Annotated in this window: 43 protein-coding genes and 2 pseudogenes (1 of these 45 running past the window's edge); 26 read left to right on the top strand and 19 right to left on the bottom strand. The window is 68.8% G+C overall.

The window, feature by feature from the left end; genetic code table 11:
- The 3 genes from ACIQU3_RS21690 to ACIQU3_RS21680 all read left to right on the top strand — a co-directional run.
- A protein-coding gene (locus ACIQU3_RS21690; RefSeq protein WP_403927182.1) for a M56 family metallopeptidase crosses the window boundary here: on the top strand, window positions 1–934 show its 3' portion. 2 nt of this gene lie to the left of the window's left edge; only the last 934 of its 936 coding nucleotides appear in the window; the start codon is cut by the window's left edge — 1 of its three bases falls inside, at window position 1; its stop codon occupies window positions 932–934.
- Between the two features lie 174 nt (window positions 935–1108).
- Window positions 1109–1777, top strand: coding sequence for a phosphatase PAP2 family protein (locus tag ACIQU3_RS21685; RefSeq protein WP_403927180.1), 669 nt, complete (start codon window positions 1109–1111; stop codon window positions 1775–1777).
- A 327-nt stretch (window positions 1778–2104) separates the two neighbouring features.
- On the top strand, window positions 2105–2791 hold the full coding sequence (locus tag ACIQU3_RS21680) for a TetR/AcrR family transcriptional regulator (protein WP_403736139.1): 687 nt from the start codon (window positions 2105–2107) through the stop codon (window positions 2789–2791).
- Here ACIQU3_RS21680 and ACIQU3_RS21675 read toward each other — a convergent pair.
- Complete coding sequence (locus ACIQU3_RS21675; protein WP_403736142.1) at window positions 2779–4281, bottom strand: LVIVD repeat-containing protein; 1503 nt, start codon at window positions 4279–4281, stop codon at window positions 2779–2781. The two genes, ACIQU3_RS21680 and ACIQU3_RS21675, sit on opposite strands and share 13 nt — an antisense overlap.
- A gap of 190 nt (window positions 4282–4471) precedes the next feature.
- Here ACIQU3_RS21675 and ACIQU3_RS21670 point away from each other — a divergent pair, with 190 nt between their 5' ends.
- Window positions 4472–5125: a DUF305 domain-containing protein gene (locus ACIQU3_RS21670; protein ID WP_403736297.1), complete on the top strand. Its 654-nt coding sequence runs from the start codon at window positions 4472–4474 to the stop codon at window positions 5123–5125.
- Between the two features lie 144 nt (window positions 5126–5269).
- Here the strand turns inward: ACIQU3_RS21670 and ACIQU3_RS21665 are convergent, their stop codons facing one another.
- Window positions 5270–6052 carry a phosphotransferase enzyme family protein gene (locus tag ACIQU3_RS21665; RefSeq protein WP_403927178.1) on the bottom strand — a complete coding sequence of 261 codons (783 nt, stop codon included), beginning with the start codon at window positions 6050–6052 and terminating at the stop codon, window positions 5270–5272.
- A 306-nt stretch (window positions 6053–6358) separates the two neighbouring features.
- Between ACIQU3_RS21665 and ACIQU3_RS21660 the strand changes: the two genes are divergently transcribed.
- Window positions 6359–6730: a VOC family protein gene (locus ACIQU3_RS21660; RefSeq protein ID WP_403927175.1), complete on the top strand. Its 372-nt coding sequence runs from the start codon at window positions 6359–6361 to the stop codon at window positions 6728–6730.
- A 37-nt stretch (window positions 6731–6767) separates the two neighbouring features.
- Here the strand turns inward: ACIQU3_RS21660 and ACIQU3_RS21655 are convergent, their stop codons facing one another.
- Entirely contained in the window at window positions 6768–7220 is a 453-nt protein-coding gene (locus ACIQU3_RS21655) for a DUF6214 family protein (RefSeq protein ID WP_403927172.1), read from the bottom strand.
- Window positions 7221–7429: 209 nt separating this feature from the next.
- On the opposite strand from ACIQU3_RS21655, the gene ACIQU3_RS21650 reads away from it, so the two are divergent.
- Entirely contained in the window at window positions 7430–8773 is a 1344-nt protein-coding gene (locus tag ACIQU3_RS21650; protein ID WP_403736154.1) for an FAD-dependent oxidoreductase, read from the top strand.
- Between the two features lie 380 nt (window positions 8774–9153).
- Window positions 9154–9775: pseudogene (locus ACIQU3_RS21645) on the top strand (tRNA-dihydrouridine synthase); the annotation flags it as partial.
- A gap of 162 nt (window positions 9776–9937) precedes the next feature.
- Here the strand turns inward: ACIQU3_RS21645 and ACIQU3_RS21640 are convergent.
- Window positions 9938–10912 (bottom strand): annotated as a pseudogene (locus ACIQU3_RS21640) (alpha/beta hydrolase family esterase); the annotation flags it as partial.
- 329 nt (window positions 10913–11241) lie between these two features.
- Here ACIQU3_RS21640 and ACIQU3_RS21635 point away from each other — a divergent pair.
- Window positions 11242–12030, top strand: coding sequence for a pectate lyase (locus tag ACIQU3_RS21635; RefSeq protein WP_403736162.1), 789 nt, complete (start codon window positions 11242–11244; stop codon window positions 12028–12030).
- Window positions 12031–12107: 77 nt separating this feature from the next.
- Here ACIQU3_RS21635 and ACIQU3_RS21630 read toward each other — a convergent pair whose 3' ends face one another.
- A complete protein-coding gene (locus ACIQU3_RS21630) occupies window positions 12108–12866 on the bottom strand; it encodes a PaaX family transcriptional regulator C-terminal domain-containing protein (protein ID WP_403736165.1) in 759 nt (252 codons plus the stop codon).
- Between the two features lie 75 nt (window positions 12867–12941).
- Here ACIQU3_RS21630 and ACIQU3_RS21625 point away from each other — a divergent pair, with 75 nt between their 5' ends.
- Both ACIQU3_RS21625 and ACIQU3_RS21620 read left to right on the top strand, forming a co-directional pair.
- The gene (locus ACIQU3_RS21625) at window positions 12942–14621 is read left to right on the top strand and encodes an acyl-CoA dehydrogenase family protein (protein ID WP_403927169.1); all 1680 of its coding nucleotides are present in this window, start codon (window positions 12942–12944) and stop codon (window positions 14619–14621) included.
- A gap of 156 nt (window positions 14622–14777) precedes the next feature.
- On the top strand, window positions 14778–16814 hold the full coding sequence (locus tag ACIQU3_RS21620; protein WP_403736171.1) for a HEAT repeat domain-containing protein: 2037 nt from the start codon (window positions 14778–14780) through the stop codon (window positions 16812–16814).
- Between the two features lie 3 nt (window positions 16815–16817).
- On the opposite strand, the gene ACIQU3_RS21615 is transcribed toward ACIQU3_RS21620, so the two are convergent.
- Window positions 16818–17399, bottom strand: coding sequence for a hypothetical protein (locus ACIQU3_RS21615; RefSeq protein WP_403736174.1), 582 nt, complete (start codon window positions 17397–17399; stop codon window positions 16818–16820).
- A gap of 211 nt (window positions 17400–17610) precedes the next feature.
- On the opposite strand from ACIQU3_RS21615, the gene ACIQU3_RS21610 reads away from it, so the two are divergent.
- From ACIQU3_RS21610 to ACIQU3_RS21595, 4 genes are all read left to right on the top strand, one after another.
- Window positions 17611–18768 (top strand): WD40/YVTN/BNR-like repeat-containing protein, encoded by a 1158-nt coding sequence (locus ACIQU3_RS21610; protein ID WP_403927166.1) that lies wholly within the window; start codon window positions 17611–17613, stop codon window positions 18766–18768.
- 107 nt (window positions 18769–18875) lie between these two features.
- Window positions 18876–19553 (top strand): uracil-DNA glycosylase, encoded by a 678-nt coding sequence (locus ACIQU3_RS21605; protein WP_351644401.1) that lies wholly within the window; start codon window positions 18876–18878, stop codon window positions 19551–19553.
- On the top strand, window positions 19550–20536 hold the full coding sequence (locus tag ACIQU3_RS21600; protein WP_403736184.1) for an N-acetylglucosamine kinase: 987 nt from the start codon (window positions 19550–19552) through the stop codon (window positions 20534–20536). Before ACIQU3_RS21605 ends, ACIQU3_RS21600 begins: the two co-directional genes overlap by 4 nt.
- Window positions 20537–20643: 107 nt before the next feature.
- Window positions 20644–21567: a sirohydrochlorin chelatase gene (locus tag ACIQU3_RS21595; protein ID WP_403736187.1), complete on the top strand. Its 924-nt coding sequence runs from the start codon at window positions 20644–20646 to the stop codon at window positions 21565–21567.
- Window positions 21568–21775: 208 nt separating this feature from the next.
- On the opposite strand, the gene ACIQU3_RS21590 is transcribed toward ACIQU3_RS21595, so the two are convergent.
- Window positions 21776–22813 (bottom strand): lactonase family protein, encoded by a 1038-nt coding sequence (locus ACIQU3_RS21590; protein WP_403736192.1) that lies wholly within the window; start codon window positions 22811–22813, stop codon window positions 21776–21778.
- Window positions 22814–23240: 427 nt separating this feature from the next.
- Window positions 23241–24740 carry an FUSC family protein gene (locus ACIQU3_RS21585; RefSeq protein WP_403736300.1) on the bottom strand — a complete coding sequence of 500 codons (1500 nt, stop codon included), beginning with the start codon at window positions 24738–24740 and terminating at the stop codon, window positions 23241–23243.
- A 917-nt stretch (window positions 24741–25657) separates the two neighbouring features.
- Here ACIQU3_RS21585 and ACIQU3_RS21580 point away from each other — a divergent pair.
- Together ACIQU3_RS21580 and ACIQU3_RS21575 are read left to right on the top strand one after the other, a co-directional pair.
- Entirely contained in the window at window positions 25658–26083 is a 426-nt protein-coding gene (locus ACIQU3_RS21580; RefSeq protein WP_403736195.1) for an OsmC family peroxiredoxin, read from the top strand.
- 113 nt (window positions 26084–26196) lie between these two features.
- Window positions 26197–27789: a long-chain fatty acid--CoA ligase gene (locus ACIQU3_RS21575; protein WP_403736198.1), complete on the top strand. Its 1593-nt coding sequence runs from the start codon at window positions 26197–26199 to the stop codon at window positions 27787–27789.
- A 222-nt stretch (window positions 27790–28011) separates the two neighbouring features.
- Here the strand turns inward: ACIQU3_RS21575 and ACIQU3_RS21570 are convergent, their stop codons facing one another.
- The 4 genes from ACIQU3_RS21570 to lanKC all read right to left on the bottom strand — a co-directional run bounded on the left by ACIQU3_RS21570 (window position 28012) and on the right by lanKC (window position 32384).
- A complete protein-coding gene (locus ACIQU3_RS21570; RefSeq protein ID WP_403736201.1) occupies window positions 28012–28275 on the bottom strand; it encodes a trypsin-like serine protease in 264 nt (87 codons plus the stop codon).
- A gap of 69 nt (window positions 28276–28344) precedes the next feature.
- Window positions 28345–29439, bottom strand: a complete 1095-nt coding sequence (locus ACIQU3_RS21565; protein WP_403736204.1) for an LLM class flavin-dependent oxidoreductase — start codon at window positions 29437–29439, stop codon at window positions 28345–28347.
- 115 nt (window positions 29440–29554) lie between these two features.
- Entirely contained in the window at window positions 29555–29698 is a 144-nt protein-coding gene (locus tag ACIQU3_RS21560) for a class III lanthipeptide (protein ID WP_403736206.1), read from the bottom strand.
- 82 nt (window positions 29699–29780) lie between these two features.
- Window positions 29781–32384: a class III lanthionine synthetase LanKC gene (gene lanKC, locus ACIQU3_RS21555; protein ID WP_403736209.1), complete on the bottom strand. Its 2604-nt coding sequence runs from the start codon at window positions 32382–32384 to the stop codon at window positions 29781–29783.
- A 1297-nt stretch (window positions 32385–33681) separates the two neighbouring features.
- Here lanKC and ACIQU3_RS21550 point away from each other — a divergent pair.
- The 7 genes from ACIQU3_RS21550 to ACIQU3_RS21520 all read left to right on the top strand — a co-directional run bounded on the left by ACIQU3_RS21550 (window position 33682) and on the right by ACIQU3_RS21520 (window position 41856).
- On the top strand, window positions 33682–34806 hold the full coding sequence (locus ACIQU3_RS21550; RefSeq protein WP_403736212.1) for a sugar ABC transporter substrate-binding protein: 1125 nt from the start codon (window positions 33682–33684) through the stop codon (window positions 34804–34806).
- A gap of 565 nt (window positions 34807–35371) precedes the next feature.
- Window positions 35372–36511, top strand: coding sequence for a C45 family autoproteolytic acyltransferase/hydolase (locus tag ACIQU3_RS21545; protein WP_403736215.1), 1140 nt, complete (start codon window positions 35372–35374; stop codon window positions 36509–36511).
- Window positions 36512–36602: 91 nt separating this feature from the next.
- A complete protein-coding gene (locus ACIQU3_RS21540) occupies window positions 36603–38204 on the top strand; it encodes an ABC transporter substrate-binding protein (protein ID WP_403736303.1) in 1602 nt (533 codons plus the stop codon).
- A 5-nt stretch (window positions 38205–38209) separates the two neighbouring features.
- A complete protein-coding gene (locus tag ACIQU3_RS21535; RefSeq protein WP_403736218.1) occupies window positions 38210–39163 on the top strand; it encodes an ABC transporter permease in 954 nt (317 codons plus the stop codon).
- The gene (locus ACIQU3_RS21530; RefSeq protein WP_403736223.1) at window positions 39160–40014 is read left to right on the top strand and encodes an ABC transporter permease; all 855 of its coding nucleotides are present in this window, start codon (window positions 39160–39162) and stop codon (window positions 40012–40014) included. Before ACIQU3_RS21535 ends, ACIQU3_RS21530 begins: the two co-directional genes overlap by 4 nt.
- Before the next feature lie 4 nt (window positions 40015–40018).
- Window positions 40019–41038: an ABC transporter ATP-binding protein gene (locus ACIQU3_RS21525; RefSeq protein ID WP_403736226.1), complete on the top strand. Its 1020-nt coding sequence runs from the start codon at window positions 40019–40021 to the stop codon at window positions 41036–41038.
- A gap of 5 nt (window positions 41039–41043) precedes the next feature.
- The gene (locus ACIQU3_RS21520) at window positions 41044–41856 is read left to right on the top strand and encodes an ABC transporter ATP-binding protein (protein WP_403927503.1); all 813 of its coding nucleotides are present in this window, start codon (window positions 41044–41046) and stop codon (window positions 41854–41856) included.
- Window positions 41857–42119: 263 nt separating this feature from the next.
- On the opposite strand, the gene ACIQU3_RS21515 is transcribed toward ACIQU3_RS21520, so the two are convergent.
- The 4 genes from ACIQU3_RS21515 to ACIQU3_RS21500 form a co-directional block, all read right to left on the bottom strand.
- Window positions 42120–43979 carry a GMC oxidoreductase gene (locus tag ACIQU3_RS21515; RefSeq protein ID WP_403927163.1) on the bottom strand — a complete coding sequence of 620 codons (1860 nt, stop codon included), beginning with the start codon at window positions 43977–43979 and terminating at the stop codon, window positions 42120–42122.
- 1950 nt (window positions 43980–45929) lie between these two features.
- Window positions 45930–46514: a CAP domain-containing protein gene (locus ACIQU3_RS21510; RefSeq protein WP_403927161.1), complete on the bottom strand. Its 585-nt coding sequence runs from the start codon at window positions 46512–46514 to the stop codon at window positions 45930–45932.
- A 492-nt stretch (window positions 46515–47006) separates the two neighbouring features.
- Window positions 47007–48080: a polyprenyl synthetase family protein gene (locus ACIQU3_RS21505; protein WP_403927158.1), complete on the bottom strand. Its 1074-nt coding sequence runs from the start codon at window positions 48078–48080 to the stop codon at window positions 47007–47009.
- A 203-nt stretch (window positions 48081–48283) separates the two neighbouring features.
- Window positions 48284–48859 carry a DUF3455 domain-containing protein gene (locus tag ACIQU3_RS21500; protein WP_403736238.1) on the bottom strand — a complete coding sequence of 192 codons (576 nt, stop codon included), beginning with the start codon at window positions 48857–48859 and terminating at the stop codon, window positions 48284–48286.
- Window positions 48860–49385: 526 nt separating this feature from the next.
- Between ACIQU3_RS21500 and ACIQU3_RS21495 the strand changes: the two genes are divergently transcribed.
- On the top strand, window positions 49386–49580 hold the full coding sequence (locus tag ACIQU3_RS21495) for a hypothetical protein (protein WP_403927155.1): 195 nt from the start codon (window positions 49386–49388) through the stop codon (window positions 49578–49580).
- Window positions 49581–49590: 10 nt separating this feature from the next.
- On the opposite strand, the gene ACIQU3_RS21490 is transcribed toward ACIQU3_RS21495, so the two are convergent.
- Window positions 49591–50352, bottom strand: coding sequence for an AMP-binding protein (locus tag ACIQU3_RS21490; RefSeq protein WP_403927149.1), 762 nt, complete (start codon window positions 50350–50352; stop codon window positions 49591–49593).
- A 362-nt stretch (window positions 50353–50714) separates the two neighbouring features.
- On the opposite strand from ACIQU3_RS21490, the gene ACIQU3_RS21485 reads away from it, so the two are divergent.
- Window positions 50715–52217, top strand: a complete 1503-nt coding sequence (locus ACIQU3_RS21485) for an alpha/beta hydrolase (RefSeq protein WP_403927146.1) — start codon at window positions 50715–50717, stop codon at window positions 52215–52217.
- A gap of 707 nt (window positions 52218–52924) precedes the next feature.
- Here ACIQU3_RS21485 and ACIQU3_RS21480 read toward each other — a convergent pair.
- Window positions 52925–54166, bottom strand: coding sequence for a sensor histidine kinase (locus ACIQU3_RS21480; protein ID WP_403927143.1), 1242 nt, complete (start codon window positions 54164–54166; stop codon window positions 52925–52927).
- 95 nt (window positions 54167–54261) lie between these two features.
- Window positions 54262–54474: a hypothetical protein gene (locus ACIQU3_RS21475; RefSeq protein WP_403736261.1), complete on the bottom strand. Its 213-nt coding sequence runs from the start codon at window positions 54472–54474 to the stop codon at window positions 54262–54264.
- A gap of 306 nt (window positions 54475–54780) precedes the next feature.
- On the opposite strand from ACIQU3_RS21475, the gene ACIQU3_RS21470 reads away from it, so the two are divergent.
- Window positions 54781–57483, top strand: a complete 2703-nt coding sequence (locus ACIQU3_RS21470; protein WP_403927140.1) for an AAA family ATPase — start codon at window positions 54781–54783, stop codon at window positions 57481–57483.
- The last annotated feature ends 188 nt before the right edge of the window (window positions 57484–57671 follow it).

Here is a 57671-nt window from a genome sequence, read left to right as displayed (position 1 = left end):
GATGCTCCCCGCCGCGCTGTTGCTGCTCGGCGCCCTGACCGCCGTGGTCGCCCCCCGGTTGCTCGCCCGGGCGGACTGGCCGGACCGTGAGCCGGTGGTGGCGCTGTGGGTGTGGCAGTGCGTGGTGGCGGCCGTACTCGTGTGCTGCGCGCTGTCGATGACGCTCAGTGCGGCCGCGGCCTGGCACGCGGTCGGCGGGCACCTCTTCGCCACGGCCCCGCACGCGGTCGTCGAGGCCTACGCCCTCGGCACGGCGGGCCCTTGGGCGGCCACCACCGCGGTCGCACTGGCCGGGGGCGGGCTGTGGAGCGCCGCGATGCTGGTGCGCGAGATCGGCCGGGCCCGCGCCCGGCGCCGTCGGCGGCGCGCCGATCTGCTGGTCCGGGCTCCGCTGCTGCCCGGTGAGGTGGCCGTCTCCGGCCGGCTGGTCGTCCTGGAGAGCGAGCAGCCCGATGCCTGGTGGCAGCCTGGCACTCCCCCGCAACTGGTCGTCAGCACGGCCGCGTTGCGGCGGCTGAAGGGCCGACAGCTGGACGCCGTGCTCGCCCACGAGCAGGGCCATGCCCGGGCCCGGCACGACTGGCTGCTGAACTGCTCCTCGGCCCTGGCGGGCGGCTTTCCGCAGGTGCCGGTGTTCGCCGCGTTCCGTGACGAGATGCACCGCCTGGTCGAACTCGCCGCCGACGACACGGCCTCGCGCCGCTTCGGCCGTCTCACCACAGCCCTGGCCCTGGTCGAACTGAACGAGCACCGCGGCGTGTTCGGCCCCTGCCCGACCCCGCAGGCCCATGTCCCGGCGCGGGTGAACCGGTTGCTCACTCCCCCGGACCGGCTGACCGCCGCCCGGCGCCTGCGGCTGACGGCGGCGGCCGCGCTGGTGCCCGTGGTACCGGTGTTGCTGGCGTTCGTGCCGGGGTTGCGGGCGCTGGGGTAGCGAGGGCCGTGGCGCCGGTGTTGTCGGCGTTCGTGCCGGGGTTGCGGGCGCTGGGGTAGCGAGGGCCGCACGAGGGCCTCCGTGCGAACGATGGTGGCCGAAGGATGCCATCCCTGCGACGCAAGATCGTCCGAGTACTGGATCCGGACCCCCCGGTTCGGCGAGGATCGCTGTATGCACACCTCGTCCGTCGACTCCCCGCCCCGTCCGGAACACCGCACCACGGCCGGTCTCGCCGGCGTCCTGGCCCTGTGCTCGGCGCTGCTGCTGGTCCTCGTGGCGGCCAGATGGAATCCGTTGATCGGCGCGGACGGCGACATCTCCGGCACCACCCATCGCTGGGCGGTCGACGAACCGGTCCTCACGCAGGCGTGCCGCATCCTCACGGACTGGGTGTGGGATCCCTGGTCGATGCGTGTGCTGTGCGCGGCCGTCGTCGTGTGGCTGGTGGTGCGGTGGGCGGCGCGCTGGACGGCGGTGTGGCTGGCGCTGGCCGTCGCCCTGGGGACCCTGCTGCAGCAGGGCGTCAAGGCCGCGGTGGACCGTCCGCGCCCGGTCTGGCCCGACCCCGTCGACTCGGCCCACTACTCGGCGTTCCCGTCGGGCCACGCCATGACCGCCACGGTGGTCTGCGGCCTGCTGCTCTGGCTGCTGCACCGGCACGGCGTCGGCCGGGTCGTATGGCGCACCGCCGTGGCCGTGGCCGTCGTGTCCGTAGTGGGGGTGGGGCTGACGCGGATCTGGCTCGGTGTCCACTGGCCGTCGGACGTGGTGGGCGGCTGGCTGCTCGGCGCGACGGTGGTGACCCTCGCGGTGTGGGTGCACCGGCGCTGGCAGCCCTGAGCCGGCTGACGCCGGGTCGACTGCGGCGATGCGGGCTCGAGACGGCCGGCCCGGAGCCGGCTGACGCCGGGTCGACTGCGGCGATGCGGGTGCTCGAGACGGCCGGCCCGGAGCCGGGAGCCGAGGCGTACGCGCCGCTCCCCTGTGGGCCGCCCGCCCGCCGGGGAAAGTAGCCCCAGGCCACCACCGGGTCGGACTGTCCGCCCGCCTCGGACGATCCCCCGCGTCGCCCGAGGCAGACGGCATCACCGGCCGGGACCTGACAGGTCTTGGCCGGGACCCTCTGAGTATAGTTGGCTGGCAGCCAGTCAACACAGGAGTTGCCGCATGTCTCCGCGTAGCGCCTCGGTGAACGAAGAGTTGCGGCGGCGTTCGCGGGAGCGGCTCCTGCAAGCGGCGGTCGAGTTGGTGAGCGAGCGCGGTTTCGACGCGACGACGCTCGGCGACATCGCCGACCGGGCGGGTTCGGCCCGCGGCCTGGTGTCGTACTACTTTCCCGGCAAGCGCCAGCTGGTGCAGTCCGCCGTGCACCGGCTGATGCACCGGACGCTGGAGGAGGCGCTGGAGCGCGAGCCGCGCACCGAGGACGGCCGGGAACGGATGGCCCGGGCCATCGACGCGATCCTGGGCCTGGCGAGGGACCGGCCCGTGCTGATGCGTCAGCACATGGCGGGGATCCTCCAGGCCGAGGGGTTCATGCAGTGCCCGGAGCAGCGGCGGCTGGCCGAGCTGCTGCGGGACACCGTGGCCCGGCACGGGTCGCCGGACGTCGACAGCGACTACCCGATGATGCGCGCCCTGCTGATGGGTGCCGTGTACGCGGCCCTGGTGCCGGGGGTGCCGATGCCGGTGCCGCTGTTGCGGGCCGAGCTGTTCAAGCGCTACCGGCTCGACCGGGAGCTCGGCCTCCCGCCGGAGGCCGGGGCCTGCGGCGGGAGGGGCGACGAGGATCTGTCGCGCTTCTTCGCGACCGGAGCCGCACCGGAGTGCGACCCGCAGGGTCAGTCGAAGTAGTCCGGCTGCGTCTGGACGTTGAGCTCACGCACGTGGACCCGGCGGGCCGGGTCGGTGCGCCGGTCGTCGATCTTCAGGACGTCGAAGCCCCGGGCGTACTCGTTGGAGTAGATGTAGCCGTTGTAGTAGTACGCCGACCATGAGCCGCCCGACTTGATCGCGTCGGTGGTCAGCGGGCCGCGGTCGAAGTAGGCGATCTCCTTGGGCTCGTCCGAGTCGGTGAACTCCCAGACGGACACGCCGCCCTGGTACCAGGCCTGGACCATGATGTCCCTGCCCTCGACCGGGACGAGTGAGCCGTTGTGGGCAACGCAGTTCTCGGTGTCGGCCTGGTGGCGGGGGATCTTGAAGTAGCTGCGGAAGACGAGCTTGCGCCTGTCACCCTTGCCGGTGATGTCGTAGATGCCGTCGGCACCACGGTCCGGGCCGATCTCCGCGTTGCAGGTGGCCGCGCCACCGCCGCCCAGCTCATCGGTGAAGACGACCTTGTTCGCCCTCTGGTTGAAGGTCGCCGAGTGCCAGAACGCGAAGTTCACGTTGTCCTGCACGCGGTCGATGACCTTCGGGCGTTCCGGATCCTTGATGGAGAACAGGATGCCGTCACCCATGCAGGCGCCCGCGGCCAGGTCCCTCGAGGGCAGCACGGTGATGTCGTGGCAGCCGGTGGTCTTGCTCACGCCCGGGTTGGTGGGCCCGCCCGGGTTGCCGCCGCCGTCCGGCCCCTCACCGGGGAACAGCACGGGGAAGCCGACGACCTTCGCCTTCTCGGGGGCGTTGCGCGGCACCTTGATGACCGAGATGCCGTCGTGCGGCGGCTGGCAGTCGGGGTAGGCGGCGTTCGGCGAGTACGAGGAGACGTACACGTAGACGTTGCGGCGCTCGGGCACCAGTGTGTGGGTGTGCGAGCCGCAGGCAGTCTCGACGGCGGCGACGTACCTCGGGTTGCGCTTGTCGCTGATGTCGAAGACCTTCATGCCCTCCCAGGAGGACTTCTCGGTCGCCGGCTGGGTGGTGCTGGAGCAACTGCTGTCGCTGCGCGAGGAGTCGGTGGACAGGAACAGCAGGTTGCCGGAGACGGAGATGTCGTTCTGCGAGCCGGGGCACAGCACCTGGGTGACGGTCTCGGGCGCCTTGGGGTTGCTGATGTCGAAGATGCGGAAGCCGTCGTAGTTGCCCGCGAACGCGTACCTGCCCTGGAAGGCGAGGTCCGAGTTCGTGCCCTGAAGGACGTCCTTGGGGACGTGGGCCAGGTGCTTGATGTTGTCGGAGTGGACGATCTCGTCCTGGCCCGGTATGTCGCCGTTCTCGATGGCCTCCCGGACCTCGGCCTGGGCGCTCTTGGAGACCTTCTTCGGCGCGGGCGGCGCGTCTCCCGGGTCGGGGGTGGCCCCTGCGGGTGCCGCTGTGAGGAGCGCGGCCAGCAGCCCACCGGCGGCAGCGGCGACTCCGAGGCGTCTGCGGCGTGTTCTGCGGTCGTTCAACAGGATCACTGTTTTCCTCCCTGGTTCCGTTCGCTGCGGAACGGTTCACGCACCACGCAGTATCGTCTTCGCCATGCTCATACCAACAGGGGGCAACGGAATCGCAATGAAGTTTTCCGATCAATGACCCGCGGAAGCGTGCCAGTACGTCGTCCGCAACACGAGGTGCTTCCCAACCCGCTTGTCACTGGAGGTCGTTGTGCTGTTCCGCCGTGCGTCCCGGGTGTCCGCCGTCACGACGGGGCTGGTCGCGCTGGCCGTGCTCGCGGCCGGGGGCTGTGACTCCGGTCCGGACCGGAAGCCGGCCGCGGCGGACGGGCCCGCGGTGATCGCACCGGGTGAGCCCGGCGAGGCGAACCGCACCCTGTCGGCCGAGGAGGCCACCGGCCGGCGTTCGGAGAACGACTCCCCGAACTCGGCCGACGTCTCCTACGTCCGCATGATGATCGCGCACCACGCCCAGGCCCTGGTGATGACCGAACTGGTCCCGAAACGGGCCGAGTCGAAGGACGTCAAGCGGATCGCCCAGCGCATCGCCGCCGGACAGAAGCCGGAGATCGAGGCGATGAAGGGCTGGCTGAAGTCGTACGGCAAACCGCTGAAGGCCGAACGGCACGAGCACGCCACGATGCCCGGCATGGCGACGAATGCCCAGCTGAAGAAGCTCCGCACCGCCGACGGGCAGGCCTTCGACCACCTCTTCCTGTCCCTGATGACGACCCATCACCAGGGCGCGATCACCATGGCCACGGAGGTGAAGGGACAGGGCAACAACGTCCGCGTCGAGGAGATGGCCGACGAGGTGATCGCCCAGCAGACGAGCGAGATCACCCGGATGCGGAACATGCTCTGAGCTTGTTCCGCATGGCCCGAGTCGGTTTCGTTCGATCTCGTCCCCGCGAGCGGTCAGGTGGCCGCATGGCCGGTGAATGCCTCGGTGAGTGATCCGGTTCGAGATGCCCTTCGACGCCGGGATCCGGACACGGGCACGGATGCCTCAGCCGGCGAGCAGAGCCTGCATCCACTGGTCTTCGCGTTGCTCGATGTGTTCGGCGTCGTTTCGCCAGGCGTCTCCGTGGCCTTCAGCCCACAGCCTTGCCCAGGGCTGGGCTCCTCGGGCTGCCTCGTCGCGCAGGAAGTCGTGCATGGAACGCGTACGGCGCCCCAGCACGGGGACCAACCCACGACGCTTGGACTCGGCGAGACCGTAGGCGTCGGCGAAGACTCGCAGCCGGTCCGCCGCGTCCGGGCTCTGCCAGTCCGGATGGGCGGACAGCGGGATGAACCCGTGAACGGCGTATGCGACATCCCACAGGCGCGAGCTGGGACCTGCGGTGTCCCAGTCGATGAAGGCCCACCGCGCCTCATCTGCGACCACGAGGTTCCAGGGGGCCAGGTCGTTGTGGGCGATGATGTCACTGCCCTCAGCGGGGATCAGCGTCTGCCACTGCGCATCGGACGGCGGCGTGAAGTCTTGCACGGCGTCGTGCAAATCCCGGATCAGGCGCGCAACACGGGCCAGTTGCCGAGCGGGTTCCATCAGAGAGAACCGGTCGGGCCAGACCACGTCTCCCGGCATATAGGTCAGGACCTCACGCCCCTGATCGTCCATGCCGAGTGGGCGAGGCGCCGCGCCGAATCCCACCTCATGCAGGTGGGCAAGCAGGGCATGCACAGCGGGAGTCCACGGCCCGGCCGGACGGCGAACGGTGTCCCCGACACGAACGACACCCTCACTGACGTTGCCGCCGGACAAAGGCTCCTCAGCATCGTGCCGCATCGAACCAGTGTGCCGGATCGACCCGCCATGATCACCCCATTCAGGGGGAGCGTCAGAGTCGGGGTGGCTTTCACGGTGTCCGCAGGCGCAGACTTCGCCGGCGTCAAGTCCCTCCTGACACGGGGGCAGACGGAGGGTTGGTGGCATTTCGAGGTCGGCTGCGGTACCGGCGATAGTGGGGTGCCTGACTCCTGTGAAAGCCTGCCGCCCTTGGACTCGGGCCTCGGAGAACGAACCGGGTCTCATCAACCTGGTCGCGCCAGCGGTCATGTGGCCCGCCCGTAGGCCGGTGACACAGTGGGGCGGGTGATCGGACGTCTGTACACCGTTGTCATCGACTGCCCCGACCCGGGGCGGCTCGCCGGCTTCTACGAGGCGCTGCTGTCGCTCTCACGGCAGGAGGACTCCAGTGACTTCGTCGTGCTCCAGAACGCCGAGGGCACACCGGTCGTCGCCTTCCAGCGAGTGGACGACTTCCGCGCACCTCGGTGGGCGGAACCCGCGCGCCCTCAGCAGATGCACATCGACGTGGTGGTCGCGGTCCTCGACGTGGCCGAGGAGCAGGTGCTCGCGCTCGGCGCGACGCTGCTCGACGGTTCGGACAAGCCGATCGGTTACCGGGTGTACGAGGACCCCGTCGGCCACCCCTTCTGCCTGATCACCCCCGAAGGAGCCTGACCTCGGCGCCGCACGGCGAACAGGCGGTGGTGTCGGTTCAGCGTCTGGCGCGGCGCGGTGTCAGCAGGCCCGCGTCGCGGGCCTGGCCGATCAGCCTGAGGGTCGCGCGCCGGCTGTGCCCGGTCGCGCTCATCACGGCGAGGACCGGGTCGGCGCCGTCCCGCTGGGCCGCCCGGTACTCCCGAGCGACCAGCCACCGCCCCTCCGGCCCGCGCGGCCACGCGGGCCTGGCGCGGCGCCCCGGGCCCGCGCCCTCCTCGGGCCCGGCACCGCACGCCCCGGCCACCGCTTCCTCGATCCAGTCGGCGAGCACGCCCAGGTCGTCGAGGGAGAGCGCGGGCTGAGCGCGCACCTCCTCGACACGGACGTATCCGCCGCCCACGACCGCCAGCGCGTCGAGCCTGGCGCCGTCCGGGAAGACCAGCCGGTACTCGAACCACCGCGTGGAGCCCTCGCTCTCCCGCACTTCCCACGCGGGGCGCACGGACACAGAACCGTCCACCGGAGAGCGATCAGAGAGATTCAGAAAGGATGCATCCAGCACACACTGAACGTAACCGCATGATCACATTCCCTATAGATAGGACACGCGTCACGGGCGGAGCACGGCACCCTGTCAGCGGAGCCCGGCCGGTGCGATGCTGGAGACGTCAGCGCTCTCCCGTGATCCTCCGGATCCCCCGGGTTAGGAGTTCCGCCGTGCTGCGAGTCGCCGTCGTAGGCTCCGGGCCGAGCGGGTGCTACACCGCCCAGAGCCTCGTGCAGCTCGACCCGGACGTGCGCGTCGACGTCCTGGACCGCCTGCCGTGCCCGTACGGCCTCGTCCGCTACGGTGTGGCACCCGACCACGAGAAGATCAAGTCGCTGCAGAACAACCTCCGCGCCATCCTCGAGCACGACCGGGTCCGCTTCCTCGGCGGCGTGCAGGTCGGCCCCGGCGAGGTCACCGTCGCGCGGGTGCGGGAGCTCTACCACGCGGTGGTGTACTGCGTGGGCGCAGCCACCGACCGGCATCTCGGCATCCCCGGCGAGGACCTGCCGGGGAGCTGGTCGGCGACGCGCTTCGTGTCCTGGTACAGCGCCCATCCGGACGCCGTGGACACCGGATTCCTGCGCGACGCCCGGTCGGCCGTCGTCATCGGCGTGGGCAACGTCGCCGTGGACGTCACACGGATGCTGGCCCGCGGCCTGGCCGAGCTCACCCCGACCGACATGCCACAGGCGGCCCTGACCACCCTGGCGGACAGCAAGGTGACCGAGATCCACATGGTGGGCCGGCGCGGCCCGTCCCAGGCCCGCTTCACCACCAAGGAGCTGCGCGAACTGGGCACCCTGCCGGAGACCGACGTCGTCGTGGACCCGGACGAGCTGGCCCTGGACCCGGGGTACACCGATCCGTCAGCGCTGCCCGCGCCACAGCGCCGCAATGTGGAGGTGCTGCGCGGCTGGGCGGAGACTCCGCCGACGGGCGCCCCGCGCCGTATCCGCCTGAGGTTCTTCCTCCGCCCGGCCGAACTGCTCCCCGACCGGGGCCGCGTGGGGGCCGCGCGATTCGAGCGCACGGCCCCGGACGGCCGGGGCGGTGTGACCGGCACGGGTCGCTTCGAGGTCCTCGAGGGACAGTTGGTCCTGCGCTCGGTCGGCTACCGTGGGGTCCCCCTGGAGGGCCTGCCGTTCGACCCGGCCACCGGCACCGTCCCGAATCTGTCCGGCCGCGTCCTGCGCGAGGGCGTCGTCGCCCCCGGCGAATACGTGGCGGGCTGGATCAAGCGCGGCCCCACCGGCGTCATCGGCACGAACCGACCCTGCGCGAAGGAGACGGCGACGTCACTCCTTGCGGATGCACCGGTGCTGACCCGGCGGGCAGTGGCCGACGACCCCCTTGCGGCCCTGCGCGCGGCGGGAGCCGACCCGGTCGCCTGGCAGGGCTGGCAGTCGATCGAGCGGGCGGAGGCGGAACTGGGCGCCTCGCTGGGCCGCGGAGTGGTCAAACTCCCGGACTGGGCTTCCCTCTTGGCGGCCGCGCGCACCGAGATCCCCTAGGTCGTGTCCGGGCGATCACGTTCGCAGCCGTATGGAGAGGGCTGCTGCTGTGACGGTGCCCAGGAAGACGTAGCCGCGTCTGTCGTAGCGAGTGGCGACCGCCCGGCACTGCTTCGAACGATTGGCTGCCCGCTCGACGATGCCGTGCTTCTTGTACCGCTCTTCGTCGAAACCGGGTGGCCGTCCGCCGCGAGATCCTTCGCGTAAGCGGGCAGCCTGGCTATCAGTCCTCTCCGGGATCGTGCGCCCGATGCCCCGACGACGCAAGTACTCGCGGCCGGGGCCGCTGTTGTACGCGTTGTCCACCGCGAGGCTGTCAGGCTTCTTCCGCGGCCTGCCCGGCCCGATCCGGGGGACAGTCATCTGTCGGACCGGCCGGCGACCAGATCAAGGAGATCGTCGGGCAGTTCGCGGCCGCGGCCCGCCGCGCGCTCGCCGCCGGCTTCGAGATCGCCGAGATCCACGGGGCCCACGGCTACCTGATCAACGAGTTCCTCTCCCCGCACTCCAAGCCACCGCACCGACGCCTATGGCGGCTCGTACGGGAACCGCACGCGCTTCGCCCTCGAAGTCGTCGACGCCGTACGGGAGGTCTGGCCGGACGACAAGCCCCTGTTCTTCAGCATCTCGGCGACCGAATGGCTCGAGGACGGCAGCTGGAGCGCGGACGACACGGTCCGCTTCGCCGCCGACCTGCGCGCCCACGGCATCGACCTGCTGGACGTCTCCACCGGCGGCAACGCCTCCGGTGTCCGCATCCCCACCGGCCCCGGCTACCAGGTGCCCTTCGCCGCCCGGGTGAAGAAGGAGGCGGCCCTGCCGGTGGCCGCGGTCGGGCTCATCACCGACGTGGAGCAGGCCGAGAAGATCCTCGCCAACGGCGAGGCCGACGCGGTCCTGCTGGGCCGCGAGTTGCTGTGCAGCCCTTCGTGGGCGCGGCACGCGGCGCGCGAACTCGGCGGCGAGGTGCGGGTGCCGGACCAGTACCACCGGTCGGTCTGAACCGGCCGTCCGGTGCGGCACCCGGAGAGTGGGGTCAACCGGCCCCGCACACGACGACCACCGGCCCGGTCCGGCCTCGCCCCGATCCGGCATTCGGCCAGTTGCGTCAACCGGTCGCGCACGCCGTTCCGTTGAGCGTGAACACGGCCGGGGGCGGAGTTAGGTGAGCACCCGGGGCGCCATGCCCTGGGCGTACAGATTGTGGCCGACGCCCTGGAGGCTGACGGCTTCCACGGCGGCCCGTCCACCCGTGCCGCCGTAGCGGGTGCGGGTCCAGCCGGACTGGGGCGCGTCGGACACTGCCGGCGTCTGGCTCACGCCTTGGACGTTCGTCCACTGCTTGATCTGCTCCCCGAAGTTGGGGTAACGCAGGACGTCGTCCTGGGTGCCGTGCCAGATCTGCATCCGGGGGCGGGGCCCGGTGTAGCCGGGGTACGCGCCCCGCACCGGGTCGCCCCACTCCTTGGGGGTGCGGGTGACCGTGCCGCCCGAGCAGGCGCTGTTCCACTCGGAGCCGTCGGTCGTGGCGAAGCAGCCGAACGGGACGCCCGAGAAGGCTGCGCCCGCCGCGAACACGTCCGGGTAGTCCCCGAGCAGGACGTTCGTCATCATCGCGCCGGAGGAGATGCCGGTGGCGAAGATCCGGCCCGGGTCGGCGCCGTAGGTGCGGGTGGTCCAGTCGATCATCGACTTGATGCCGACCGGGTCGCTGCCGCCGCCGCGGCGCAGGGCCTGGGGCGAGGAGACGTCAAAACACTTGCTGCTGCGGGTGACGGACGGGTAGAGCACGATGAATCCGTACCGGTCGGCGAGCGTGTCGTACTCGGTGCCGTTGTACATGTCCGGGCCCGAGCCGGTGCACCAGTGCACGGCCACCACGAGCGCCGGCTTCGCGGTCACGCTCTCCGGTACGTACAGGTACATGCGCAGGTTGCTGGGGTTCGCGCCGAAGTTCGTGACCTCGGCGAGAGCCGCGGCGGGCACCGCGCCCTCACGACCGGAGGCACGGGCGGGCTCGCCGGCGGCGGCGGGTGCGGTGAGCGCGGTGGCCGCGAGCAAGGGCAGCAGCGCGGCGACCAGCGCGAGGAGAAGCGGCCGCAGGGGTCTCCTCGGCACGGGGTGGGGGGTGGCAGGCACGTTCGGGTTCCTTCCGTCGAGGGAGGCGTCCGAACGGGCATGGTGGCATGGGCACGACTTCCATGGAAGCGCTCCCACAACGCCACCCCCGCAACCAGGGCCGACCGGATCCGTTCTGCGCGAGGCGTTGACTAGAAAGCGCTTGCCCTCTACGTTCCGTTCAGCAACATGACCCGTTGAAGCGAACGGACCGCGTTCTGCGCCAACAGATGGACATGATGAAGAACATCGTTCATATATGTGCCCATCCATGTTTATCGAGCCCCCCACGGAATCCACGATCACGGAAGGCCCTGACCCCGCCACCCCCACCAAGAAGGAATCGGGACATGACTTCTGCGACACGCCGGCGCGCCCGCGGGCGCGCGATGACCGGCACCCTGGCCGCACTCGGCCTCTCGGTTGGCATGATCATGACTCTCCATGCGCACCCTGCGAGCGCCGCGACCTGGCCGACCCCCAACGGCAGCCAGGGAACCTCCTCCACCATCTCCGTGTCCGGCACCAAGGACTACGGGATGAAGCGGTACTACGGCACCGGAAGCCTCGCCGGTGACGGCCAGGAGGAGGGCCAGGACCCGATCTTCAAGCTCGCCGACGGCGCGGTACTGAAGAACGTCATCCTCGGCGCGCCCGCGGCCGACGGCGTCCACTGCGAGGGCAGCTGCACGCTGCAGAACGTCTGGTGGGAGGACGTCGGCGAGGACGCCGCCACCTTCCGAGGCGGCAACGGCGCCACCTACCAAGTGATCGGCGGCGGCGCGAAGAAGGCGGCGGACAAGGTCTTCCAGCACAACGGCGGCGGCACGCTGACCATCTCGAACTTCGCGGTGCAGGAGTTCAAGACGCTGTACCGCTCCTGCGGTGACTGCTCCACGCAGTACACCCGCAAGGTCAACCTCAACACCATCGACGTGACCGGCACCGGCTCCACCGCGCGGCTCGTCGGCATCAACGTCAACCGCAACGACGTGGCGACGCTGCGGAACATCACGATCCGCAACGACTCCGCCCGCAAGGTCGTCCCCTGCCAGAAGTACAACAACAACACCGCCGTCGGGTCCGGACCCGACAGCAAGAACTGCCTCTACTCCACCTCGGACATCACCTACCGGTAGTTCCGGGCAGACAGTCCCCCCACGGTGAGGGCGGCCGTGCGGAGCGTCCTGGCGGGCGCCACGCACGGCCGCCCGCGTCATGTGCCGCGCACGCGTGCACGTACCGCCCCGATCAGCTCGCGCTGGTAATCGGCGTAGGCGGCGCGCAGTTCGGTGCCGGGCCAGTCGGCGGGCAGGAGACCGGGCGGCAGCACGGGGTCGGCGAGCAGATGCCGTACGACGGCGGCGAAGGTGGCCAGGCGGTCGGCCGGGCGGGGCGAACCGGCGATGTGCGCGAGCAGGGCCCGGGCGGTGACGGACCAGGCGTCCAACGGCCACAGATCCGCGGCCAGTTCGCGCGGGGGCCGGTCGGGGCGGGCCGCGTAGCGCTGGACGGCCCGGTCCAGGTCGCCGTCGAGGACCCGGGTGAGGTTGGCGGGCCGGAGCCAGACGCCCTCGCGGAGTTCGGCGAGCCGCAGGGCGGTCAGGCGCGTACGCAGGTCGGCCCGTTCGGCGGGGCCGCGTCCGGTCGCGGTGATCACGACCATCTCCCAGTCGCCGTCCCACGCGCGCGTGCGCGGACGCACGGCGTCGTCCTGGCGGCGCTGACGCTCCAGCAGCCGGTCGCTGAGACGGTAGCCCCCGTCCGTGCGCCGCAGGTCCCCGGCGGCCACCATCCGGCTGAGCGCCGCCCGGAGCGTGGAGCCGCCGACGCCGAAGCCCTCCACGAGCCGCAACAGCTCCCTGACCGGCAGTTCAGGCGGGTGCGTACCCAGAAGCAGGCTCAGTACGACCGACCGCGCGGACAGCGGGCGCAGGTCGAGCGCGCCGGACCGCGCCGGGACGTTCATCGGCATGGTCACGTACTGTACGCGGCGGATTTCCGTGTTGCAGGATTGCTGCGGCTGTAGACAGAGTGCAACACTCGACGCATGGTCTCGACACTGGACGAACCGCGGGGGCACGACGGACCCGCCACGCACGACGTCACCAATCAGGCCCCGCCCCTCGCCCCGTACGACGCCTGCGACGACACGGCCCTGCTGGAGGGACTGCGGCGGGAGGGCGCCGGGTTGGCCGAGGAGGACCTGCGGCGGCTCGGCAGGCAGGCCGGCAGCGCCCAGGTACAGGAGTGGGCCGACCTGGCCAACCGGCACGAGCCGGAGCTGCGCACCCACGACCGGTACGGCAACCGCGTCGACGAGGTCGATTTCCACCCCAGCTGGCACCACCTGATGCGCACGGCGATCGGGGAGGGACTGGCCGCGTCGCCCTGGGCGGACGACCGGCCCGGGGCGCATGTCGTCAGGACGGCCGGCGGACTGGTGTGGGGCCACACGGAGGCCGGGCACGGCTGCCCCACGTCGATGACCTACGCGGCCGTCCCCGCGCTGCGCAGGCAGCCGGAGCTGGCGAAGCTGTACGAGCCGCTGCTGACGAGCCGGGAGTACGACCCCGTCCTGCGGGAGCCCACCGAGAAGCGCGGGCTGCTGGCGGGTATGGGGATGACCGAGAAGCAGGGCGGCTCCGACGTCCGGACGAACACCACGGCGGCCACGCCCACGGCCGAGCCCGGGGTGTACACCCTGCGCGGGCACAAGTGGTTCACGTCGGCGCCGATGTGCGACGTGTTCCTCGTCCTGGCGCAGGCCCCGGGCGGGCTGTCGTGCTTCCTGGTGCCGCGCGTGCTGCCCGACGGGACGCGCAACACCTTCCGCATCCAGCGGCTGAAGGACAAGCTGGGCAACCGGTCCAACGCCTCCTCCGAGCCCGAGTTCGACGGGACGGTGGCCTGGCTGGTCGGCGACGAGGGCCAGGGCGTGAAGACCATCATCGAGATGGTCAACTGCACACGGCTGGACTGCGTGATGATGTCGGCCGCGCTGATGCGCAAGTCCCTCGTCGAGGCCGGGCACCACGCGCGCCACCGCAGCGCGTTCGGCGCACGGCTCGTGGACCAGCCGCTGATGCGCAACGTCCTCGCCGATCTCGCGCTGGAGTCCGAGGCCGCCACGACGCTCACCCTGCGGTTGGCGGGGGCGGCCGACCGGGCGATCCGCGGGGACGACGTGGACGGGTCCGAGGCCGCGTTCCGCCGGATCGCCACCGCCGTCGGCAAGTACTGGGTGACCAAGCGCGGCCCCGCCTTCACCGCGGAAGCATTGGAGTGCCTCGGCGGCAACGGCTACGTCGAGGACTCGGGCATGCCCCGGCACTACCGCGAGGCCCCGCTGCTGTCGATCTGGGAGGGCTCCGGGAACGTCAACGCCCTCGATGTGCTGCGGGCGCTGAGCCGCGAACCGGGCACCGCGGAGGCCCTGTTCGGCGAGCTCGCCCTCGCCCGGGGGGCGGACGTCCGCCTGGACTCGGCCGTGACGCGGCTCAAAGCGGGCCTGTCGGAGGCGACACCGGTGACGGCACGCCGTCTCGTGGAGCAGATGGCGCTGACCCTCCAGGCCTCCCTCCTCGTCCGGCACGCCCCGGCGGCCGTCGCCGACGCGTTCTGCGCGACGCGGCTCGGGGGCGACTGGGGGCACGCGTTCGGGACGCTGCCGCACACGGCGGACCTGGACACGATCGTCGAGCGGGCGCTGCCGGGCGGCGCGGACTGAGACGGCGGGGTCCTGGCCGGCCCGCGCGGGCGGGCCGGCTCGAACTCAAGCCATCGTGCGTACAGTTCGCGCACAGTCATCGCCCGGCTCCGCTTCGTTGTCAGTGGTGTGGTGCAGACTCCCCGTCAGTTGGCATTTCGCCTGGGGGAGGACAACGTGTTCAGGGGGATCGACGAGGTCGACTGGGCCTCGCTGCGCCACGCGAACGGCAGCGCGGAGGACGTGCCCGGATTACTGCGGAAACTGGCCTCCGCCGACCCCGCCGAGCGGCAGACCGCGCTCGACGGGATGTACGGCGCCGTGCACCACCGGGGCGACGTCTACGACTCGACGCTCGCCTGTGTTCCGTTTCTCCTGGCGCTCGCCGGCGACCAGGAGGTGCGGGACCGGGCGGAGGTGGTGGAGCTCCTCGTCAGCATCGGCGACATCGCCGGGGCCCGTGGTGGTCTCGGGGTGGCGGTGCGGGACGCCCTGTGCGCCCGTGCCGACGTCTTCGTCCGTCTCGCGGGTGACCCGGACGCCGCGGTGCGCCGGGCCGCTCCGGGCGCGCTGGTGCGGTACGTGGACCGGCCGGCGCGGGTGCTCGCCCTGCTGCGGGAGCGGATCACCGTGGAGCGGGACGATCGCGTCCTGCTCGCCCTCACGGAGAGCCTGGGCCTGTTCGCCGAGCGCTGCCGTCCGGCCGAGGAGGCCCACGCGGCCGACGCGGTGCGGCTGCTGGCCGGGCTGAGCGGGCCCCCTCACGACCCCGGGCTCCGGCTCGCCGCGCTCGGCCAGCTCGCGGGGTGCGCCCCGGACGCGCTCCCCGCCGATCTCGTACCGACCGCCGTCCGGCTGCTCAGGGACAGATCACGGCAGCGGGCCCGGTCGCGGCGCCCGTACGACGGCCCCGGTCCGGACACGCTCGCCGGCCGGCTGCGGCGGTTGCGCCCCTCGGACGAGGAGGGCTCCCGGCTGCTGCGGACCCTGCATTCCGGGCTCGACGGCCGGGTGGCCGACCGGGTCGCTCTGCTCTGCGGGCAGTTGACCAGCCCGGATCCCCTCGACCGGTGCAACGGCGTGTGGATGTCGGCCGCGCTGTTCCGTGTGTGGCGCACCGGTCACACGGAGCCGGTCCCTCTCATCGGCAGCCAACTGGGGGCGCAGGAAGGCTGGTTGCACGACGCGGCGGTCGCGGTCCTGCTGGAGCTCTCCGAGCTGGCCGCGCCCGCCGCCGACCGGCTCCACGCGTTGGTCACCCGCCGTCCCGAGCTTCGGATCCGGCACGGCGAGCGGGGTGCCCCGGCCCTGGGCGGCCCGCTCAAGGCACTGGCCGGGGCCGGGGACGCGCGGGCCACGCCGGTGCTGGCCGAGGTGCTGGCCGGTCCGGTCGTACCGCACGACCTGGGGCTGGCCGTACCCCACCTGGGCCACGCGGCCGTGCCGCTCGCACCCGCGCTGCGGCGACGGCTCGCCCGCCTGCCGCTCGACGCGCCCGACACCCCCGCACAGGCCGTTCCCCTGCTGTCGGCACTGGCCGCGCTGGACGACGTCGCGTCCCTACCGGCTGTGGTGCGTCTGCTGCGCGGCATGCCGGACGGGCTGCGGCGGCGTGCCGCCGTCACGGACGCGGCGGTCCGTGCGCTCGGCGCGTTCGGCGGCGCCGCGCACGAGGCGGTGCCGGACCTCCACGCACTGCTCGGGACCGACTGCGCGGTCGCGGCGGCGGATGCGCTGTGGTCGGTCACCGGCGACGCGGAAGCCGTACTTCCGGTGCTGATGCGGGAGTTGACGGACTCGGGAAGCGGTCGGCGGCACCGTGCGGCGGCCGTACTGGGGCGGCTGGGCCCGGCGGCTCGCCCCGCCCTGTCCGGGCTGCGCGCGTTGGCCGAGCGAGGGGACGCGCGGGCGCGGACCACGGCGGCCTGCGCGGTGTGGCAGGCCATGGGAGACCCGGAGCGGTTCCTCCCGGTCCTCCGCTCGGCGTGGACGGAGCACCCGTACACCCGCGCGACCATCGCGGAGTGCGTGTCGGCACTGGGACCGGCGGGAGCGCCCCTGCACGACGTGCTCCGAGCGGAGCTCGCCTCCCCGCGGCGGCACCGTCCCGGCTCCGGCGGCTCCGGCATACGCGAGGACCTGGCACTGCTGCGGGTGTGCCGGGAGGCGGTGGCCGGACCGGGGGCCGGGGAGGCCGGCGAGGATCACCGTTAGGACTCACCCCGCCGTGCGGCCCCACATCGGACCGAACCGGGACCACTCCACGGCCCACCGGTCGATGCGGCGGCGCTCCAGGCGGCCGCGCAGGGCCCGCCCGGCGAGCAGGGGCACGGCCGCCGCGCACACGCCTGCCACGCCACCGGTCAGTGCGGCCCGTACGCGGGCCTGGGACTCGGTGACGGGCCGGGTGACCTGGCGGCCCTCGGGATCCGTCCACACGGTGACCGGTGCGCCGGCGGCGCTGCCCGCCGGGACCCGCAGCTGGCCGGAGTGCTCGGAGCCGTCCGCGGCGGTCCACCGTGCCGTCGCCCACACCTGCTCGGCGCGGGCACGGGCGTTCTCGGGGGCCGCCCCGGGGGCGCGCTCGGCGAGCCGTGCCACGAGCGGGCGCCACTCGACGCGTTCCCGGGCCAGTCCGTCCTCGACGGACCGGGCTGCGCTCGTGCCGGCGAGCAGCCCGAGGAGCACGGTGAGCGTCCACACTCCCAGCACCACCCAGGCCTCCACCCGGTCGGCGCGGCGCTTGAGCGGATTGCGCCGCCAGCGCCACAGCCACACCCTCGGACCACGTAACGCCATCGCAGGCCTCCTCATCACGAGCCGACGACCATCCCGCCGCTCTCCCCATACGGACCGCGGGGCCTGGATGCTCACTGCACCTACCCGATGTGACGATCTCCGCGGCCACCGGCCCCCGCGAGGGGTCTGCCGGGGCGGCCCGCGGCACCCGGCGCCCTCGCCGCCGACACCCCGCTGACCTGCGCCGCAGCCGTTCCGGAGGTGACTGTCAGTGGTCGGGTGCAGACTGGCCGGTGTCCGGGACGAGGGCGTCGACGACGACGCCGCGGAGGTGATCGGCATGACCGAGGTACTGCTCGCCGTGGGGACACGCAAAGGCCTGTTCATCGGGCGGCGGCGAGGTGGTGACGCCTGGGAGTTCGACGAGAGCCCCTACTTCAACGCACAGGCCGTGTACTCGGTCGCCGTCGACACCCGGTCCGGGACCCCGCGGCTGCTGGTCGGCGGCGACAGCGCGCACTGGGGCCCGTCCGTGTTCCACTCCGACGACCTCGGCCGGACCTGGACCGAACCGGCCCGTCCTGCGGTCAAGTTCCCCAAGGACACGGGGGCGTCCCTGGAGCGGGTGTGGCAGCTGCATCCGGCCGCCGCCGAACCGGACGTGGTGTACGCGGGCACCGAACCGGCCGCGCTGTACCGCTCGGAGGACCGCGGGGAGACGTTCGAGCTGGTCCGGCCCCTGTGGGAGCATCCCACGCGGTCGAAGTGGGTGCCGGGCGGCGGCGGTGAGGGCCTGCACACCGTGCTCACCGACGCGCGCGACCCGAAGGCGGTGACGGTCGCCGTCTCGACCGCCGGCGTGTTCCGCACCCTGGACGGCGGAGCGAGCTGGGCGCCTTCCAACTCGGGTGTCTCCGCGGTGTTCCTGCCCGATCCGAACCCGGAGTTCGGCCAGTGCGTGCACAAGGTCACACGGGACGCGGTCACCCCCGACCGGCTGTATCTGCAGAACCACTGGGGGGTGTACCGCAGCGACGACGCGGGCGCGCACTGGACGGACATCGGCGAGGGCCTGCCGTCCACGTTCGGCTTCGCCGCGACGGCACATCCGCACCGCGGCGACACGGCGTACGTGTTCCCGATCAACGCCGACGCCGACCGGGTCCCGGCCGACCACCGGTGCCGGGTCTACCGGACGGCGGACGCGGGCAAGAGCTGGGAGCCGCTCTCGGCGGGACTGCCCCAGGAGGACCACTACGGCACGGTGCTGCGGGACGCGATGTGCACGGACGACGCCGACCCGGCGGGCATCTACTTCGGCAACCGCAACGGCGAGGTGTTCGCGTCGGCCGACGACGGTGACAGCTGGCGACAACTCGCCTCCCATCTGCCGGACGTCCTGTGCGTCCGGGCGGCGCTGGTCGGCTGAGGCGGGCCGGGGCGCGAGCGAGGCGGGGGTGAGGCGGGGTCGGGGGTGCTCACAGGCGTTGGCCACCGGTTGATCGCCGCTGTCCGTACGGCAGTAGGGTGACGCCCGTGGCACCACGACCCTTGCATGAAATCGTCGAAGCGGGCTGGGCGAAGGCCCTGGAACCGGTGGCCGAACGCGTCGCCGCGATGGGGGACTTCCTCCGCGCGGAGATCGCCGCGGGACGCACCTACCTCCCGGCCGGCCCGAACGTGCTGCGGGCTTTCCAGCAGCCCTTCGACGACGTCCGCGTCCTGATCGTAGGTCAGGACCCCTACCCCACCCCGGGGCACGCGGTGGGGCTGTCGTTCTCGGTGGCGCCGGAGGTGCGGCCGCTGCCCGGCAGCCTCATCAACATCTACCGCGAGCTGAACGCCGACCTCGGGCTGCCCCAGCCGTCCAACGGCGACCTCACCCCGTGGACCCGGCAGGGCGTGCTGCTGCTCAACAGGGCGCTGACCACGGCCCCGCGCAAGCCCGCCGCCCACCGGGGCAAGGGCTGGGAGGAGGTCACGGAGCAGGCGATCCGCGCCCTGGCGGGGCGCGGCAAGCCGCTGGTGTCCATCCTGTGGGGCCGTGACGCCCGCAATCTGCGTCCGCTCCTCGGCGACCTGCCCTCCGTCGAATCCGCGCACCCCTCCCCCATGTCGGCCGACCGGGGCTTCTTTGGCTCCCGTCCGTTCAGCCGGGCCAACGACCTGCTGATCCGCCAGGGCGGCCAACCGGTGGACTGGCGCCTGCCGTGACCGGCGCGTCGGAGCACTCCGGGTTTCTCGCCGTGGACTCCGGCGGCTCCGGCCTGCGGGCCGTGATCGGGACGACCGAGCGCGGCCCGCTGGCCCGGCGGGCTTCCGGTGAGCCGGTGCGCACGGGCGAGCGGGGCGTCGACCCCGAGGACTTCATGGCGCGACTCGTACCGCTGGTCGGCGCGTTGACCGCCGAGGCGGGAGCGGTGCCGCTGACCACCGTCGTCATCGGCGCGGCCGGACTGGCCTCCCTGGGTGAGGGGCTGCGCGCCGAACTGCCGGCGGCCCTGGCCCGGGAGTGGGGCGTGCGCAGGGTCGCCCTGGCCGCCGACGCCGTGACCGCATACGTGGGGGCGCTCGGACCGCGCCGGGGTGCCGTGCTCGCCGGCGGTACGGGGCTGATCGCGGTGGGCACCGACCTGACCGGCTGGCGGCGTGCGGACGGCTGGGGGCATCTGCTCGGCGACTGCGGGGGCGGTGCCTGGATCGGGAGGGCCGGTCTCGAGGCCGCGCTGCGCGCCCACGACGGGCGCGAGGGTGGCTCGGCCCGGCTGCTGGCCTGCGCGGAAGAGGAGTTCGGGCCCGTCGCGGGGCTGCCCGGCGCGCTGTACCCCCGCCCCGACCGGCCCGCCGTCCTGGCCTCCTTCGCACCCCGAGTGGCCGCCTGCGCGGACGGGGACCCCGTCGCCGCGGGCATCCTGCGCGCCGCCGCCCGGCACATGGCGGACTCCGCGGCGGCCGTGTGCCCCTCCGGTGGTGAACCGCGGGTCGCCGTCACCGGTGGCCTGTTCAAGCTGGGCGACCCGCTGCTCGGGCCCCTGGACGAGGAGGTGGCCCGGCGGCTCCCGCAGGCGCGGCGGGTACCGGCCGAGGGCGATCCGCTGCACGGTTCCGTGCGTATCGCGGCCGAACTGAGCGCCGGTTCCCTCACCCTGCCGGTGGACGGCAGGATGTTGTCAGTGACCACCCGTTCGGGTGATTGACAACACGCCCCTTCCGTACGTAACTCATCAGACAAAACGGGACGGATACCGCTCACCTGCACCCTCCCCGAACAGGGGAACCCCAGAAGCCAGTAACATGCGGCGCCATGAGTTCCCCCACTGGGCCCGCGGATGGCCTGCCTGTACGAATGCCGCGCCCCCGCCAGCCCGGACGGCACCGCCGTCCCGAGCCGCTGGTCGCTCCCGAGGGCGCGCCCGCGCTCGTCCTCGCCGTGCCGGGGACGCCCAGTAGCACCACGCGCAGCCTCGCCGAGGAGGTTGTGAGCATCGCCCGCTCCGAGCTGCCCGGCCTCGACGCCCGCATCGGGTACCTCGACGGAGACAACGCGGAGTTCCCCTCGCTGCAGGCCGTGCTGGTGCGTGCCGCCGAGGAGCGCACGGCCCGTTTCGAGCAGGCCCGTGCCGCCGGCATGGACGTGAAGACGCCCGACGGGCCCGTCGCCGTCGTCGTGCCGCTGCTCGCCGGGCCGGACGGCTCGCTGCTGCGCCAGGTCCGCCAGGCCCTCATGGAGAGCCGGGTCGCCGCCGAGCTGACCGACGTCCTCGGCCCGCATCCGTTGCTCGCCGAGGCGCTGCACGTGCGGCTGTCCGAGGCGGGTCTGGCCCGTGCGGACCGTGCCCGCCTGTTCACCGTGGCGACCGCCGCGGACGGCATCATCCTCGCTTCGGTGGGCGGTGACGAGGCCGTGCAGGCGGCGGGCATCACCGGCATGCTCCTCGCCGCGCGCCTCGCCGTTCCGGTGATGGCGGCGGCCCTGGACCAGGAGGGCTCCATCGCGTCCGTCGCCGAGCAGCTGCGCTCCTCGGGTTCCCAGCAGCTGGCGCTCGCGCCGTATCTGATCGGACCGGAGATCGAGCAGGGTCTGGTCGAGGAGGCCGCGAAGGAGGCCGGCTGCTCCGCCGCCGAGTCGCTCGGCCCGTACCCGGCGATCGGCAAGCTCGCCCTGGCCAAGTACACGACGGCGCTGGGCATCGCGCCGCAGCAGGCGCAGAGCACGCCCGTGCGCTGACGCGGGACGCTGCCGCAGCACACCATGAAGGCCCGCTCCGGTTGTGAGCGGGCCTTCGTCCGTCGGGCCTTCGTCCGTCGTGCCCTGTCGGGACGGGACGCCCGGCCGGCCGCCGGGACGGTCGCAAAGGCGGGACGGGTCGCGGGGCCGGGGCGGGCCCCGGCCGCCGGAGTGGGAAGACCGGCCGGGCCGGGTCGCACGGGGGTGTTCAGCCGAGGGTCACGTACGAGGCGGCGGTCACCCTGATCGAGCCGCCCCGTCGCGGGACACCCGTGAGCGGATCGACCACGAACCAGGTCACGTCGCCGGAGCGCTCGTTGGCGACGTACAGGAAGCCGTCCAGGAAACCGTCGCCCGCGGTGAGGGCGCGCGGCCAGTGGCCACCGCAGTGCACCGTGGTGACGAGCCGCAGCCCCGCACCCTCGACGGCGAGCACGGACAGCACGTCCTCGCCGCGGGTGACGGTCCACACGAAGCGACCGTCGGGTGAGGCGGCGATGCCCGACGGGTAGGCGTCGCGGGCCGGTGCGCCGGGCAGGACCGGGGTTTCGGACAGCGGCGTCAGGGCGCCTGCCGCGGCGTCCCAGCGGCAGACGGTGACGGACGGGCTCAGCTCGTTGACGACGTACGCGTACGAGCCGTCCGGGTGGAAGGCCAGGTGGCGTGGCCCCGAGCCGGGGCGCAGCGCGGTCTCCCGGTGGAGCGCGAGGGCCCCGTCCGTCAGGGTGCACACCCGCACCGAGTCCGTGCCGAGGTCCACGCTGACGGCCCAGCGGCCGCTCGGATCGGGCTGCACCTGGTGGGCGTGCGGTCCCTGCTGGCGGGGTGTGTGCGGGCCTGCGCCGCTGTGCCGGAGCACGCGCGCGGCGGATCGCACGAGGGTGCCGTCGGGGTGCAGAGGGAGCGCGGTGACGCTGCCGGAGCCGTAGTTGGCGGTCAGGACGTGCCCCGCGAAGAGGCTGAGGTGGGTCGGACCGCTGCCGTCGACCGGTACGGGCCGCCCGGCCGGCTCGGGCTTGTCACCGTCCACCCGGTACGCGGCCACCGCCCCCTCGGCGGTCTCACTGACCGCGTACAGCGTCTCCCCGTCCGGCGAGAGCGTCAGACAGGAGGGGTCCGGGACCGCGTTCACGCTGCTCAGCGGGGTCAGGGCGCCAGTGCGGGGGTCGACCTCCGCCGTCACGATCCCGGGGCCGCCGGCCGCCGTGAACGACCCGATGAACGCCCGCCGCCTGCCGTCCGCCACCGCTGTCCCCTTTCGCCCGCGCAGTCCGGAAGGACCGCGCAGCCGATCATGCGCGGTCTAGACCAAGCGGTCAAGGGGTGGTTGGCCCAGCCGGCCGCGGGCCGCCCGAGTACGCGGGGCCCTCCAGCTGCCGGGACGGCCGAGAGCGGTTCCCGGTCAGTGAGCTGCTGCCGTTCCACCACCCCGGCGGGGTGGGCGTCGGCCAGGCCCGTCCTCCGGGCTCTCGACGGCGCAGGCGTGTGCTCAGCGCAGGGCCGGCCGGATCCAGCTTCGGTGGTGCTGTGCGTGGTGACGGGCAGGACGAGGATCACGGAGAACGGCCTGCTGGCGAGTCAGGAGGCTGCCGACCGAGAGCGGCAATGAGCCGGGCCGACGGGGAGGCCCATCGCATGCCTACGCTCTTCCATCCGCTCAGGAACGGACATGCTCAGGAACGGACAAGCGGAGGGCACGGAGACGACCCCAGTGGCATCGCCAGCTCCGACAGGGCCTTTTCCAAGCCACGCAAATGCACGAGGGCCGACTCTGTCTCGTTCTGCTGAGGTATCTCGCCGGTATCGGACGCCACTCGCCTACGCCCCAGATCGCTGACGGTGAGTACTTCCAACGCCGCTTCGACGCGCCAGCAGGCAGCGGCAAGACGGGCGTCGTGCGACGCGACGGGATCGGCGGCAACGGACACCAGCCCCCGCACTTCACGGGCGCAGTCGTCCAGCAGCTCAATGACCTGGCGGGCACGGGCCTTCCGAGCGCGGAAGGGAGTCAGAGGGTGCATCAACGGGGCGAGCGCCATCCGTACCCGGCCGAGCAGCAGTTCCAGTTCGGCGGCGTGCGGGGCAGGGTCACTCTTCGGATCTCCGCCGAGACGAGCGGTCGCCTCGGCGGTGGCCGCGTGCACGCAGTGCAGTGCCCGCTGTATCCAGGCATCGTTCGTGGCGTGCGTGGTGACCGGCAGGACGAGGGCCACAGCCAGCGCGGCGCACAGCGCGCCCGCACCGGTCTCCTCGAGGCGGAGCGCGAGCAGACTGAGGTCCAGCACGCCGAGCAGGCCGTACAGCAAGCTGACCATGACCGTCACTGCCAGCATCATCCAGGAATACGAGACGGCTGCGGTGTAGAAGATACCGAAGACGCATACGGCAACCAGGGCGGCCGTCGGCGCGGGCGCACCATGAAGCGGGACGGCGACCAGCACGCCGACGGCGATGCCGATCAACGTTCCGAAGACACGGCGGAAACCGCGGACCAGGGTTTCGCCGCGAGAAGCCGTGTTGACGAAGATCCACCAGACAGTGCCGACGGCCCAATACCAGCGCTCCTCGGAGAGCACCTGTCCAATCACAAGCGCGAGAGTCGAGGCAGCAGTGGCCTGGAAGGCTTGACGGGTGGTGGGTCTCGCCAATCCGATGCCGGGCAGGGCAGGCGGGGCTGCCGCAGGAGGGGCATGACGCTCGATGGGCCAGAGCACGAAGCGCGTGACACCGGCCGCGACGAGGGCGAGGCCTGCGGCGGCGTACAGTTCGGGCAGCTGAGCGGGAACCGCATGCAGGAACTGCGTGATGAAGAAGCTCATGAAAGCGAAGATCCCGAGCGCGTGGCCGCGCGGGCCCCAACGGCGGGCGTAGACCCCACAGAAGACGACGGCCAGAAACGCTGCGTCACGGGCCGAGGTGACGCCGTGCAGTGCGGTGGCAAGTCCCAGCACGGGGAATCCGACCAGGGGAAGCAGGGCGGTGGTGATCCGCTGATCACGCACGGTCGCATCGGTGACTGTGAAGAGGGCGAGCAGCGCCGTGAGCCCTCCGGTGATCGAGGCGGTGAGTGTGAGCCCGCACACTTCGGAAGCGGCGACTGCTGCGGCGACACCAATGACAGCGCGGGACGCGTTCCGCAGCCTCAAGCGCCCCGGGTCCGGAGCCACGAACATCCTCTTCACGGCGGTGCGCCGCCCCCTTGTGGTGGTACACGTCCTGCCTGCGGTCATCCCGGGTGGCGGACGACAAGCAGGCAGGACCAAGGCACCGCGGTCCGGACTCGGCCTCATCGCCGCCCGGCGCTACGCGGCGCCGCAAGTACATGGATGCAACAAAGAAACCACTTCTGGCCCCACTGGCTCAACCGTTGCCCTATTGACTGTGCCATTGGCGCAGTCAGTAGGACACGATGGCGGCTGCTGGACTGCCAATGGACCAAAGTGTGCCCATCCGCCGGGCCGGGTGTGGCCTACCGCACCGGATTTGGAAGGGGCCGCGCCCAGACGACCCGACGCACTCGCCGACCGCGGTTACTCCCACGACGTCGACCGCACCCATGTCGGCAGACGTGGCATCAAGCCGGCCACCGCCCGCGGAACACGAAACTCCACCGGGTCGGGAACCTATCGCCGGGTGATCGAAAGAAGCCTCGCGCGGCTCCAAGACTTCCGGCAACCACGGATCCGCCGGGAACACCGAACCGGTATCGACCCAGTGTTCCTCAAACGGCCTGCGGTCTGACCACCCGCCGACGACTCAGCCCATCGCGTTTTGCCTGTGAACGCCTCAACATCGACCGACCCCGCAGGCCAACAACCAGCCCGTCGGGATCTGACGCCCTCGATGCTGCCGAAGGCAGCGACCTGACCGATCGAGGCTTACCAGGGCAGGCCGGCGAACCACAGCCTGTTCGTCGTGCCGGCCGGCCGCATTGGCACCTAGGAAAGCGATCGCCTCTCCGGCACACGCACATTGGGACCGAACAGGTTGCTCATGTCGCCGAGAGGTTACGGGTGTTCGGGCGTTCACACTCCTGGCCGGGGCACTGATCGTCTTAATCTCGGGCCGTACCCGACACGAAAGGTCCATCATGGCCACGACACGACGCGCCCACACTGTCTGGAACGGGAACCTGCTCGACGGATCGGGCAAGGTTTCGCTGGACTCCTCCGGTGCCGGAATCCATGACGTCTCCTGGCCGGCCAGAGCGGAAAGGCCGGACGGCAGGACCAGCCCGGAGGAATTGATTGCCGCGGCCCACTCCAGCTGCTTCTCCATGGCCCTGTCCCACGGACTTTCCCAGACTGGCACCCCGCCGGTCCGACTCACCACTCTGGCTGAGGTCACCTTCCAGCCCGGTGAAGGCATCACCAACATTCACTTGTCCGTGCGGGGCGAGGTCCCCGGCGTCGATGAAGGCACATTCGCCGCGGCAGCCGAGAAGGCGAAGGCGAACTGCCCCGTCAGCATGGCCCTGGCGGGGGCGGTGATCACCTTCGACGCGGCACTCGCCTGACATGCGGCGCCCCCGGAAACGCGGTTCCTGGCGCCGGTCACGTGCCGCTGTAGTTTCACCCCGGAACCGGAGCTCCCCACACGCCGTCCCAGGTCGGCCACCCATGGAGACACATGCTCAACCTAGCCGCTCTGCTGGAGCAGAGCGCTCGTACCGTCCCAGATCGCGTCGCCGTCGTATTGGGCGAACAGCGACTCACCTATGCCGAGTTGGACTCGGCGGCCCGCCGTGTAGCCAACCTGCTCCGCTCGCGCGGGATCGCGCCGGGCGACAAGGTGGCGCTGTCCTCCCCCAATGTGATCTGCTTCCCGGTTGTCTACTACGGCATTCTCAAGGCAGGGGCAGTAGTCGTCCCGCTCAACGTCCTGCTCAAAAGCCGGGAGATCGCCTACCACCTGGCCGACTCCCAAGCTCGGGCCTACCTTTGTTTCGAGGGCAATGCTGAACTCCCGCTCGGCCGGGAGGGTTGGTCCGCCTTTGAGGAGACGCCGGGCTGCGAGCACTTCTTCCTGTTGACCGCCCTGCCCACCGAGGACTCGCCCGTCCCAGGGGCTGAGACTTTGACGGCAGCGTTGGCCGGCATCGACGAATTCTGTGTCACAGAGGCGACCGAGTCCGGCGACACGGCCGTCATCCTGTACACCTCCGGTACCACCGGCCGGCCCAAGGGTGCCGAACTCACACACTCCAATGTGATGCTCAACGTGCTGACCTGTCAAAAGCTTATGGGGGAGGCCGAGCACGACGTTCACCTGATCGCCCTGCCGCTGTATCACTCATTCGGCCAGGTCGTTCAGATGAATACGGGAATCGCCACCCAGGCGACGCTGGTGCTGCTTCCGCGCTTCGACGCCCGGACGGCTCTCGCGCTGCTTGAACGTCACGCCGTCAGCTTCTTCGCGGGTGTCCCCACGATGTACTGGGCCCTGCTGGCGGAGGATGCCCCCGACGTCGACCTCGCGCGGATCGCCGGCAATCTGCGGCTAGCGGTCTCGGGAGGATCAGCGCTCCCGGTAGAGATCCACCGTCGGTTCGTCGCGCGATTCGGCGTCACCGTCCTCGAGGGGTACGGTCTTTCGGAGACCAGCCCTGTCGCCACCTTCTCGCCGCCCGGCGCGAAGGCACGACCCGGCTCCATCGGACGTCCGGTCTGGGGCGTCGAAGTGGACCTCATCGCCGAGGACTGGACTCCCGTGCGGCACGCCGACGCGATCGGTGAGATCGCCGTCCGCGGACACAACGTGATGAAGGGCTACTACAACCGACCTGACGCGACCGCTGAGGTGATGCGCGATGGCTGGTTCCGGACAGGTGACCTGGCTCGCCGGGACGCCGACGGCTGGTACCACATTGTCGACCGCGCCAAGGACATGATCATTCGCGGTGGATTCAATGTGTACCCGCGCGAAGTCGAGGAGACCCTGCATACCCATCCCGCCGTGAGCACGGCCGCCGTGATCGGCGTGCCGCACGAGAGCCACGGCGAGGAGGTCAAAGCCTGTGTGGTCCTCACCCCGGGAGCGTCGCTGTCGGCCGAGGAACTCGTCAACTGGTGCAGACAGCAGATGGCAAGCCACAAGTATCCCCGTCTGGTGGAGTTCTTCGAGGAGCTGCCGGTGAACGCCACCGGCAAGGTTCTCAAGCGCGAGCTGCGCGAACGTCACCAGGTCATGTCGGAGCGGTCAGGGCGACGGTACCCGAGGTAAGCACTGTCGACCGCGGTGACTGGCCGCGTTTTGACAGCGCGTAGCTCGCCCGATGACTCACTCACCAACGGCCACCCGAGATGATGGACTGGCCCACCGTCGGGGACTCATCACGACAATACCGGTCAATGCATCACTCCCACAGGGCCTCACGGTGTTGCCAGGTTCGGTTCGCACCTCCTAGTCACCGCGAGGCCCTGTCATCCGCCGACCTGACCGAGCTCAGCGCCGAGGGCGAGCGGGACCGGTTGCGTCCAGGAGAACTGGCTTGGCTTGTTCGCTGACCGCTTCGCTGATCCAGGAACGGAATACGGTCACGTCAGTGTAGATGGCATGGCTCATCCCACACGCCTCGTCACCGCGGCTGGTGGCACCGATGAGTCGCCATTTCCCGTCGAGTCTGACGATCGCCGGCCCTCCGGAGTCGCCGTGGCAGGAGGAACCCGTAGGGGTGGCCTTCAGACAGAGCTCCTTGCCCGGGACCATGCCAGGAACACCGAGACGCCCCAGCCGTTCCAGCGGACGGGAAGGTGATCGATATCGGCTCAGCCGCTGTCACCGCCCGGAACGGAAGCGTGGAATGACCTTCTCCCCCCACTGCCGTATGGTCTCCAGACATACTTGGTGGGGCACTGTTCCCATCTGCACCAAGCAGATCACCTCGTCCGCCCCCGCATCGCGGAGTTCCTCGACACGTTCCACTGCCATGTCGGCAGTCCCGTAAGGGTGATCGGTGTTGTACGCGGCGACGTATTCGGGCCTGAACGGGACCTGGCAGGCATCAATGTCCTTCAAGACTTCCTGCTTCGTCCTGTCGAGGTTCGCCAGTCCGTCCGCCGCCGGGTCCGGGTCGGGTAGCGTCCCCCCTCCATACCAATGACGCGCGGACTCGACGAAGAACTGCTGCCCACGCAAGCCGATGGTGCGCGCCTTCGCTGCGTCGTCGAGCACGACAGTGGGACAGACAACTGCGAAGTGATCATTGGCCGTGGGAGAGAGGAGGTCCTGAGAGGTCCGCTCGGCCCGCGCAGCGTCGTACGCGGCGCGCCTGCGGCGGGTCATTTCGGGGCCGCCGAACCCTAGGACGAGAGCTCCGAGACCCAGTGTGGCAGCCGTCCTGAGGGTCTCCTCCTTGCTGCATGCCAAAAAGAGGGGCGGGTGCGGCTGCTGCACAGCCCTGGGTAGCACGCATCCAGGTCCGATGTCGATGGAACCGTGCCATTCAAACCGATCACTCGTCCAGATCCCGGTGATGATGTCCAGCGCCTCGCGCACCTGTGAACGCGCCCGCTCCGGCTCGACGCCGTAGAGGGCCATTTCCTGTTCACTGGCACCGTTACCGGCACCGATGTCGAGGCGGCCGCCGGACAGAATGTCGAGCATGGCGGCCCGCTCGGCGACCCTGACCGGGTGCTGATAGGCAAATGGCAGGGTGACGACGCCATGCCCGATCCGGATGCGCTCGGTACGTGCAGCCACCCAGGTCAGGAAGATCTCGGAGGCACTCATGTGCGAGTACCACTTCAGACCGTGGTGCTCCACCGCCCAGATGCGGTCGAACCCCACCTGTTCGGCGAATACAGCTTGTTCCACGGCATCCCTCAGCATCTGCTGCTCTCGCTCCGGGGTGGGATCGGACAGCTGGCCCACGAAGAAGAGGGAAAAGCGCAATTTATCCTCCACACTGGCGTTTCGTCGGACGGCATCGCAACTCGGGGGCCCGGACCGGCTGTCCGGACCCCCGAGGATCAGCACCTGGCGCCGGTCAGAAGTGGGTGCAACCGGTGCTCGCGGTGGTACCGCCGCAAAGGCCGGAGGCTGCGAGGCGGTCGTGTGTCGGCGTCTCGCTTTCCAGCAGTTGCAGTGCCAGCACTTCTTCCATTACCTCGTTGGTTACCTTCATGGTCATCCTTTCCATCATCGGATTCACCTTTCCCGGCTGAGAAAGGGAGCATGGTGATGAGGCAGCGGGCCTTCTGGCTCGCGGCTGCCTATTTCGTGAGACGGTCCAGGGTGAAAAAGGCGTCCTGCGTGTCGTCCAGAAGACGCGTCAGTGCAAGGAGGACGCCGGCCGACCCGCTCCACAGCTCCGTGCTGTAACGCATGAGGTACTCGCCATGGAAATGGGCACCGGTGGCGGTGGAGACGGCATGGCAGAAGAGGGCCTGGGCGGTCTTCACCGCGGCTGTGCGGCTCGTCGACGAGCCGGTCAGGGACGCGTGTTCGCAGAGTGCGAAGATGAGCCCCGACTGGCCTTCATAGAGGCCCGCGTAGTAGGTGGTCGCAGTGGTGCTGGCACGCATCGCCGCGTCCACCTCACTCGCAAGGTCCTCGTCGGCGACCGGTAGATAGCGCGCGGCCACCGTGGCGAATCCCGCGGATCCCCGGTAGAGGTAAGGGTAGAGCCGCCGATCTTCCGCGGAGACGCGAAAGCCGATGCCGCCACCTGGGAACGGATCCGCCTGAGCCGCTTCCTCGCGCAGCAGTGCGAGTCCGTTCCGCCTCGCCTCCGTGTCGCCGAGGATTGCGTACAGGTAGTGGTCGAGTAGTGCTACACCTGCCCGCCCGTGCAGAAGACCGGTCGCACCCTCGGTCTCCAGCACGTGGCAGATATCCGGGCCGGCCGGAATCGACGCGCGGATCCGCTGGGCCGCGTTCAGATGCCCCTCGTCTTTGTCATGGCCATATAGAGCCAGATGCGTCAGTGCGACGCCTGCCGCCCCCTCGCCGAGAGTGGCGATGCGGGTCAGGATGGGATGCCGTTCCGCGGCCGCGAGCAGTGTGTTGGCCTCCTCGATCATCCCGTGGTCGGCGAGCACCCACGCGATGCCTGCGCTGCCGGAATGGAGGCCCGGCGCCGGATCCGTGCTCCCGTCGAGGCTTTCCCGCCGGAATCGTGCAAGCACTTCATCCGGGATGTCGCGCCCGGCCAGGCGCAAAGAATGCAGGACCCCCGCGGTCCCGTAGATGACCGCGTGCCGGTGAGCGTAGTAAGCGCGCGGCACGGTGGGGAATATGACGCGGCCTTCCGGGGTCGCCGCGGCGAGAATCGCATCGGCTGTCGCATCCTTGAGCCGTCTCAGGCTGCCCAGGGGGTCGCTTTGCACGTCGTCGGGCGAGGGCAACGCCGTCGGCCTACCGACGGGGGCGAACATGGTGGACTTCCGCCAAAGAGGCTCCGGGACGGGCATCCCCGAGTTGCGATACATGAGGTCTTTCAAGTGGTTGAGCGCCGCGGGTTCCCGCTGTGTGATGTGGGTTTTCATGCCGAAGGTCAGCAGCTGGGCCAGAGCGGCGAGCCCGTACCGGTCACAGTATGCGGGGTCCTTACGCATCAGCTCGTCGAGTACGTCGCCCGGCAGGTCGGGGAAGTAGCCCGGGGTGCCGAACAGACTGAGGGTGTTGCCGATTTCCTCCGCCGTCTCGAAGTCGATGAGGCGTGCGGTGTCGTCCTCGTCCACGAGAACGTTGCGGGGGCTCACGTCGAGGAAGACAAAACCTGCCTCGTGTAGCCGATCCAGGGAATTCGACAACTGCTCGATTACATGCGTACAGCGGTCCCAATACGTCCGATAGTATTCACGGTCCGGAGAAACGGTGAATGCCGGGTGGTGGTTCGTGACCCATTCAAGCAGAGACTTCCCGGGAACCAGTTCGGTGACCAGATACGTATGCTCCCAGCGTTGAAAGAATTTCAACGGCTTGGGCGCCACTCCCCGGACGCGGTGCTCCAGAGCCTGCAGAATTCGATTCTCGTGCGCCAAGTGCTCCGGCGAGGACGTCCCGTCTGGGTACAGTCCGGAATATGCTCTGGCCTCTTTGACAAAGACCTTCTCACCGGTCTCCTTGATGGTCGCGAAGTAGGCTCCGCCTCCATTTGAGTGCCTGAGCAGTTTGCTGAAGACAAGGCCTTCGAATGACACACTTTGAGGTGCGGGCGCGGAAGTGGCCATGTGGTGCCTGAGCGGCCTGGTCTCCGCGACGAAGGGATCCTCGATGCCGTCGGGCAGGAGGAATGACAGGCCACGGACGTCAGGGACAAGCTTCCCCGAACCGTCTGGAACCATGAGCTTTTCGGAGCCATCGGGCTGGACCACCGGGATGGTCTCAAATGCCCCGTACCGGTAAGAGACGGCCCTTGAGTCGCGCCAGCGCCGGTCGCCCAGGATATAAGGGCCTACTTCGTCAGGCAGGGCGGCATGCAGTTCTTCCATGAGCCTCCTGGAAGCCCCCTCGTCCGGAGGATAGGCGGCTATGAATTTTCCGTTTTGATACCTTGGCGCATGCTTGTGGTGCAACATAAGGAAGTAGGCGCGTGTGCCGAGATGTTTGAAGGCGATGTTCTGCCGTACGCAGACGGCTGCTGCGATATCCAGGACCTGCTGTGCCCGGGACAGTCCAGCGGAGACGTGGACTTTCCATCCATGCGTCGCGATACGGATTCCGGGTGGTTTATAGATGGACCAGAAGGACATTTTCTTGCGATCCCAAGACGGTGGGACGTCGCGGGCCTCGTATAACTGCCCCAGTTCATTCCCCTCGTAAAGCGGGCGGTAGAAGTCCGGGTCTGCATGCACATAAGAGATGTAGTCCATCAGTCGCCTTCACACACATTAAGGGAATGTTCGCCTTGGTGTCCTGATCCTCACGCCGGGGCCCTGCTACTACTTGAACAGGTAAAAGGTGGGACTTGCCCACCCTTGGTCGGCCGCGCCTGAGGGCTGTCCCTCAACTGCTGGTCGCGATAATGACTGGTACGGGTACACCTAGGCGTACATCCAGCAGGTCCTCCGGAAACGCTTCAACCTCAACAGAGCCACGACCAACAGGAAACCCGAACCACTCAACGTTTCGGTCCGAACACATCAACAGCCGGAGGGTTCATCCGCTCACCCGACCAAGACCCTCGTGCGGCCACTTCCGGTCGGGTCGCCGTCGTCGCCGCCTGCAACCGCTCGGCGCAGTGGACGAAAGGCGCCCAGGGCGCGGTTCGCCCAGCCGGTTGCCCCTCGCCCCTGGTCGCCCGGCGGCAGGATCAAACCGACCAGCAGCCGTACAACCGCGGAGCGCGGCTCACCGCGCTCGAACGCACGCGGCATCAGTCCGAGGAATCCAAGCATGTCTATGCGGCGCTCCTCCTCAAACACGCGTCAACACCGATGGCCGTCAGATGAGGAGGCCGTACGCACACAGGTTTGCCAGACACATGGGACGCACAGTCATCGGATCTCGGGCATGCTCAAGGAGTGTCAGGACACAGGCCGCGCGGCGTAGGTCCATGGAGGCGCTAAGCCGCTGACGGGCCGAGAGATGACCTTCCGGCTCAACCGGGCAACTGAAGCACTCAGTCACATGGGTATGGGGCAGTTCGGTCAGTGGGGAGTTGACGACGAGCCAGGGCGGGCGACCGAGGCGCTCTTGCCCAGCGTCGAGCGCGCTCTGTCTGCCCTGACGATGCGGACACAACCCAACGCCCAGATGTGTCATTCGGTTACCGCCGCCGGCCGTGTCGCTGCAGTCACCTCGCCCGGCCGGGGGCCCCACCCGTTGGTCAACGTTGTCAACTTGTGTAAACACGCACGGGTATAGTCCGAACACTCAGCGATGTTGCAACGCGTGCGCTAGCCTCTGTGCCTCGCGTCCCACTCGTGAGGGGTGACCCTCCCTCCTCGACCATGGCGCGACCGCATGCTCCTACGGACCCACATTCTGTTGGCCGGCACCTGCACCGGTCACCATGCTCAGGCGGACCCGAGGTTAACAACCCCGACGCCCACTGAATCAGCCGTCGGTTTTCAACGGGCACGGTGGCGGCACAACCCTGCGTTCATGCCGCATGTGCGCCGCAACCAACCGTGCCGCGAACTGCTCCCTGCCCGGAGGGTACTCCACGTGAACACCAACCGTAAGATCGCTGCTCTGCGTACCGTCAGAGCCCTGACCGCTTCCGCATCTGCACTGTCTCTCGCCGCTTGCGGTGTCATCAGCCAGGCCGGCGGTAACAGCGCAGGCGCGACAAGGGACAACAACCTCACCATCGGTCTTCTCCTGCCCGACAAGGAGACGAAGCGCTTCGACGCCTTCGACTACCCCATCTTCGAGCGCGAGGTCGCGGCTCTCACCGAGAACCGGGCCAGCGTGCATTACGCCAACGCCAAGGCGAGTGCGGTCAGACAGAGCAGACAGCTCGAGCAAATGATCACGGACAAGGTAGATGTACTGGTCGTGGACGCCGTGGACGCGAAAGCCATCGCGCCGGCCATTGTGCAGGCCAAGAACGCGGGTATCCCGGTCATCGCCTACGACCGGCTCGCACAAGGCCCGATAGACGCCTACATCTCCCATGACAATGAACTTGTCGGTGAGGTACAGGTACGCGCCCTCATCGAGGCACTTGGTCCAGCAGCCTCCAGCAGCAAGATTGTCATGCTGAACGGCTCACCAACCGACCCGAACACCGCGGCACTCAAGAAAGGAGCACTCAACGAACTCGAGGGTCAGGCCAACATCGCCGTATCGTACGACACCCGCGATTGGCTTCCGAAAGTAGCCAAAGCCAACATGCAGAAGGCGATCCGATCCCTGGGCGCCAGCAACATCGCTGCGGTCTACTCGGCGAACGACGGCATAGCAGGCGCTGCCATCGAGGCATTGAAGGAGGCAGGAGTCGACAAACTCCCCCCGGTGACGGGCCAGGACGCAGATCTCGAGGCAGTGCAGCGCCTTGTCTCCGGCGAACAGTACATGACCGTGTACAAGCCCTTCCTGCTGGAGGCGAAGTTCGCGGCGGAAATGGCCGTGGCCAGGGCTCAGGGAAGAATGATCGCATTCGCGGCACTGACCCCTGACCGTGTCGACAGCCCCACACACAAGAACATCGCCTCGAAGCTGGTACCCGTGGTCGCACTCACAAAGAGCAACATCGGGGACACAGTGCTGCAAGACGGCGTCTACACCACCAAGGACATCTGCACCACGACGTATCGGCGAAGCTGCGCGGCTATCGGTCTGAAATGATCCGTCGGTCGCCTCGCCTGCGCCTTGAGATCGCCCATGAGAACGGAACTCGTCAGTAGTCACCGGAGAGACCGCGCGGCACGACCACTCGCGTCTCGCCGCTGACGCAATGGGTGGCGTCTTGAGTAACCGCACCCCCGGCCCGGCAGCGCCGTTGCGCACAACGGGGCCAGTGAAGATCCAAGAGCGTGCGGCACAACACCGCTTCGCCGCACCATGCCCGCCGGAGATCAAGCACCTCCACAACCGAGCCGACGTCGCATCTCCGGACCGCTTGCCGCTCGTGCAGCGGGGGGTGTCCTGCATCGCCCCGCCGGCGCAGAGCCGTCGCCCTGCCCGCCGCGCTCACCGTGCGCGCGGCGGTCCGCTCAGGGGAGGAGAGAGCTCTCCAGACCACACGGCGGCCCTCACAAAGTCGACCGCACAGGCGCGGCACACGCCGCGCCTGAAATCTCTGTTACATCTCTTGACGTCCACGGTATCCGCGTTACGCTCTGAACACCCCAGACCAGGATCCCGAAGTCTCGGAACCAGAGTTACAGCACGTGTCCAGAGGAGCCCCTTCATGAAGCACAGCCTTTCGCTCGTCGAGATCTCTGGGACGGCACCTCAGAGAGGACGGCAGTACGGTGAGGCGGTCGCTCAGCAGTTGGACGCGGCACTCGGCTACTACGCGGAGGCGTTCGGTGTATCCACGGGACTGACTTGGCAGCAGGTCACGGCACGTGCGGCCCGTTGGCTGGACCCAGTACGCAAGTACGCACCCGATCTACTCGAAGAGATGCAGGGCATCGCGGACGGTGCGGGGCTCGATCTGCTCGACATCATGGCGCTCAACGCACGCGGCGAAGTCATCTACGACGACTCCTTCAACCGCATGCCGCGGAGGGAAGAGCCCGCCGAAGGTTGCACCTCCTTCACTGTTCACGGCGAGGCCAGTGGTGACAGCCATGTCTGGGCCGGGCAGAACTGGGACTGGCGGGCCGGCGTTGCCGACACGGTCGTCATGCTGCGGATCGTCCAGCCCCCCAAGCCCACCGTCATCATGCAGGTCGAGGCCGGGCAGATCGGGCGCCAGGGTGCCAACTCGGCCGGGATCGCCCTGAACGCCAACGGGCTCGGCGGCCGTTTCGATGACGCCGTCGGCCTGCCGCAGACCGTGATCCGGCGCCGGGTCCTCGATCAGTCCAACATCACAGAGGCGCTGGACGTCCTGTTCCGCACACGCGCCCACATCGCCAGCAACGCCCTGCTCACTTGTCGTGAAGGCTTCGCCATCGACGTGGAGACCACCCCGGCGGGGCACGGCTGGCTGTACCCGAACGACGGGCTGCTGGTGCACGGCAACCACTATCAAGCCGGTGTCCCGGACGCCTTGGCCGGCGACTACCGGCCGATCTCATCCGACTCCCTGGTGCGTCTGCCGCGCGCGCAGGAGGGCCTGCGCAAGCTGCGTGAGGCCACCGGTCCCGACGAGTCACGCAAGCTGATCAAGCAAGCGATGTCGGATCACCTCGGCTACCCCGAGTCCCTGTGCACCCACGCAGACCCTCGGCAACCTCAGGTCAAGCACTGGAAGACACTCGTCTCCTCCTGCGTCGATCTGACCGCCGGTGACTACCACGTCACGGCCGGCACCCCTTGTGACCGCGACTACCAGCGCGTTCCCTGGAACCTCTACGACGGCCCACACTCGCCGAACTGACTGACGCCTCCATCCTCTCCCCATTCCTTCGCTCAGGAGCACCACTGTGAAGCTCAAGTCCTCCGTCGCGGCCGTCGGCCTCGTCTCGGCAATGGCCCTCGGCACCGCATGCAGCGGCGCCGGTGCCGGCTCTTCCTCCGGCAAGGAAACCTCCGTCGACGCCTCCAAGCTGAAGCTGTCACCCACTACCGCCCGCGCCACCGGGGCAGTCACCTCTGTGAACTGGCTGCTGGAGGACGAACCGGAGTCCCTCGACATGGACACTCAAGGCGGCAGTGCGGGCCGCACCGTGCTCAGCAACGTGTGTGAGCGCCTCTACCAACTGCAGCCAGACATGTCGGTGAAGCCCCATCTCGTCGAGAAGGAGAGCAGACCGGATGACAAGACGCTGGTCCTGACCCTCCGCGACGGTGTCACTTTCCACGACGGCTCTCGGATGACCGCCGATGACGTCCTCTACAGCCTCCGGCGTCATGCCAGGCCGGAGATGGAGCAGTCCGACGAGTTCGTCAACGTCACCTCCATGCGCAAGACCGGGCAGCGCGAAATCACCATCGCGTTCAAGCAGCCCGACGCCCTGTTCGCCAAGGCCCTCGCGGGCGACGCCGGCCTCGTCTACAACGCCGAGCAGGTCAAGAAGGCAGGCAAGGAGTTCGGTACCCCCAGTCAGAGCGATGCCTGCTCGGGACCGTACGTGCTCGGCAGCTGGAAGTCCGGCGACTCCATCACCCTGACCGCCTTCGACGGCTACTGGGGCGCCAAGCCTCTGACCAAGAAGGTTTTCTTCCGCTGGGCAGACGACAGTGCGATGGTCAACGCGCTCACCACCGGAGCGGCCGACGGGGCATACGCCGACACGGTCGGGGCTGCTGCTTCCCTGCGCGGCAAGCCGGGACTCAACCAGCACTACGGACCGAGCACCGCCACTCTCACCCTCATACCCACCGAGCGCGGTGGGCTGGCCGATCCTGACATTCGCAGGGCACTCTCCCTGGCGCTGGACCGCAGGGGCATCGCCAAGTCGGGCTACGGCGGGCTGGTCCAGCCATGGGCGGCGCCCGTCGGCTCCGGGGCATGGGGCTACGAGAAGCCTGCCTTCGTCGCAGCGCAAGCGGAACTCGCCAATGCCCCAGCGGCCCCGGATTCCAAGGACATCGCCAGGGCCAAGCAACTGGTGAAGAAGGCCAAGAAGGTCCCTGACGGTCCGGTGGTGATCGGAACGGACAGCACCCAGGGCCGACTGGTCATCGCCAACGCGGTGCGGGCCGCCCTGGCAAAGATCGGCCTCAAGGGACAGATCAAGACCATGTCCTCCTCTACGTACCAGGAGACCTACGGCGACAAGGGCGCCCGCGCCGACATCGACGTGCTGGTCGCCGACTGGTACATCTCCAAGAGCGACCCCATCGGGTTCTACGACAACGGCCTGTCCGACAGCACCAACAACTGGGTCGGCTTCAGCAGCACCAGCTATGACGCCAAGGTCGAGGAAGCACTGCGCACCATCGACGACACAAAGCGTGCCGAACTCGCCGTGGACATCCAGCGCGAGTTCACCGACGCGGCCGTGTGGATCTCCATCGCGCAGATGCCCACTGTCCTGACTCTGAACGACAAACTGACCGGTCCGCCTGCCTCGCAGGCCTACCTGTACTCCCCCTGGGCCGCCCAGCTCGGTGCCAAGAAGGGGTGAACACCATGATCGTCGCCATCGGCCGACGGCTCACGGGGCTCCTGGCCACCCTACTCGCCGCCTCCTTCGTGATCTTCGCCGCCGCCTATGCGGCCCCTGGTGACCCCGCCGTCTTCCTGGCCGGAGGCCGGGACAAGCTCACCCCCGAACGACTGGCCACCGTGCGCGCCCAGTACCACCTCGACGAACCACTGGTCCTCCAGTACGGCCGCTGGGTGTGGGACTGTCTGCATTTCGATCTCGGCCGGAGCTTCCAGTACGGTGACCAGGTCTCCGACCTGCTCGCTTCCCGACTGCCCACCTCGCTGGGCCTGGTCGCGTACGCCACGGTCCTGTTCGTGGCGTTCGGCGTGGGCGGCGGGATCCTCGCCGCGGTCCGCCGCGGCACTTGGGTCGACTCAGTAGTCGTCGCCGGCACCACGCTGGCCGCGTCCGTCCCCTCGTTCGTCGGCGGCATCGCCTTGGTCGCGTTCTTCGGGGTGGGACTCGGCTGGTTCCCGGTGGCGGGCAGCGGTGAGGGCGTCGTGGGCACCCTGCACCACCTCACGCTGCCGGCGGTGGCCATGGCGCTCGGCGCCCTCGCGGTGATCAGCCGGGTCACCCGGCAGGCCATGGTCGACGCCGGCGCGGCCGACCACGTGGCGGTGGCGCGCGCCGCCGGACTTCCCGAGCCGGAGATCGTGCGGCGACACGTACTGCGCAACGCACTCGGCCCGATCGTCACCATGTGCGCACTGGTCACCGCCGGCATGCTCGCGGGCACCGTCGCAGTGGAGACGGTGTTCGGGCTCAGCGGCATCGGCTCCCTGCTCATCGGGGCCATCAACTCGCACGATTTCCCGGTCACCCAGGCCGTACTGCTGCTGATGGTCACCTCCTACATCACCGTCACCACCATCGTCGACGTCCTGCACCCGCTGCTCGACCCCCGGCTCAAGTCCTTGAGGAGCCATGCATGACCGCAGTACCCCTCACCGCGTCACCGCTCGCCGCTCCCCGGCGTGCCCGCCGCCCCTGGGCGGTGCTCGCCGCGGGCGGTTTCCTGTCCCTCGTGGCACTGGCCGCGGTATTCGCACCCCTGCTTGCTCCCGCCGCACCGGATGCCATCGACCTGTCGGCTTCACTGGTGGGTACTACCGCAGAGCATCCGCTCGGCACCGACGCCTCCGGTCAGGACCTGCTTTCCCGGGTCCTGTACGGCGCCCGGACGAGCCTGATCGCCCCGCTCCTGCTGCTCGCGCTCGCCGCCGCCCTGGGTGTCACGCTCGGCACGGTCGCCGCCTGGCGGGGCGGCTGGACAGACACGCTGATCTCGCGCATCACCGACGTGATGTACGCCTTTCCAGGCCTGCTGTTCGTCGTGCTCGTCATCGCCGTGTTCGGCGCCGGTATGACCACTTCGGTGATCGCCCTCGGTCTGGCGTACGCACCCACCATCGCCAAGTACACCCGCAGCGTGGCCCTGGGCGAGCGGTCCAAAGCGTACATCGACGCCTACCGGGTGCAGGGCATGAGCGGGATGCGGATCTGCGTGGCGCATCTCGTGCCCAATCTCGCCCGCTCCATCGTCGGGTACCTGGTCGTGCTGTTCGGTGAGGCCCTGATGAGCCTCGCCACGCTCAGCTTCCTCGGCTTCGGCGCCCAACCGCCGAGTTCCGACTGGGGCCTGATGGTGCAGGAGGGCCAAGCAGCCATCGTCCAGGGCGCCCTGCTCCCCGCACTCGTGCCGGGCACCGCCATCGCCGCCGTGGTGGTGGCCTTCAATGTGGTCGGCGTCTGGGGCGCCGACCGGCTCGGCGCCAGGAGGTAGGCCCATGCTGCTCGATATCGAAAACCTGACCGTGGACCTTCCCGGCGCTGCCCGCCCGCTGCTCGCCGACGTGTCCTTGCGGGTCCGCTCCGGTGAGGTCGTCGGCCTCGTGGGGGAATCCGGCTCCGGTAAGTCCACCACCGCAAAAGCGGTACTACGTATCCTGCCCGACGGCGCTCGGCACGAAGGCCGGGTATGGGTCGACGGTGCTGACGTGCGGGCGATGTCCGGCCAGGCGCTGCGCAGTCACCGCTCCCGGACGGTCGCGATGGTCCACCAAGACCCCCGTTCCGCGCTCAACCCCGTCCGCCGGATCGGCGACTTTCTCAACGAGCGCCTTACCCTGGCGGGCGGCCACAGCCGGCAAGAGGCGCGCGAACGGGTCACCGCACTACTCGAAGCCGTGGGCCTGCCCGCTCCCGAACGGCACGTCCGCCAGTTCCCGCACGAGTTGTCCGGCGGCATGCTGCAGCGCGTTGTCATCGCCGGCGCCCTCGCCGCCGAACCACGCCTGCTGCTCGCCGATGAAGCCACGAGCGCGCTCGACGTCACCACGCAGGCCGAAATCCTCTCCCTGCTGCGTGACCTGCGCACCGAACGGGACCTGGGCATGTTGTTCATCACCCATGACCTGCATCTGGCCGCCGCGTACTGCGACCGGGTGTACGTCATGTACGCAGGCCGGGTCTTGGAGGAACAGCAGGGGCACCTCCTCTTCGACGGTGCCCGACACCCCTACACACGGGGACTGCTGGAATGCTCGCCGGAGCTGGGCGACGGCCCACGGCTTCTGCGCCCCATCCCAGGCAGACCACCTTCCTTGGCCGAGGCGTTCACGGGCTGCCCGTTCAGCGGGCGCTGTCCGCACACCGAGCCGGCTTGCGACACCTGGGCACCGAAGCCGGTGCCCACGGGAGCGGACGCCTCAGCAACCTGCCGCCGACTTCCCGACCTGCCCGGCGCACCTGTGCCCACGGTGGCCCCGGCCACAGTGTCCGGAGCACCCACCAGGAGCCTGCCGTGAAGCGTCTGGAAACTCTTGCCCCCGAAGGTCCGCCCCTGCTTGTGGTCGACCAAGTCACCAAGACCTACCGGCTACCCAGCGGCGACCGTCTCATCGCGGCCGACCAGGTCTGCTTCACCCTGCCCCCGGGCGGCTCGATCGGCATCGTGGGCGAATCCGGCTCGGGCAAGAGCACCGTCGCTCGCATGCTGACCGGCCTGCTCCAGCCCGACGCCGGAACCATCATGGTCAACGGCAACAAGCGCGTCCTCGGCAGGAGACGCAGCCGCGACCGCCTGGCGCGGGCGCGGGAGATTCAGATGGTTTTCCAGGATCCCTATTTGTCACTCGACCCCCGGCTGACTGCCCGCCGCTGCCTCCGCACGACATTGAGTCTGCACGGACACCCCTCTCCCGAGACTCGCATCCAAGCGCTCCTCGACCAGGTTGGACTCGGCACCCGAGAAGCTGACGCCAGGCCTCACGAATTGTCGGGCGGGCAGCGGCAACGGCTGGCCATCGCCCGTGCCCTTGCCGTGGAACCGCAGATCCTGGTGCTCGACGAGGCAGTCGCAGCGCTTGACGTGTCGATCCAGGCACAGATCCTCAAACTCCTGGCAGACCTACGAGATGACTTGGGAATCGCGTTGGTTTTCGTAAGCCACGACTTGGCCGTCGTGCAGCACATCACCGATGAAACACTGGTGATGCGACGAGGCATCGTAGTGGAACAGGGCGCAACCGCCCGGGTGCTGAGCGACCCTCAGGACCCTTACACCCGCTTGTTGCTGGCCTGCGTACCTCGCCGCGACTGGGACCTCACAGCTACCCGGTCTTGAGTGTTCTTCCGTCGCCGCGATGAGGGAGCCCGGCCCCCGTCCGGGCTCTCAAGTCATGCCGCGGGCGCGGAAGCGGCGGACAATGAAGGCCTGTGTGCTGCCTATCGCGCCGTCATCTCGTCGTAAGACTGCACACAGCCGGCTGGACATAGCGAACCCTGGCCAGCCGCTACAGCGAGGCGCTTGTCACTGTCGAGCCATGGTCACCATCGCCTGATCCATGGATTGATCGCTTCGCACAACCGCCCGGCGGCCAGCGTCCCTTACCGGCTTGCACAGACGCCGCCCTGGCCGTCGTCTTCCTCTCTCTCCGAAGGCTGCGCCTCGCGTGCGGCATCCTCGGAACGCGGCGCCAACCCGGGCATGCCCAGGGTCAGCCGCAACTCACCGAACGCCTCCGCCGGCACCGCCGGGCATTTCGGCACGGTAGGTCGCAGGCGTCGGTAGGACGCGGCCTGCTCCGGGCGCGCATCTCTCTCACCCTTGTTGGGCCAATACGCCATCGCTCGCTCGGCCTGCGCCGTGATCGTCAGGGACGGGTTCACACCCGGATTCGCCGAAACCGCCGCACCGTCCACGACCGAGATCCCGGGGTGGCCGTACAGCCGGTGGTACGGATCGATCACTCCGGTTTCACGGGAGGCGCCGATGGGGCAGCCGCCCAACAGGTGCGCTGTGAGCGGCATTCCCATCAGCTCGCCGACGTTGGAGCCGGGGAAACCGTTGATTTCTGTCGCGAGGGCGGACGCACCGTCCGTGGCGGCCTTGATCTGCTGAGGGATGGGGGCGCCGTGACCCTGCCGGACAGTAAGCAGTCCTCGGCCAAGCCCGGACGGTTTCAGATACGTCGTCAGGGAATTGTCCAGCGATTGCATCACCAGGCCTATGATGGTCCGCTCCGACCAGCGGCGATTGGACAGCGAGCGCAGTAGCAGCCAGGGATGCCGTGCGGCATGGCCCAACCAGCCCTTGATCCTGAGCGCAGCGGAACCGCCGCCCGAGTACGGCACTTGGAGGATGGACAGGCAGCCCAGCGAGTTGGAGCCGCGACCGTAGCGCACCGACTCGAAATGCGTGTTCTCGTCGGGTTGAATCGAGGATGTGATGGCCACGCCGTGCGTGAAGTCCGCTCTCGGTGACCCGGTCTTCCTGCGGTAACGCCGGTCACCGGTATGCGCAGCCACGATGGCCTCGGAGTTCGTACGGGTCATCTCACCCAGCCTGTCGGACAGGTGCGGCAGGCACCCGTCCGCCTTCATGCGGTGGAAAAGGGTCTGGGTACCGTACGTACCGGCCGCCAACACGACCCGCCGTGCTCGGAATGTGCGACCACTTGCCCTGCCCCGCCTGTCAGTGGGACGCACGCGAACCGAGTAGCCTCCGCAGCCATCGCCTGTGAGCGAAACCACTGTCGTCATGGGATGTATCACCGCGCCGGCCTTCTCGGCGAGATGAAGGTAGTTCTCGTTGAGGGTGTTCTTCGCGCCGTACCGGCAGCCGGTCATACACTCTCCGCACTCGGCACAGGCCCGCCGCGTCGGGCCCGCCCCGCCGAAGTACGGGTCGGAAACCTCCTCCCCCGGCCGAACTTTCGCCGTGCCTCGGGCGTCCTTGCCGTCTCCGAAAAACACTCCGACCGGTGCCATATGGAAGGTGTCACCGACGCCCATCCTCTGGGCAGCCGCCCTCAGATGGACATCCGAGGGGGTCGTCGTCGGGTTGAGCCGTACGCCGAGCATGCGCTGAGCCTGGTCGTAGTACGGCTTCAACTCCTCCTGCCAGTCGGTGATGTCACACCACTGCGAATCCTCGAAGAACGACTTGGGAGGTACGTACAAGGCGTTGGCGTAGTTGAGTGAGCCACCACCGACTCCCGCCCCGGCCAGCACCATGACATTGCCCAGCAAATGGATGCGCTGGATACCGAACATGCCGACTCTCGGCGCCCAGAAGTAGTTCTTCAGATCCCAAGAGTTCTTCGGCAGCGCATCGCGGGTGAACCTGCGCCCGGCTTCCAGGACACCAACGCGATATCCCTTCTCTACCAGCCGGAGTGCCGAGACCGAGCCACCGAAGCCGGATCCGACCACGATGACGTCGTAGTCGTATGAGTCACGGATCACACGATCCCCTTCATCTTGCACGCAATCATCGATCGGGCGGCCAAGCAATATCTCTTGAGGGAAAGCAAGACAGTCAGTCCCGTCCCGCGGGTGGACCACTCCGCAGATCACCCGCGGACTTGATTGGAGTACCAGGAGACGCCCAACCGGGGTTTTGAGGAACCTACTTGAGGCTGAGTGGATCCAACGATCGTCGCGCTTACGCTGCTCAGCGATGCCATGCGTGGCCGTGGCGGCTGCGCTGCCATCACCGTTCGAGGCACCGGCGTGGGAGTGAGACAAACAACATGAGGCCGACACCGAATATCACGGATGCTGAACTCACCGTACTGTGCGGCGGACCGGAACCAGGACCGCTGCTGAAACCTGCCGACTCCATGGCGCTGGGAAAGGAAACGTGCCAGCAATTCAGCGCCTACCTCAGTGCCTACGTGCGACAGGGTGATCACAGGGCGGGCAGGGTGCTCAACGTCCATCTCAGACAATGCGAACGCTGCGCAGCTGCTGCCCTGAACATCTACCTCACGGCCATCAGCGCAGGGCGGACGACAGGCGGCCACCATCTCTGAGGCGACTCATGCGCGACCACGCGGCCCGGCGGAGCCATCCGGAAGCGTGAGCAGAGACCGTGCGTCGACGCCAAGCATGACGGTCTCAGCGACTGCTTCGACGGCAGACCTGGTCGCGATGGAGGGGCCCGCACCCAGGTCTGATCAGGAATCCTGTCGGCAGCGTCGGCGACCTGTGCAGAACACGCCTATTCCGATGGCTAGTGCGCAGAACGACAGGACTTCCATGTCTCCCACCCCGTCGCCGTTTTCATCTTGTTGAAGAGAGGACGCGGGTGAGGAAGCCGGGGCCTTCTCTCCGACCTCGGCAGGCCTCCTCTTCGCCGCCGTGATCCGCACGCGGTCCTTACCGAAGACGAGCCCCGGCAGGGCACTACGTATTGTGACCCGCCACCGACCCGGCGGTAGGGCCCTGTGCGTGGTGAATGAGCCCGAGGCATCCGGCACCCGCACAAGGCGCCAAGGGCCAGCAACACGCCCATCGGCTGCCGCGGCTGTCATGGTCCCGGGCAGTCTTTCGGTGACCGCACCGTTGTCGTTCTCATTGATTGTCGGCGCGAGGACTCGCCAGGCACGGTCGAGCTCTATCTTGAGTACGATGATGTGGTCATGCGAGGAGCCTGGGTCTGCTCCATTCATGACCAAAACACCCGATATCAGCATGCTGGTCACTGCCGCTAGCAGTCTGCGCACAGTCAACCTCCCGTCCGGGCACACGTCGTACCCGATCGACGGCCTGACGCTGCGGACGCCGTCACGAAGAGCCCGAGGTCGAACACCGCAGGGCGGAGGGGCGGAATGTCGGCAAGTCAATGTCCAACGTCCGTCTCGCACATCGTCCGAAAGCACGGCCGTCGACGAACGTTCGTTCCTTCCAGGCGCCGGCCCGGCCGCCACGGCTGCTGGGGCTTCGGGCCGATGCCTTCACCATGCCGCCATAGACACGAGAGGGGATCGGGAGAAGTACGTATCCCGGCCCCGACAGTGACGCCGTGCTGGAAGTGATCGTCGGAATCGACGAGGGCCTGGCCGGCGAAGCGACCCGGATCGCCTGTCTGCTGAGGCCTTCGATCACGCTGTCGCGAAGACCGGCGGCGAGCTCGACGGATACCTCAGGGGTTGGAATCGGCACAATCCCTGTCCGGGAGCCAAGCATCTCCCTGAGTCGGGGGCGGGCGCCGGAGGTCGAAGGCCCTCTGAGTCGACTCCCGAGGTAGGGCCTCGACCGCGAGGTGATCCCTTCGCCCTGCTCCGCCTGGTCTTCCCCAGTGACGCACTCCCGCGTTCGGCCAAGCAGAGCCGGGGGCCGCCCTGCCGTACCGTCTTGAGCCCGAAGACCAGCCGGGGCAGCGTTGGCCACTGGTGCCGGACGCCACCTCCGTCAGCGGCGGGCAGCGAAGACCTGCGTCCACCAGGGTCCGCCCACACCCCGGCTGATCCCGATGCCGATCTCCTTGACGTGGCAGTTCAGTATGTTGCGACGGTGACCTGAGCTGCTCATCCAGCTGGACATCACCGGACCGGCCGACGCCTGACCGCGTGCGATGTTCTCTCCGTAGGTCGACCACCGGTAACCGGCGGCGGTTATACGCTGGCCCGGACCGCGTCCGCCGGGACTCACATGGTCGAAAAACCCGCGGGCTCGCATGTCGTCGGAGTGCCTCTGTGCGGCCGAGTTCAGCTTCGCGTGCTGCTTGACCGCGCCGCATCCGGCCTTGCGACGCTCCGCGTTGACCAGGAGAACGATGGAACGCCTCACCGCAGCCTCGCGGGACGTGGGCGCGTCAGCCGCGGCCCTGCCGCCCTCCCCGCTCTGGTGGTGCTTCACCGGCGTATCGGGCGCGGACGACGTCGCCAGTGCCGTGCTGACTCCTGCAACGCCGACAACTCCGCCGAGACCCGCGGCTACCACCCGGCGCGACAACAGCTGTGAACGCTTGTGGCTTCGAGGGCGAGAAGAAGACATGGGGGGCTCCTGATTCGAGGGGGAAACGAGGTGTGGCCGTCGCCTTTTATGTCCGCGTGCCTGTGAAACTGTGGCTGTCAATGGCCGCCGGCTACCGGGACGTCGAAGTCGCACTTGACGGCTCGTGGCACGCGCGAGCGACCAAAGTGAAGACGACCCCCATAGCAACACGATGGGCGGGCCGGAACACACCCCGTCCTTGCCGAAGCAAGACGAAGGTTCGGTTCCTTCCAGTACCTGACGACCGCGGCATCACGTGGCTCCGCCCACGGCCAACTGGAGGCTGGTCTCCGGTCTGCAACAACATCTGTGGCCGAGCTCGTGGGCGTGGACCAGGCGCCGGGATCCCGTGGGTCTGTTCGGCCCTCCACCGCTTCGGCTCCAGCGCCTACCACTGATCGACCGGAGCCTTTCGGAAAGCACCGCCGAGTTCGGCCAACAGGTCCATCAGGACGCGCCCACGAACCGCCCGCCTGGACACCCTGATCATCATCACTTCGTGCGCAAGGTGAGTTCGTCCGCCAAGCGCCGCAAGATGTCGAGGATTTCGGGAGGGAAGGGTGCGCCTGTAAGAGCGTCAAGAGCCTGTTGTTGCAGAGCTGCTGCCTGCGTCTCGGCCGCTTCCCGCGCCCCGGTGGTCACGAGGAGGTCGCGGGCTTCTGCTTCTTCGTCGGGGCCGAGGGGGCCGGAAAGGAGGTGCGTCAGGCGCCTGGCGTCCGGGGAGTCGGCTCGGGAGACGCCCAGGGCCGCGAGAAGGGTGCACTTGCCATCGCGCAGGTCGTCACCGCGCGGCTTGCCGGTCTCTGCCGGGTCGCCGAAGACCCCGAGGATGTCGTCGCGGATCTGATAGCCGATGCCCAGTGGGAGGGCGAAGTCACTCAACCTGCTCAGCGATTCATCGTCGGCGCCGGCGATGACGGCGCCTGCTCTGAGCGGGGCGTCGACGGTGTACCGGGCTGTCTTGTTCCGGGCGATGAACAAGGCCTTGTCCACTTGAGGCGTACGGGTGAAGGCAGCCAGGAGGTCCTGGTATTGGCCGTAGACGGTGGCTCTGCGCATGCTGTCGATCTCCGCCCCCACCTGCCTCAGCTGACGGGGAGTAAGGTCTGCGGAGCGGAGCAGTTCATCGGACCAGGACAAGGCGAGGTTGCCGAGGAGTATCGCGGCATTGGCTCCGAACCGTCGTGCCTGGTCTCCGTCTCGGAGGCCGGCCAGGGCGCGGTGAGCGGTGGGCTGCCCTCGGCGTACGTGGCTTTCGTCCATGACGTCGTCGAGGAGTAGCGCGCATGCATGGAACATCTCCAAGGAGGCCGCCACGTTGACCACCGACCGGGCGAGGTAGTTCCCTCCTCCCGCGTACCAGCCGACAACGCACAGCAGAGAGCGCAGCCGCTTCCCGCCCCGCATCACGTACTGGCCGATGACCTCACGCATCTGAGCCGGCATGGGGGGCTCGTGCGCCTCACCAGATTGCTGTCTTCCGAGGAAGTCCTCCAGAACGAGGTCAACTTGCCGTCGGATGACGGTGGGCGTAGGCATGGTCAGGCAGGTGGTCGAGGATGACATGGGTGTATCCCATCATTCACCGGTAGCCGGAGTGAGCGACCGGGGCTTCCTAACTCAAAAGACTTCGGGGTGCCGCGGCGGTGTTTCGGTGGGCCCGATCTCGTGAGAGAGGTGCTGCCGAGGGATTGCGGTGCCGCGCAGGTCACTTCGCCGGCCGCTCAAGGCCGCCTGCGCGGATTCTTCCGCTCGGGTGAGCGACGGGGTCAGGGCTCGACGGGCTGGTAGAAGACGTATGTGGCCTTGTACGGCACAGCGGTCTGTGTGCCCGCGGCGCAGGACCCGGTCGGCGGGACGCCTCCCCGGGTGTTGAGTCGCTGGATATAGGAGACGGAACCGAACAGTCCGGTGCCGCGGTTGTCGGTGGACTTGAGCAGAAGCTCGGGGACGGCGTCGGGACGAGGGGCCTTTGCGCCGGGCACGGCAGCGGCGTTGACCGCGCTGCCGTCGGTGGTCGACACCCAGACCGGTCCGCGCGAGTGCAGCGCGGCGGGGCGGCGCCGCCGGTCACCGTGCCGGAACAGCGTCGCGGCGGGTTCCAGTAGTGACCATGTGCCGTCGGTGCACGTGTAGGTCTGAACGCCCGTGGCGTCGAGTTGTGCCGTCCTCTCGTTGCCATCCGGCACCTTCAGCTGCGGAGCGACTGGTCTGTCGTATGGCTTGGGCCCCTCGACGGAGGCAGTGGCCGGGCTCGTTAGCTGGTCGACGCCGACCACACCGGTGACGGCTGCTGCCGTGACGACACACGCGGTCACCTTCGCGGCACGCTTGCTGAGTAGCATGAGTAAGCGACTCCTCGAGTCGGGACGGGCACACCAATGAACGCCGTCTTGGGGCGGAATCAGTGTGCGGCAACGGAGACCAGAAGACCGTCGGCGGAGTTCGGAGAGCTGAGGCCCCGGCAAGTCTGAGGTTCACCGCTTCGCTCTGGCCAGGGGGCTGATCGAAGCGGCAACGGACGTCGCGCGCATCAGACTTGCGGATGAGATCGGTGAGTGGTTGAGGTTACGCAATAAGACCAGTCTGCCGCGGGAGGCCGGCTCCACGGCTGCGCTCCGTGCATGCGTTGACCTGAGCGTCCCACCAGGTTGTCTGTCACTGTTCTTCGGCACGGTACCGGTGCTGGGTATGAGGCCTGTAGCCGTACAACTGTCGCGCGCCGGACCGCCTGCCCTGGCCGCTTCCGCCTCGCACGTCCAGCGACCGTGTGCGGTGCCCCCTCCGACATCGGTGGCGGGGGCACTTCCACCACGAGCCACAAGGAGCAGATGAGGTGGATGATCGCGGACAGCATGGAGGGGGTGGCCCGTGGACGCGGCAGCCATCGCGGGTGACCGTGTCAGAGACAGCGGTGAGCAGGGCCCAGCAGCAGATGATCACCTTCGGCGCGCGAACCCGGAGTTCGGACGACGGGCTGACGCGCTCGAGGAGGATGCCTACACCGTAGAGGACATCTGCACGCCCGAGCGTGCGGAGGAGCGCGGGGCGTTCGGGCTGATATGAGCACCGTCTTTCAGATCACTTTGTTTCGGTCAAACATCGGCAGCTCATGCACGGAACAACCGAGGAGAGGGAAGAGTTCGTCCTTCGTCTCCTTCGGCACCACCAACCCCTCGGAGTAGATGTGTTTCAGCCGGGGCGGACGCAGGCCGGGCGCTGATCTCAACGTGTCGATCAGCGGTCGGTACATGGGCAGGGAGCCTGTCATCACTGTGCACTGGTGTTTCGTCAACGCCCGGAGAGCTGTCTCCGCCACGAAGCCGTCGTCCAGTACGAGGGTCGCGCCGGCGCCGACACACGCGTGCATGGCGACCCTGCCGAAGTACTGCGACAGCGGCAGACACCTGTACAGGATGTCTTGTCGGCTCAGCAGGAAGGGAGAGGTGACGTCGGGTTCAGCCTCCCCGATCAGGTCGGCCTCGTACCGCTCGCGGACCAGGTCGTAGGGCGCTACGCACAGCGTGATGGTGCGGTACAGGCGATGCAGGTGATCTGGGCAGACCAGGAGAGACACGGCACTGTCCGTGACAACGCGCTCCACTTCGGGTTCGGCGAGCATGCCCTGCACGGCGACCACGCTCGCCCCCAGGGCCCGAGCCGCGTAGTAGACGGCGACGAAGTCCGGCCCGTTCGGCAGCAGGACCCCCACCTGTAGTCCCGGCCGGACGCCTCTGCGGCACAGACCGGCGGCCATGCGCATACACCGGTCCCACAGTTCCCGATAGCTCACGGAGGCGTCTTCGCAAATGATTGCGGAATGGTCCGGGAAACGCATGGCGGAGTTCCTGAGCACAGCGGCTGGTGAAGTCATGATGGCCCATCGGGAGAAGGGTCGGCGGACCACGGCTCGGGCATGCCGAAGGCTGTGTCCCATCGTGTCGTCGTCCTGTGACCGCCGGAACCGGCGCTTCGGCCCGGTCGCACCGAATCATTTGTACTGTTCGGGGCTGAACTGCTCGGTCGACCGAGGTCACGAAGGTTGGATGTGAGAGAGATTGCACGTCAGTCACTCATGGAGAGTCCCGGTCGAACATCATGAATCATCGATTGTTGTCAACATCGGCGAAGGAACCACGTCGATGGCCGCTCGGACTGCATATGTTTATGTGCGCCTCGATCGGAGTCACCCTTCTGTGTTTGTCCGGATGCAGTGGGAAGACAGACGACTCCACCTCGCACAAACCACCCGTCCCGAAGACTCTGCCGAAGTCGATAACCGGCCAGGAACTTCGATGGCATTCCTGCCCACCGCCCAAGCCCGAGCAGGGAATGGGCCGGGCTCCTGGCAAGAACTTCCAGTGCTCGACACTCCGGGTTCCGCTGGACTACGCGCAGCCGTCCGGCAAGTCAATCGGGATCGCGCTGATCCGCAGCAAGACCAAGGATCAGGAGAGGCGACGCGGATCTCTCCTGCTCAACTTCGGGGGGCCCGGGGGATCAGGCGTCGCGATGCTGCCGCTCGTCAGCAAGCTGCTCTTCCGGCCCCACTCAAGCTATGATCTGGTCAGTTTCGACCCTCGCGGTGTGGGCGCGAGCAGCGGTGTCACCTGCCTCAAAGGTGCGGCGCTCGACCGCTACTACGAGTTGGACTTCACGCCCGAAACCCCCGCTGAACGTGCTCGTCTCAAGAAGGCCACCGCTCGGTACATTGCCGCATGCCAGAAGGACTCGGGCGCGGTCCTGCCCCACGTGGGTACGGAGAACGCCGCCCGCGACATGGATGTTCTGCGAGAGGTGCTCGGCGAAAAACGCACCAACTACTTCGGGGTGTCGTACGGCACGGAGCTCGGGGCCGTGTACGCGCATCTCTTCCCCCGAAGGGTCGGGCGCTTCGTCCTTGACGGGGCTGTCGATCCCACGGAGAGCGGTGCCGAAGCTGCACTGCACCAGACGCAGGGCTTCCAGATGGCCCTGGAGCATTACATGGACAGTTGTGCACGCCAGGGTTCGGCGTGTCCGACGGGCAGCGGCGGTGAGGAGGGCAACCGTATCCTCGCCTCCTGGCTGAAGAAGCTCGACGGGGCGCCTTTGACGACATCCCAGGGCCGGCCCGTCACCGCGGATGTGGCCGAGACGGGCATTGCCTCGGCGCTCTACGACAAGAAGACCTGGCCTGTGCTGACCAAGGGGCTTCGGCAAGGCATGTCGGAACAGCGCGGTGACATCCTGCGGGCTCTCGCCGACGCGTTCGTCGAGCGTGATCCGAAAGGCCGTTACAGCACGCTTCAGTCGTCCCACCTCGCCATCAGTTGCGCCGACAGCCGTGAGCGGCCCAGCGCCGCGGAGGTCGCTTCTCTGCGGATGAAGTTCATGAACGCATCCAAGGTGTTCGGGGCGAGTTCCGCGGAGGGCATCGACGCCTGCAACGAGTGGCCCGTACGGGGAAGGTCCAAGCGTCTGGATGTGTCGGCGGCAGGAGCGAAGTCGATCCTCGTCATCGGGCAGACCGGTGATCCGGCTACTCCGGTGGCCGGAGCTCGTAAATTGGCACGGGCTCTGGGTAGGAACGTCGGCGTCGATATCACGGTGGCAGGCGAGGGCCACGGCGCCTACTTCGCCGGCAAGCCCTGCCTGACCCGTCTGGTCGACGACTACCTGCTCTGGAACGTGACACCGTCAAACGGAACTCACTGCGTCTAGGCTTTCCGCGAGCCGCAACCGAGCAGGCGCTCCGCGCCGCCCCGAGACACACGCTCCAACCGGCCGGCGCGTACGGCCGGTTGGAGCGCCCTGAGTCTCACTGCCGTACCCATCCCGGCGCATAACGCCGCACTCAGCGACTGTGGCCCTGGCCTCTCCTCCCCTGGAACTTCGGTTGAAGCTCTTGAGTCGGATCATCGTTGCGCTATGGACGATCCGGCCCAGGAGCACGGATCTCCGCAGCCGCCGACACAGGGGAGCAGAGGCGATGGGCGAGGGCGGGATGTCGCGCTCGGCTACTTCGCGGAGGCGTCTCGGGTCGCCCTGGCCGTGACACGGCGGCTGGTCATCGCGTAGCCGGGCGCACACGCCCGACTTGGTGGAAGAGATGCAAGACATCGCAAGCGGCGCGGGGCTGAGGGCACCTCCTCGCGCTCATACGCGCGGCGAAGTCGCCTGTCACGGCTCCTCCACCCCTCAAGCGGGCAGAGGGAGAGCCAGCCCGGGGCTGCCCTTCGCTCGCCGTGGACCAGCGCATCCTGGTACTGATCGGGAGCGGTCGCCACGACGTCCCGGTCCGGGCCAGAGACTCGAGCTCCTGGGCGACATTCACGATGGCACCGGCGTCACGCCGGCCTTCGTGAGTCATTCCCGCCGTGACTGGAATCTCGCAGCAACCCGCGGGTGAGGCACAGACGGTTCCGCGGTCAGCTCGGCTCCGGAGCCGGCTCCCTGTCGGCCCTGTTCTCCGGGGTGACCGTGCGGGCTTCGGAGTCAAGAGGCACGGAGAGAATGACCTCGAACTCACCGGCGGGTGTCGCCCAGGCCGTCAGCGTCGCGCCAATGCTCTCCGCCCGCTGTCGCATCCCGACCAAGCCGAGACCGCCGCTCACGGAGTCCGGACGCATCGCCGAACGGGTCGCTCCATTGCGCACTTTCAGACACCAGGTGTCGCCGAGTCGATCGGCTACGACCAGGACGTCGGCGCCCGGGGCGTGTCGGGCTGCATTGGTGAGAGCTTCCTGCACGATGCGGTACACCGCCTGCTTGGTCCGCGGGTCGAACTCGTCGAACCCGTCGTGCAAGAACCAGGAGACAGCGATGCCGGCGCCGAGTGCTCCGGAGAGGAGCTGCTCCACGTCGGGGACGAAGGGGGCCTCACTGGTACGGCTCAGCGCCGTGTCGGGGCCGGAGATGTCCGTGCGGAGGACGCCGAGGAGGTCGCGCAGCTCCCTCATCGCCTTGCGTCCCAGGCCGGCGATGAGGCTGCCGCTCTGGCCTGCGGGGGACCCCGGCCCGGCCGTAATCTCCAAGGCCCCGGCCCGCAGGATGATCAGTCCGACGTAGTGGGTGACCACGTCGTGCATCTCCCTCGCGATCCGCGCACGCTCTGTCAGGGCCGCATTGCGGGACACCAGTTCCTGCTCGCGCTGCAACTGTCTGTTCATGACCTGGAGGTTGTCGATCCGCTGACGGTGCTGCCGGACGCTGACGGCGGCCAGGACAGGGAAGAGGACGAACGGCACGGCGTTCCTGATGACGGCTTCCTCGAACATCTGGACCGCGAGCAGTGGGACACCGCCGTAACGGACGCCCGGACCCGACTCTGTGTAGAAGTCGTACAGGGAATTGACGCAGAACGCGCTCCCCGTCGCCGCGGCCCACCAGTATCTGCGCAGCCGGACGAGCGTGTAGACAGCGATGGGAACGGTCAACACGGAACCGGTCACGAACCGCGCCAATACGGCGGCGCCGCCCATGAGGAGCGGCAACCGGCGACGGACGACGATCGCCAGTCCGGCGGCGACGTCGGTCACGACCCAGGCGATGAAGAGCCAGTCGATCCGCCCTTCGCCGGACGCCCCGCGCGACGGGTCGGTGCGGGGGATGATCGCGAAATAGACGGGGAGCGCGTAGGCGATGGCACCGGCCGACAAGACTATGTCCATCGCCGTGATGCTGTAGTGGGTGGCATGCCGCCGCCGCTCGCTCGGCAGCCAGGCCCGCCCGAGGAACCGGCCTCTCGCGCCTTTGCCCATCTCGCTTACGCCCTGAAGCTGTAGGTGACCAGGACGGCCCCGACCAGCGTCCCGCCGACGAGCAGAGGAAGGGGCCAGACGTGTGCGGACCCGACGAGAACACCGACCATGAGGGTCATCCCCGAGGTGAAGCCGACCAGCGACCACACGGCTGTCTGATACAGCTCCGCCGTGGGGCGGGGTCGCGTAGGGGTGCCCTGCATGTGTGCTCCGATCATGTACTTACTGCCAGCGCAGGCTGTGGCATGACTCCCGGGCGAGGAGAGACAGAAGGCCAAGGTTGACTCAACGACTGCGGAGAGCGTGGCAGCCTGCCGGAACATGTCAGCACGACCCGACGCCGTTCAACCACCCCTGCGGCCCCGAAAGGTTGCGGTATTTCGGTGTGCCGGGAGGTGGTTCGGTCAACTGAAAGTTGCCTGAGCAACCATGACAAGCCATCTGCTACAAGTTCGGCATTGCCGCCATTCCGCATCGTGGATGAACATGGCACCTTGCATGTCAACCCCGCATAATCGGCTACCGTGCTCATAGGACGAGAGCGGGAGCATCGGCTCCTGCACGATCTTCTTGCCGCTTCCGCGACCGGATCACATGTACTGGTACAAGGCAGCCGAGGTGCCGGCAAGAGCGCGCTCCTGCGCGCTTTCGTCGAGAAGGCCTCGGCTCAGGGCCGCCGTGTGATCTCCGCCGCCGGTGACCGTGCCGATCCGGCCCTCGGGTTCGCGAGCAGATTGCTCACCGGCAGCCGAAGCGGCCAGGACGCGCTTAGCCCGCAGCGCCTCGACGAGATGGTGACCGCCGTCCTGTCCGGCAGCGAGGGTCGCGTCGCCGTGGCCTTGGACGACCTCCACCTGGCCGACGGGGCGTCCCTCCAGTGGCTAGGTCGTCACCTACTGCGCCGTCCCGCCGTACCGGTGCTGGCCACGCTCAGACCGCAGACAGCCGCCACTCCGGCCGCCCTGGAGGTCGGCGCGCTACTGCCGTGCTTCGAGCATCGCATCTACCTCGCGCCGTTGACTCACGAGGAGATCCACTGTCTCCTCGCCGCAGAGTTGGGCGCTGAGCCCACTCCCGCGTTCGTTGAAGCCTGTCATCACGCCACCGCGGGCATTCCCGGCGTGGTGAGCGAGGTGGCGTCACTCGCCCGGGCACACAAGCTGGAACCGGACGATGCCTCCGCGCCGATGGTGCCACGACTCGTGCCTCGCGAGGTGGGCCGTGAGTTGCTGGCCGACATCGCCGCCGGCGGCGAGGAGAGCCTGCGGGTGGCGCTGTCGGCTGCAGTGATCGCCGACAGTTGCACCCCCGCCCTGCTCGCCTCCGTGACCGGCCTGCCCCAGAGCACGGTCGCGGACCGGGTGCACTCCCTGTGCCGCGAGGGAATCGTCAAGGACTCACCGCACGGCCCGCGTTTCGCCGCGCCCGCGGTGGCCGCCGCGCTCGCCGACGAAGTCCCGCCCAGCCGCCGTCGTGAGCTGCACACTCGTGCGGCCCGCCATCTGCTGGACATCGGCGCCCCCTGGGACGCGCTCACCCCGCATTTGCTGCACAGCCGGCGAGGTGACCAGTGGGTCGCCGAGGCGCTGCTGCGCGCCGCGGACGAGGCCAGGAGCCGGGACAACGACAGCGCCGTGGCCTGCCTTCGGCGCGCCCTGCGCGAGCCGTTGGCCGACGAGGTGCGCGCCTTCGTCCTGCTCTCCTTGGGAGAGGCGGAGTTGACCCGCTGTGCGCAGTCCGCCGTACGCAGTCTGCGGAGTGGACTCCGGTTGTCGCCCACACCGGACACTCGGGAGGCTGCCGCCCGGTCACTGGCCTGCGCCCTGTTCGCCCTCAACCGCTACCCGGAGGGCATCCAGGTGCTGCGGGATGCTGTGCGCGAACTGCGGCCCGGCCACCCGGCCCGGGCCTTGCGCACGGAAATCGACCTACTGTACGCACAGATCACGTACCGGGAGAGTGCCGGGTCGGTGATGACCGAAACGGCCGCGGTCAGGAGTGCGGCGGCACGGCAGCCCGCAACTGAGCGTTCCATGGCGGCACTTCTCTCCCTCCTCTCCGTCATGCGGGACGGCTCGCCCGAAGAAGCCCTCGCCCACGCGGAAACGGCCCTGGCTGACGGGGTGCTGCCGCCGGGTGACGAGTCGTTCGTCTTCACGGGCGCCGTGCTGGCCCTGGCGGTTGCCGGTCGTCCGGAGGCGGCGTTGTCCGTCGTCGACGCCAGTGTCAAGGCATTGGGTAAGCGGGGCGCGGGTCTGGCTCTGGCCTACGTCCGCACGCTGCGGGCGGGAGTCAACTTCCGGCTGGGCAACGTTGTCGCTTGTATCGGCGACGCCCAAGAGGCCGTCACGACGTTGCATGCCGTCGGCGCCGACTGCCAGGCCAACCACAGTGTGGCCCTGTGGGCCGATTGTCTGCTCAAGCAGGGCAGGCCGGCCGAGGCTCAGGACCTTCTCGACCGCTACAGGCTCACCGGTGTGCTCTCGCAGCACTGGGCCAATGACTTCGCCACGCTGGTGCGAGGCCGCGTACGCTTGGCCCTCGGTCAACCACGCCAGGCACTTGCCGACTTCATGGACAGCGGTGAGCGAGCCCGGGCGCGCGGCATGGTGAACCCCGCGATCCTGCCATGGCGTTCCGAGGCTGCGCTGGTGTGCCGGACTCTGGGGGATCTGCCGCGCGCGCGTGAACTGGCCGAGGAGGAGTTGGCTTTGGCGCAGGGCTGGGGGGTGCCGGAGTACGTCGGCGGTGCGCTGCGCGCAGCTGGGGTCGTCGCCGGCGGCGCCGAAGGCGTGAGGCTGCTGCGTGAGGCCGTGGCAGCGCTCGAAGGCACGAGCGCGCGGGTGCTGTACGCCCAGGCCCTCCTGGACTGCGGAGTGATGCTGGCCGACGACCGGGCCCTCACTGAGGCACGGACGCACCTGCAGCAAGCCTTCAACGTGGCCGACCGAAGTGGGGCTTCCGCGATCGCTCTCGCGGCGGAGAACGAGCTGCGCCGCAGCGGCTACCGGCCCAACGGCCCGGACAAGCCGCATGGGGTTGAGGCACTCACCCCCTCAGAACTCCGGGTGGCGAAGATGGCGGCCGAGGGCATGACCAACCGGGCGATCGCGGGAGAGCTCTTCGTGGAGCTGCGGACGGTGGAACTGCACCTCAGCCGGACGTACCGGAAGCTCGGCATCGCGGGGCGAGCCGGACTCGGCGAGGCCCTCGGATCACGAGGATGAGCTGCCCCAGTCGGTACACACAAATATGGTGCCGGACGGCGGAAATCCGCCGCCCGGCACCGAAGCCGGGTGGACTCAGTCCTCGCTGGGCGTGGCCGGCAGCTTGGCCTGGATGAGGTCCATGACCGTGGAGTCGGTCAGTGTGGTGACGTCACCGAGCTGGCGGTTCTCCGCGACGTCCCGCAGCA

The organism is Streptomyces sp. NPDC101110 (assembly GCF_044759525.1).
Classification (GTDB): Bacteria; Actinomycetota; Actinomycetes; order Streptomycetales; family Streptomycetaceae; genus Streptomyces.
Note: the sequence above shows the minus strand (reverse complement) of the source record. Positions and strands in the feature narration are given on the sequence as shown.

Bases quoted from the DNA above. Each gene is read 5' to 3' on its own strand.
- ACIQU3_RS21635 (WP_403736162.1), top strand. From the start codon at position 11,242: ATGACTTCTGCGACACGCCGGCGCGCCCGCGGGCGCGCGATGACCGGC.
- ACIQU3_RS21685 (WP_403927180.1), top strand. From the start codon at position 1,109: ATGCACACCTCGTCCGTCGACTCCCCGCCCCGTCCGGAACACCGCACC.
- ACIQU3_RS21595 (WP_403736187.1), top strand. From the start codon at position 20,644: ATGAGTTCCCCCACTGGGCCCGCGGATGGCCTGCCTGTACGAATGCCG.
- ACIQU3_RS21490 (WP_403927149.1), bottom strand. From the start codon at position 50,352: ATGCGTTTCCCGGACCATTCCGCAATCATTTGCGAAGACGCCTCCGTG.
- ACIQU3_RS21585 (WP_403736300.1), bottom strand. From the start codon at position 24,740: ATGTTCGTGGCTCCGGACCCGGGGCGCTTGAGGCTGCGGAACGCGTCC.
- ACIQU3_RS21575 (WP_403736198.1), top strand. From the start codon at position 26,197: ATGCTCAACCTAGCCGCTCTGCTGGAGCAGAGCGCTCGTACCGTCCCA.
- ACIQU3_RS21525 (WP_403736226.1), top strand. From the start codon at position 40,019: ATGCTGCTCGATATCGAAAACCTGACCGTGGACCTTCCCGGCGCTGCC.
- ACIQU3_RS21475 (WP_403736261.1), bottom strand. From the start codon at position 54,474: ATGATCGGAGCACACATGCAGGGCACCCCTACGCGACCCCGCCCCACG.
- ACIQU3_RS21535 (WP_403736218.1), top strand. From the start codon at position 38,210: ATGATCGTCGCCATCGGCCGACGGCTCACGGGGCTCCTGGCCACCCTA.
- ACIQU3_RS21480 (WP_403927143.1), bottom strand. From the start codon at position 54,166: ATGGACATAGTCTTGTCGGCCGGTGCCATCGCCTACGCGCTCCCCGTC.
- ACIQU3_RS21580 (WP_403736195.1), top strand. From the start codon at position 25,658: ATGGCCACGACACGACGCGCCCACACTGTCTGGAACGGGAACCTGCTC.
- ACIQU3_RS21530 (WP_403736223.1), top strand. From the start codon at position 39,160: ATGACCGCAGTACCCCTCACCGCGTCACCGCTCGCCGCTCCCCGGCGT.
- ACIQU3_RS21500 (WP_403736238.1), bottom strand. From the start codon at position 48,859: ATGCTACTCAGCAAGCGTGCCGCGAAGGTGACCGCGTGTGTCGTCACG.
- ACIQU3_RS21665 (WP_403927178.1), bottom strand. From the start codon at position 6,052: ATGCGGCACGATGCTGAGGAGCCTTTGTCCGGCGGCAACGTCAGTGAG.
- ACIQU3_RS21615 (WP_403736174.1), bottom strand. From the start codon at position 17,399: ATGGCGTTACGTGGTCCGAGGGTGTGGCTGTGGCGCTGGCGGCGCAAT.
- ACIQU3_RS21630 (WP_403736165.1), bottom strand. From the start codon at position 12,866: ATGCCGATGAACGTCCCGGCGCGGTCCGGCGCGCTCGACCTGCGCCCG.
- ACIQU3_RS21545 (WP_403736215.1), top strand. From the start codon at position 35,372: ATGAAGCACAGCCTTTCGCTCGTCGAGATCTCTGGGACGGCACCTCAG.
- ACIQU3_RS21540 (WP_403736303.1), top strand. From the start codon at position 36,603: ATGGCCCTCGGCACCGCATGCAGCGGCGCCGGTGCCGGCTCTTCCTCC.
- lanKC (WP_403736209.1), bottom strand. From the start codon at position 32,384: ATGGACTACATCTCTTATGTGCATGCAGACCCGGACTTCTACCGCCCG.
- ACIQU3_RS21625 (WP_403927169.1), top strand. From the start codon at position 12,942: ATGGTCTCGACACTGGACGAACCGCGGGGGCACGACGGACCCGCCACG.
- ACIQU3_RS21510 (WP_403927161.1), bottom strand. From the start codon at position 46,514: ATGTCTTCTTCTCGCCCTCGAAGCCACAAGCGTTCACAGCTGTTGTCG.
- ACIQU3_RS21570 (WP_403736201.1), bottom strand. From the start codon at position 28,275: ATGGTCCCGGGCAAGGAGCTCTGTCTGAAGGCCACCCCTACGGGTTCC.
- ACIQU3_RS21505 (WP_403927158.1), bottom strand. From the start codon at position 48,080: ATGTCATCCTCGACCACCTGCCTGACCATGCCTACGCCCACCGTCATC.
- ACIQU3_RS21680 (WP_403736139.1), top strand. From the start codon at position 2,105: ATGTCTCCGCGTAGCGCCTCGGTGAACGAAGAGTTGCGGCGGCGTTCG.
- ACIQU3_RS21560 (WP_403736206.1), bottom strand. From the start codon at position 29,698: ATGACCATGAAGGTAACCAACGAGGTAATGGAAGAAGTGCTGGCACTG.